Genomic DNA, 42,304 nt, shown 5'->3' with positions numbered 1-42,304 from the left:
CGCGGGGCCTTGTGCATCAAATCATGCGGGCGGGTTTATTCGCCGAACTTGATGCCTTGCGCCAGCGGCAGGTTGCGCGAGTAGTTGATGGTGTTGGTGGCGCGGCGCATGTAGTTGCGCCAGGCGTCGGAACCGGATTCGCGGCCGCCGCCCGTTTCTTTTTCCCCGCCGAAGCCCCCCGCCGATTTCCGCGCCGGACGTGCCGATGTTGACGTTGGCAATGCCGCAGTCGGAACCAGAGGCGGACAGGAAGGTTTCGGCTTCGCGCAGGTCGTTGGTGAAGATGGCGGACGACAGGCCTTGGGGCACGCCGTTTTGCAGGGCGAGCGCGTCGGCAAATTCCTTGTAGCGCATCACGTACAGGATGGGCGCGAAGGTTTCGTGGCAGACGACGTCGGTCTGGCCGGGCATTTCGGCGATGGCGGGACGCACGTACCAGGCGTTGGGATATTCGTTTTCCAGCACGCGTTCGCCGCCGGTCACCTTGCCGCCTTGTTCACGCGCGGCACGCAGGGCGTCTTGCATGGCGTCGAACGAGCCGCGGTCGATCAGCGGGCCGACCAGGTGGCCAGCGTCCAGCGGGTTGCCGATGGGGGCGCTGGCGTAGGCTTTGTGCAGGCGTTGGACCAGGGAGTCGGCAACGCTCTCGTGCACGATCAGGCGGCGGGTGGTGGTGCAGCGCTGGCCGGCGGTGCCGATAGCGCCGAACACGATGCCGCGCGCGGCCATGTCCAGGTCGGCGGTGGGGCCGACGATGATGGCGTTGTTGCCGCCCAGTTCCAGCAGCACGCGGCCGAAGCGTTGGGCAACGCGCGGGCCGACCTGGCGGCCCATGCGGGTGGAGCCGGTGGCGGACACCAGCGCCACGGTGTGCGAATCGACCAGCGCTTCGCCGACTTCACGGCCGCCGATCAGCACTTCGGACAAGCCGGCGGGGGCGTCGCCGAATCGTTGCATGGCCTGTGCGAACAGGGCTTGGCAGGCCAGGGCGGTCAAGGGGGTTTTTTCAGACGGCTTCCAGACGACGGCGTTGCCGCAAACGATGGCCAGCGCGGCGTTCCAGGACCACACGGCCACGGGGAAGTTGAACGCGCTGATGACGCCGATGACGCCCAGCGGGTGCCAGGTTTCCATCATGCGGTGGCCGGGGCGTTCGGATGCGATGGTCAGGCCGTACAACTGGCGCGACAGGCCGACGGCGAAGTCGCAGATATCGATCATTTCCTGCACTTCGCCTTCGCCTTCGGCCAGGATCTTGCCGGCCTCCAGGCTGACCAGGCGGCCCAGCGCGGTCTTGTTCTGGCGCAGCGTTTCACCCAGCAGGCGGATCAGTTCGCCGCGGCGGGGGGCGGGCACGTCGCGCCAGGCCAGGCTGGCCTGGCGTGCGCGCGTGATCGCGGAATGGGCCTGGGCCACCGTGTGTTCGTGCACCTGCGCCAGTTCAGCGCCGTCGATCGGGCTGCGCGCGGTCAGGGTACCGCCGGTAAGGGCGTCGGCGGAAAGGCCGAGCGCTTGCAGGATGGTTTGAGGGGTGTCCATGCCGGTTCCTTGGATTGCCGGCGAAACCTGTGCTTCGCCAAGCGGGTTGTGCGGGAAATGCGGGGTTATGCGCGGCTATGCGCGGCTTATGCGTGGCTTATGCGGGTTATGCCTAAGTGGCGATTCGGGAAAAAAATTTACTATACGAAACTCCGGCGTGAATTGCGAAACTTTTTTTCTAAACCGGCTTTAGCGTCTTTTGCCCCTGGGTGGGCGGCGCGGGCCATAGAAAAACCCCTCTTCGAGGTGCATCAGTGGCAGACGCTTTACTTGATGTCCAGGCAGTCACCAAGACGTTCCAGCGCGACGGGCAGCCCCCGCATCTGGCGCTGGACAACGTGGATTGCCAGTTGAATCGAGGCGAAGTCATGGTGATCGTGGGGCCGTCCGGGTCCGGCAAAAGCACCTTGCTGCGCACGCTGAACGGTCTGGAAAGCATCGATAGCGGCACGATCCGCGTGGACGGCGTGTCGCTGACCGACCCCGCCACCGACGTGAACCACTGGCGCACCGAGGTGGGCATGGTGTTTCAGCACTTCAACCTGTTCCAGCACCGTACCGCGCTGGACAACGTTGCGCTACCCCAGCGCGTGGTGCGTGGCCGCAGCCGCGCCGACGCCGAAAAATACGCGCTTGATCTCCTGGGCCGCGTGGGCATGGCCGATTACGGCCAGCGCTATCCCAGCCAGTTGTCCGGCGGCCAGCAGCAGCGTGTGGCGATTGCGCGCGCGTTGGCCATGGACCCCAAGCTGATGCTGTTCGACGAGGCCACCTCGGCGCTGGACCCCGAAACGGTGGGCGGCATTCTTGAATTGATGCGGCAGTTGGCGCGCGACGGCATGACGATGGCGGTGGTGACCCACGAGATGGGTTTCGCGCGCGACGTCGGTGACCGCGCGCTGTTCATGGACGCGGGCCGCATCGTGGAAACGGGCACGCCCGACGACGTGTTCTGCCATCCCAAGGAGCCGCGCACGCGCGCCTTCCTGGACAAGATCCTGTAGTCCAAGCACAGGCCGGTCCGGCAAATCCGGGCGCTGCCGGCCATGCGGCAACACAACGCTTTGCCCGGAATGACAAGGTTTTATCCACCTCTAGGGGACATTCAAATGTTGAAAATCAAACAATGGCTGGGCGTGGCCGGCGTCGCGTTCGCGGCGGCCACGGTGGCGCTGCCGGCGCAGGCCGACGAACTGGGCGACATCATCAAGCGCGGTGAATTGCGCGTGGCGGTGCAGACGTCGGGGCCCCTGATGAGCTTCATGGACAAGACGGGCAAACGCACTGGCCTGGCCGTGGAAGTGGCCAAGCGCATGGCGGACGACCTGGGCGTCAAGCTTGTACTGCAAGACTACGAATGGAAGGGCTTGCTGCCCGCGCTGCTGTCGGGCAAGGCCGACATGGTGGCGGCCGACATGACGCCCACGCCGCAGCGCGCGGCGCAGGTGCTGTTTTCGGCGCCGATGTTCTATGCCGAAACCGTTGCCGTCGTGCCCAAGGATTCGCCCTACAAGTCGTACGAGGAACTGGACAAGGCGGGCGTGAACGTCGGCGTGCTGGGCGCCAGCACGTATGCCGAAGTGGGCAAGAAGATGTTGCCCAAGGCCACCATGAAAGAGTTCTCGGGCGGCAGCGCGCCGGGCGGCCAGGCCTTGTCCAGCGGCCGTCTGGACGCCGGCATCATGTCCATGTCCACCGCCAACCAGTTCCTGGTGGACTTCGGCAACCTGCGCGTCCTGGACGGCGTGATGGTGCGCGAACCGCTGGCCTTTGCCGTCGGCCCCAACGCCTTCCGCCTGAAGTTCTGGCTGGATAACTGGCAAACGCTGAAGACCGCCGACAACACGCTGCCGGATCAGGTGAAGTACTGGTACTCCACCGACTGGAAGAAGGACCACTGATCACGGATCGTTGATTGACGATCACCGATCACGGATTGATAGCGCGGCATAACAGGGGAGGCCGAAGCGCCCATGGACTGGTTGACTGACTATTACAACTGGCGCATCGTCAGCCAGTACACGGGCGAATTCGCCAGGGGCCTGGCCAACACGCTGATCGCGGCGGGCGCCAGCCTGGTGCTATCGGTGTTGGCCGGCGTGCCGCTGGCCTTGCTGCACATGTCGCGCCGCGCCGCCGTGTGGCGGCCGGTCGCGGCCTACGTGCAGTTCATCCGGTCCACGCCTTTGCTGGTGCAGATCTACCTGGTCTATTACGCGGTACCCATGTTGATACCGGGCGCCGGGCGCTGGAGCGAAATGATCCTGGGCATCATGGCCATGACGCTGCACCACGCCGCCTACATGAGCGAGATCATCCGCGTGGGCATCGAATCCGTGCCGCGCGGCCAGATCGAAGGCGCCAAGGCGTGCGGCATGAATTATCAACAGCGGCTGCGCTACGTCGTGCTGCCGCAAGCCTTTGCCAATACGCTGCCGCCCTTGCTGGGGCAGACCGCCGTTCTTATCAAGGACACGTCGTTGCTGTCGCTGATCACGGTGTTTGAACTGGTGGCCGCGGGCGTGCAGATGAACAGTGACCGCATCGTGCCCAGCGAAAGTTTCCTGACGATTGCCGCCGGCTATCTGCTGATCTACGGCGTGATGCTGTTGTTGTCGCGGGGCGTCAGCCTGTGGTTGGCCGGCCCGGCCTGGAACGCGAGGTAAGCATGCTGGATTCCTATCTGTCCACCGCCGGCGTCGTGCTGCCCTTCCTGCTGAAGGGCTTCTGGGAGACGCTGAAGATATCCTTTGTGGCCATCATCGCCGGGTCGTTGCTGGGCTTTGTGATCGGCGTGATCCGCAGCTATCACATACGTGTTATCCATCAACTGCTGGGGCTGTATATCCACGTCCTGCGCGGCACGCCGTTCCTGGTGCAGCTCTACATTTTCTACTTTGTGCTGCCCAGCACCGGTATCGAACTGCTGCATTGGGATTCCGGCACCGCCGCGTTCGTGTCGCTGTCGGTGTACACGTCCTGCTATGTCGCTGAAATCGTCATGGGCGCCATCCAGTCCGTGCCGCGCGGCCAGACCGAAGGCGCGATGACGCTGGGCCTGCGGCCCCTGCAAATCCTGCGGCTGGTGGTGTTGCCGCAGGCCATGCGCCTGATCGTGCAACCGATGAGCGGCGTGTACGTCATGCTGATCAAAAGCACCGCCATCCTGTCGGTGGTCGGCATCACCGAACTGACGCGCCAGGGCGAGGTGTTCATCATCACCTTCCCGGCCAAATCGCTATTCATCTACGGCATGATCGCCGCCATCTATTTCATCTACTGCTACCCGTTGCTGCGCCTGGCCAACTGGCTGGAAAAGCGCCTGACGGGCGGCTTGCAAGGCGCAAGCCTGCACTGACACGGACCGCACCGGCATGGCCTCCGAGTACATCGACACCTATTACAAGCGCACCCTGTCGGGCAGCGATACGCGCTATGCGCCGCTGGCCGGCGTGGCCAGCACCGACGTCTGCGTGGTGGGCGGCGGCCTGGCCGGCTTGTCCACCGCGCTGGAACTGGCCCGGCGGGGGCGCAGCGTCACGTTGCTGGAAGGGCGGCGCATTGCCTGGGGCGCGTCGGGCCGCAACGGCGGCTCGGTGTCGCCCGCGTTCTCGGCCGGCGCCGACGCCATCAAGCGCCATGTGGACGAAGACCATTACCGGCAGCTATACCGGCTGTCGATGGAAGGCGTGGAGATCATCCGCGACAACATCCGCACCCTGGGCATCGCCGACGCGCATCAGGTCGACGGCCGCCTGCGCGTGGTGCGCTACGAAGCCACCGACGCGCTCAAGCAATGGTGCGATGCGCAGCGCCGCGACTTCGGCCGCGACGTGCGCTTTCTGACGCGCGAGCAGGTGCGCGAACGGCTGGTGTCCGATGTCTATCACCAAGGCATCGAAGACCCTTCTTCGTTCCATTTCCATCCGCTGAATTACGCACGCGCGCTGGCCCGCGAATGCCAGCGCCTGGGCGTGCGCATCCATGAAGATTCCCCCGTGACCGGGGCGGCGCTGGACGGCGCGGTCAAGCATCTGAAGACGGCGCAAGGCCAGGTCGACGCGCGCACCGTGGTGTTGGCCACCGGCGGCTACACGGACGACGTCGTGCCGGCGCTGCGCCGCGCCATGTTGCCCATTGCCACCTACATCATGCTGACCGAACCGCTGGGCGACCGTGTAAAGGAAGCCATCCGCAGCACCGCCGCCATCGGCGACGATCGCCGCGCCGGCAACTATTACCGCGTGCTGGATGGCGGGCGCATCGGCTGGGGCAGTAGAATCACCACCCGTGTTGAAGACCCGCCCGATCTGGCCGAGTCCTTGCGCCGGGAATTGCTGTCCGTCTACCCGCAGTTAAAGGGCGTGCGCGTTGAAACCGCATGGTCGGGGCGCATGGCCTACGCCCGCCACCTGATGCCGCAAATCGGCCAACTGGCGCCGGACGTGTGGTACTGCACGGCGTTTGGCGGACACGGCATGAACACCACCTCGATCGGCGGGCGCGTCGTGGCCGAAGGGATCACCGGCGACACGCAGCGCTACAAACTGTTCGCACCCTTTGGCCTGGCCTGGAACGGCGGCGGCCTGGGCACGGCGGCGGTTCAACTGACTTATTGGTCTTACCAGGCGCGCGACTGGTGGCGGGAGCGCACTACGCGGGCATGACAAGGTACACAGGATGCAAGGCAACAAACAAAGCGCATTGGCACAACGGCTGCGAGCCCTGCGCCAGGCGCGCGACTGGACACTGAAACAGGCGGCGGCCGCCACCGGCGTCGCCGCGTCCACGCTGTCCAAAATAGAAAACAGCCTGCTGTCGCCCACCTATGACAACCTGATCAAGATCGCCGCGGGCCTGGAACTGGACGTGGCCGAACTGTTCACCGCGTCCGACGCCCACATGGGCACCGGCCGCCGCAGCCTCAGCCGCCAGGGCGAGGGCCGCCAATACGAAACGCCCTACTACGACCACCGCCTGCTGTGCACGGCCCTGTCGCACAAGCGCATGATGCCGTTCCACACCCGCGTCAAGGCCCGGTCGTTCGACGAATTCCAGGACTGGAGCCGCCACGGCGGCGAGGAATTCGTCTACGTGCTGGAAGGCGAAGTCCAGCTTTTCACGGAATTCTACGAGCCGGCCCGTCTGACATCCGGCGAAAGCTTCTATATAGACAGCCGCATGGGCCACCGCGTCATCAGCCTGAGCCCGGAAGACGCAATCGTGCTGTGGGTGTCGACGCACGCGGATATCGAGGAAGAGTGAAGGCGGCGGCGCGGGAGTAACGGGCCGCCGCAAAGTTTCCCGCAACAAGGTAAAATGCGCCGCCCGGATCTCTTGCCGGGTGTCAAAGACTGCGCGGCAGTAGCTCAGCTGGATAGAGCACGGGCCTTCTAAGCCCGGGGTCGGGGGTTCGAGCCCCTCCTGCCGCGCCAGAATAGTCTGCGAACCCAAGGGCATACCCCTTTCGAAATTCGCTAACAGCTAAATGGACTAATACGCTCGTCGACGGCGTTGCTTTATGGCGCATGCCGGAAGGGCGGCATACCTCCGCGCTGAACGCTGCTGCAATAAAAACGCCCGCAAGTCCGCGGGCGGTCGGCGATTCGTATATTCCTGGCGGGTTACGGCAGGGCCAACAGATAGTCCTTGAAATTGGCGATAGCTATGAAAGCGTTGGGTTGACACCCAAACATGTTGTCGCAGGTAGCAGCCATCTTGATGGTGTGAGTACCGTAAGGACCCGGTTCCTTGATGACCGTGTAAGCCAGCTGCGGAGAGTTGCGCGTGGGGCCATAGGTCTGGATCACCGAGCTGGACACGCTCTGGATCTTGTACGCCCCGTTTTGTGCCAGCCAAACCTGGGCACCATCCCATAGCTTCCCGCATTGCTCAGCGCCTTTCTGCTGCGCTACTAACAACTTTCTGTTGATTTTCAAATCGCCAGCCCCGCCCCGTCCACCTTCAGGACCGGAACCCCCGCCAAATCCACCCCATCAAGACACCGTACGTTGACCGCCCAACCGACAAAGGCCTGCTTTCCCTGCGCCAGCTCTTGAGCCGTGGGCGCGCTGGGCACTCGAAACGGAAGGATCCCGCAGTGCGGACAAAAGTAGTCCTTTGCGGTCTTTGATCCCCACTGATAAACGCTCAAATCATCCAGCGGCGTCAACATGCGCAGTGCTGCGGTCGGTACGCGATGAATCAGCGCGCCACGCCGCTTGCAGATCGAGCAATTGCAGCTGCGGACATGGTCCAGGTTCATGTCCACTTCAAAGCGGCACGCGCCGCAATGGCAGGAGCCTTGATAGGTGCGCATAGGGGTCGTCCGCCTAAAAGGAGTGATTTTAGAGGCAGGGATGGCAAGGCGGGGTGGTACGGCCATCGTCAAATACCGCCATGCTATTCGGCGCAGGCTGCGTTTGCCCTCCACCCCGCCAACACCCGATCACAAACCTCCCCCGCTTGCCCCAGATAAGCCGCCGGATCACTCAAGCGATCCAGCTCTTCCTTCCCAAGCAAACCCCGCGTGCCCTCATGCGCCGCCAGCGCTTCCTGCATCGCAACCTTCAGCGTGCAGTTCCTGCGAACCGCCTCCTTGGACGCCCGTTCGACCAATTCATGCGCTTCGATACGACCCATTCGACCGCCAAGCGCCAGCGCGTACGCTTCGGCCAGAATCAACCCGTTCGTCGCACCAAGATTTCGGGCCATGTTTTCCGGATGCACTTCCAGCCCGTCCAGCATGCCCGCCAGATGCCGTAATGCGCCGCCCGCCAACGCGCAGATCTGCGGCAGGACGTCCCATTCCGCTTGCCAGCCGCCCAACGCGCGTTCGTGTTCCTGCACCATCGCGGACAGCATGGTGGACACCAGCGGTGGCATGCGGGTGGCGGCGGCGAGGATGGCGGCGCTGCTGACGGGGTTGCGCTTGTGCGGCATGGTGCTGGAGCCGCCGCGCCCCGGGCCGGCGGGTTCGGCTAGCTCGGCGATCTCGGTCTGCGCCATCAGCGACACGTCGCGGGCGATTTTGCCCAGCGTGCCGGTCAGCACGCCCAGTGTGGCCGCCAAGTCGGCCAGGCGGTCGCGATGCGTGTGCCAAGGCATGTCGGGCAGCGCAAGGCCCAGTTCTTCGGCCAGGGCGCGCGCGACATCGGGGGCGGTGTTGCCCAGGCTGGCCAGCGTGCCGGCGGCGCCGCCCAATTGCAGCAGGGCGCATTGTTGGGCGTCGTGGCGCAGGCGTTGCCGCGAGCGCGTCAGCGCTTGCAGCCAGCCCGCTGTCTTGGCGCCGAAGGTGGTGGGCAGCGCGTGTTGCAACCACGTGCGGCCGACCATGATTGTGTCGCGATGCGTCGCAGTCAGGCGGGCGCACGCGTTTTGTGCCGCGTCCAGGTCCTGGTCCAGCTGCGCGGCCACCTGTTGCAGTTGCAAGACCAGCGCGGTGTCAAGCACGTCTTGGCTGGTGGCGCCCCAATGCACGAAGCGTGCCGCCTCGGCGTCTGCCTGGCGCACGGCGGCGGTCAGCTGCTTGACGAAGGGGATGGCGATGTTGCCGGCCAGCATGGACGCGGAAGCGATGGCGTCCAGGTCCAGGATGCTGGCGATGTCCTCGGCATGGCAGACCTTGTGGATGCTGCGGGCCGCGCTGTCCGGGATGACGCCGCAACGCGCCTGGGCGCGGGCCAGCGCGGCTTGCACCGCCAGCATCCGCCGGATGGTGCCGGGCCCCGAGAACAAGCCCATGATGTCGCGGTCGGAATAGATCTGTTCGGTCAGGCCGGAAAGAATGGTCATGTTGTGCCCGTTGCTGACGTGGTCAGAGGTCGAAGAACACGGTCTCGCCCGCGCCCTGCAAGACGACGTTCCAGCGCAGTACGCCGTTGTCCGACGCCTGCGCGATCAGCGTGCCGCGGCGCGCGGCGGGCGTCTGGCGCAGCACCCAATCCTGTTCGTTGGCTTGTGCCTCGTCCGGAAAGTACAGGCGGGTGGACAGATGCTTGAGCAGGCCGCGCATGAACAAGGAGACCAGCAGATGGGGGGCTTGCAGCGAGCCGTCGGGCGCGGGCACGCCGCCGGGCTTGATCGTGGTGAAGCGGAACGAGCCGTCCGCTTCAGTGGGTACGCGCCCGAATCCCGTAAAGCCTGCTGCGCCGGCGTTGTCCGCATAGCGCGGGTCATCCGGGTGGCGGTACACGCCGCGCGCGTCGGCCTGCCAGATTTCTATCATGCCGTCGGGCACCGGGTTGCCCTGGCCATCGATGATGCGGCCTTCAATCACGACCGGGGGCGCGCCCAGGTCGGGCTGGCCCGCCGTCAAGTCCGCACAGTTCAGTCCGGACAGGCCGATGTGCAGGTAGGGGCCGACGGTTTGCGAGGTAGTGGGGTAGAGCATGCATTACTCCATCGGGGTAGCGTTACGGCCGCGCAGCACGATATCGAAGCGGTAGCCCAGCGCGTAGTCGGGCACGGTGGTTTCCCAGTCAAGCGTGGCGACCAGGCGGGCGCGCGCCTTGGCGTCCGGCACGCATTGGAAGATGGGGTCAAATTCCAGCAGCGGGTCGCCGGGAAAGTACATCTGCGTGACCAGCCGCGTGGCGTACGCACGGCCGAACAACGAAAAGTGGATGTGCTGCGGCCGCCAGCCGTTGTAATGGTTGCCCCAGGGGTAGGCGCCCGGCTTGATCGTTTTGAACTGATAGCGACCGTGCGCGTCCGTGACCGTCCGACCTTCGCCGCTGAAGTTGGGGTCCAGCGGGGCGTCGTGCTGATCGCGTTTGTGCAGGTAGCGGCCGGCGGCGTTGGCTTGCCAGATTTCGATCAAGGCATCGGGCACGGGCCGGCCGTTCTCGTCCAGCACGCGGCCCGACACGATGATGCGTTCACCGATGGCGTCGGCGTTGGCGATGCGCGTCAGGTCGTTGTCGCCCTGCTTGACGAAGGCGGCGCCGAATGCGGGGCCGGTGATTTCGGACAGGGTCTGCGGCACCGCGATCAGCGGTTCGTTTGGTGAACGCAGCAGCGTGGAACCATAAGCGTCGAAGCGGTAAGCGGGCTGGGTGTTCCAGAACGGACGCCGGTATTGGGCAAGATCGGACATTGCGAAAATTCTCCTATGTGTAGCGGATCAGGGCGTGCGATACGGTTGTGCGGGTGTAGGCCTGACCCGCCCCGCACAACGCCTGCGCATCACCCGCCGAACCAGCGCGCGGGCACGATCACCAGCGCCGGGAAAACGACCATTAGGAACATGATGGCGAACTCCGCCGCCATGAAGGGCATGACCCCGCGTGTGACGTCGTCCATCTTCATCTTGCCCACGCCCGCCACCACGTTCAGCACGGTGCCTACGGGCGGCGTCACCAGGCCGATCGAGTTGTTGATGATGAACAGCACGCCGAAATACACCGGGTCGATGCCGGCCGCGCGCACCACCGGCATCAGCACGGGCGTCAGGATCAGGATGGTGGGCGTCATGTCCATGGCGGTGCCCACCACCATCACCAACACCATGATCGCCGCCATCAACAGGATCTTGTTGCCGATGAATGGCTGAAGCATGTCCACGACTTTGGCGGGCAGGTCGGCCACGGTGATCAGCCACGCGCTGACCATGGCGGCGGCAATCAGGAACATCACGATGGCGCTGGTCTTGGCGGCCGACACGAACACCGCGTACAACTGGTTCAGCTTCAGTTCGCGATAGACCAGCGTCGATACCAGCAGCGCGTAGGTGGCGGCCACCACGGCGGCTTCGGTCGGCGTGAAGACGCCCATACGCAGGCCCACCAGGATGATGACCGGCAACGTCAGCGCCCACAGCGCCTTGCGCGCCGCCGTGCCGATTTCCTTGGCGGATTTACGCGGCGGCGGCACCACTTTTTCACGGCGGACCAACCAGGCCCAGGTCAGCCACAAGGCGCCGCCAATCAGCAAGCCGGGAACGATCGCAGCCATGAACAGCTTTGAAATCGACACGTTCGCGGCCACGCCGAAAATCACCAAGCCGATGCTGGGCGGGATCACCGGGCCGATCACACCGGTGGCTGCAATCAAGCCGCCGGCCGTTGATTTCTTGTGGCCCGCGCTGACCATCATCGGCAGCAGCAAGGCGGTCAACGCCGCCGCATCCGCCACGGCGGAACCGGACAAGGCCGACAACAGGCAGCCGGCCATGATCGTCACGTAGCCCAGGCCGCCCTTGACGTGCCCGACCAGCGCCAGGGCCAGGTCCACGATGCGTTTGGACAGGCCGCCCACGTTCATGATTTCGCCGGCCAGCATGAAGAACGGCACCGCCAGCAGCGGAAAGCTGTCCGCGCCGCCGATGACGTTCTGCGCCAGGATCTGCGAATCAAAGATATCCAGATGCCACATCAGCGCCACACCGCTGGCCAAGAGCGCAAAGGCAATGGGCACGCCCAACGCCATCACGCCCAGCAGCGACCCGATGAATACGAAGATGGTCATGCGCTTCTCCCCGGCGCGCCGTGGTTGGCGTCGTCCAGAATCTGCTTGAGCTGCACGGCTTCTTCGGATTCCTGGACCATGATCAGGTCCTCTTCGCGCAGCTTGCCGGCCAGCACGCGATAAAGATCCACCGCGATGATCAGCCCGGCCAAGGCCGAGAACACCAGCCCCGCCACATACACGATCGCCATCGGCAAACCGCTGACCGGCGCGCTGACGTCCGCGTTGATCACGGCCTGTTCCCAGCTGCCCTTGAACATCAGGCCCACGATGTACAGCATGATGATCTGGCCCACGACCAGGCATATTTTCTTGCCCGCCGTCGGCAGCTTGGCCACCACCATATCCATGCCCAGGTGGCCGCGTTCCTTCAGCGCGATGACGGCGCCCAGGAACGTCAGCCAGATGAACATCCAGCGCGATAGTTCTTCCGACAAGGTGATGCCGGAATTGAACCCGTAGCGCGCGACGACGTTGCCGAAAACCAGCACCACCATCGCCGCCAACAGCAGCGCGATGGCCAGTTCCAGCACGCGGCACGCGACCGCGATGAACCCGTCTATGAGGACCATGAGGCCGCCCCCTTCAGCGTGGGAAGAAGCGTGCGCGAAGTCATGCGCGCGCTTCTTTCAGGATGTCGACCAGCCCGCGCAGCGCCGTCAGGTAAGAATGCGGCCCCAACCCTTGCACGGTGCCGCGCACCGCCGGCGAAATGATCGAATGCGCGCGCCACGTTTCGCGCGCGGCGATGTTCGACATATGCACTTCCAGCGTGGGGAAGGGCATCGCCTTGATCGCGTCGTGCAGCGGCACGCCATGCTGCGTCAGCCCGGCCGGATTGACCAGCGCACCTTGCGCCGCGTCGATGTTCTGGTGCAGAAAATCGATCAGTTCGCCTTCGTGGTTCGATTGCAGCGTGGCCAGTTCCACGCCCAATTCCTCGGCCAGCGTGGCCAGGCGCTGGTTGATTTCAGCCAGGGTGGTGGTGCCGTAAATGTGCGGCTCGCGGCGCCCGAACAGATTGAGGTTCGGGCCATGCAAAACAAGAATCTTCATGATGGATACGCCGGTGCGTTTACTTGCGGATGCGTGCGAGTTCGTCGTTGTAGAGCTTGACGATGGCGGGGTCGTAGCTGCCGGTGAAGTGTTCAACGACGGGCTTGACGACCTGCTGCATGCGGACTTTTTGCGCGGGCTCGATCGTGTTGTATTGGATGCCCTTGGCTTGCAATTGCGCCACGGCCTTTTGCGCCGCTTCACGGCTGACGTTGCGCTGGTAACCGCGCGCCTCGTCGGCCGCCTCTTGCATCATGCGCTGTTCGGTGGGCGACAGCTTGTCCCAGAATTTCTTGCTGACCAGCACGATGTTGGCGGCATACACGTGGTTGGTCGCGCTGACGTACTTCTGCACTTCGTAGAACTTGTTCGACAGAATCACCGAGTACGGATTTTCCTGGCCGTCCACCGCTTTGGATTCCAGCGCGCCGTACAGTTCGGCAAACGGCATGGGTACGGGGTTGGCCTTGAACGCCTTGAACGTGTCCAGGAATACCGGGTTGGGAATGACGCGAATCTTCAGGCCCGCCAGGTCTTCCGGCTTGGTGATGGCGTGCTTGGAGTTGGTCACGTTGCGAAAGCCCAAGTCCCAGAAACCCAGCGCCACCAAACCCTTTTCGGGCAACTTGGCGATCAGCGCGCGGCCCAGTGGCCCATCCAGCAGCGCGTCCGCCTGGCCGAAGTCGGTGACCGAAAAGGGCAGGTCTACCAGCCCGAATTCCTTGACGATGCCGGCCAGCGACGTGGATGCCGGCGCCGACATTTCCTGCACGCCGCCTTGCAGGCCGGACTGCTGCTGCATTTCATTGCCCAGCTGCGAGGCGGGGAATTCCTTCACCTTCAGTTTGCCGCCGCTTTTGCTGGCAAGAATTTCTGCAAACTTCTGCACGCCCGCGCTCACGGGGTGATCGGTGTTGTTCAGGTGACCGAAGCGGATGGTGCGTTCCTGAACGTCTTGCGCGTGGGCCGTCATGGCGGTCGAGCACAGCAGGCCCATCAGGCCCAGGCAGAAAATGCGGGTCTTCATCGTTGTCTCCTTCCGTGATTTTTTTGGAATGTTCTCGATGTCTTGGAGGACTCGGTAGTGGAATGTAATTCCGAGTGGAATAGTTTTCCACCTAGGGTTATCATCCATCACCCCATTACTTGTTGAGATGACATGGCCGGAGTCCTCGAACGCGCGCTTGCCGTCATGGAGCACCTTTCCTCCAGACCCGAAGGCGTGCCGCTAGCCTCGCTGGCGCAGCAGCTGGAGATCCCCCAAAGCGCCGCCCATCGCTTGCTGACCGACCTGTGCCGTTGCGGCTACGTCAGGCAGATCCGCGACCACGGCGACTACGCGCTGACCGCCCGGGTGGCGTCCATCGGACTGAGCTATCTGGCGGCCACCGGCATCGTCGATATCGCCCAGCCGCTGGTCGACCGGCTGGCTGATATCTCGGGCGAGCTGGTGCGCCTGGCCATCGTCGATAACGAAAGGCTGACGTGGGTCGCCAAGGCGCAGGGCGCGCGTCACGGCCTGCGCTATGACCCGGAAATGGGATCGGACGCGCGGCTGTCGTGCAGCGCGTCCGGGCACGCGTGGATGTTGACGATGTCGGACGAACGCGCGCTGGATCTGGTGTCGCGGCAGGGCTTTGGTTCCCCCGCGGAATATGGCCCGAACGCGCCCACCACGATTGCGGCATTGACGAAGATGCTGCAAGCCGGCCGCAAGCGCGGCTACGCAATGATCAACGAAGTGTTCGCACCCGGCATGACTGCCATGGCGGCGCCCGTGCAGCGCAAAGGCGAAGACGCCATCGGCGTGCTTAGTATCGCGGGCCCCGCCATGCGGCTGACCGAAGCGCGCATGCTGGAACTGGGGCCGCAGTTGCTGGCGGCCACCGAAGAGTTGGCGCTGGCAAGCCTGGCGTCGCCGATGTTCCGAAAGCGCTTTCCCATGCAGGGCCGTAACGACGGCGACGACACGGCAAAGTAGGCGGTGTTTGGACCCAACCGCGTAAGTTCGGACCCGTGCACGCCGCTCCCCGGCTATCGCGCGCTAGTCCTTTACTGCCGGGCCATTGCCCCACGTGCCCACGCGCGCCGAGCGCAGTAGCGGCGATGCCTCTCCCGCCTGTGCCAACTCACTGGCCGCGCGCAGCAGCGCCGGCCCGAATTTTTCCATTGCCTTCAGCGTCAAGCGTTGCGACGGGCCGGCCACTATCAGGATGCCCGTGCTGGCGTGGCCGGGGCGGCGAACCGGCGCGGCCATCGCGCTCATGCCCGACGCATAGACGTCTTGCAGCATGCTGTAGCCGCGCCGGCGGTGGCCATCCAGGCTGGCTAGCAGCGCGCGGATCGACGTGGGCGCGTTCGGCCCGAAGTCGCGCGGCTTGCCCAGCCCTTGTTCGGTGACATAGGCAATGGCCTGGTCCTCCGGCAACGTCATCAGCCAGGCGTGGCCGGCCGCGCTGCAAGACAGGCGCAGGTCGATGCCCATGTCGGGGTCGTACAGCAGCCCGGACTTCGCCCCTTGCGCCTTGGCAACCAAGGTCAGGCGCTTGCCGTCGACGATGGCCAGCCGCACCAGTTCGCCGGTTGCCAGCGCGAAGCGGTCAATGACCGGTTGCGCAATGTCGACCACGCCCGAACGCCCCAGAAAGCTCAGGCCCATCGACGCCAGCTTGGTCGTCAGCGCATACTCGCCGCGCACCGGCGTCTGCCGCACATAGCCATACTTCATCAACTCGTGCAGGGTGCGGTGGCAGCCGCTGCGCAATTGGTTCAGGTCGTCGGCCACCGTCGCCAGCGCGACGCCGTCGGGGTGGTTGGCCAGGTATTCAAGCAATGCCAGTGTCTTTTCTATTGCCCCGCTCATGCAAGCTCCCTGGGTTGGCCACCATGAAAAATCCGCGCGCCGGATGCCGAAGAATTCAAATTTTGAATTCGTCAAAAATTTGAACGGCATTCAAAATTATGCCCTAAGCTCGCAGCGAAATAGTCCTTGCCGACACCAAACAAGAGGGGTTGTGATGCAGATTGGAAAGCCGTTATTTCGCCTTGCCGTAACTGCCGCCGCATCCCTGTCGGTTTGCCTGGCGCTGACAGCCACCGTGGCCGCGCAAGAGATCAAGGCGCGCACCATGAAGTTTGCATTCAGCTTGGCGGCGGATCATCCGTTGGGGCAGGGCGCGCAGAAATTTGCCGACCTGGTCGCCGAGAAAAGCGGCGGCAAGATGAAGGTGTCGATCTATGCCAACGCCGTGCTGGGGGGCGACCCGCAAAATCTGTCGGCGGTGCGCGGCGGCACGCTGGACTTCACGTCGATGGCTACCGGGCTGCTGGCCGGCATCGACAAGCGCTTCATGGTGTTCGACCTGCCTTTTTTGTTCAACGACGCGAGCGAAGCTTATGCGGTGTCCGATGGCCCGGTGGGCAAGCGTCTGCTGGACGGCTTGGCCGACCACGGCCTGGTCGGCCTGGGTATCTGGGACCTGGGCTTTCGCAATATGACCAACAGCCGCCGCCCGATTACCGGCGTGCAGGATTTTCAGGGCTTGAAGATCCGGGTGATTGCCGCGCCCGTCTATATCGAGATGTTCAAGACCCTGGGCGCCAATCCGGTGCCGATGACGTTCGGTGAAGTCTATGGCGCGTTGGAGTCCAGGGCGATCGACGGGCAGGACAACCCCGTGGGCGTGATCCAGTCCGCGAAGTTCGCCGAGGTGCAGAAGTATCTGTCGCTGACGCGGCATATCTATACCGGCATGCCTTTCCTGATGAGCAGGAAGACGTGGGATGGCATGTCGCCGGCCGAACGCCAGATCATCCTGGACGCGGCCAACGAAGCCAAGTCGCAAGAGCGCAAGATCTCGCAGGCCAAAGAAGCCGTGGCCATCGACGACTTGCGCAAGCTGATGCAGGTGAACGAGCCGTCGCCGCAAGCGGTCGACGGCCTGCGCCAGGCCGTCAAGCCGGTGGTTGACAAGTTCGCCGGCGAGATCGGCGCGGACGTGATGCAGCAGGTGGCCACGGAGTTGTCCGCGCTGCGGGCAAAGCGCTGATCATGGCGCTATTGGGCTGCGCCGCCATCGCCATGTGGTGGGACATCGCGCCGGCCTGGCGCGCGGAATTCGAAGACTGGCACTCGCATGAACACTTTCCCGAACGCATGGGGGTGCCGGGTTTTCTGCGCGGCTCGCGCTGGGTCAGCGCCCATGGCGGCGTAGGCTTTTTCGTCATGTACGAACTGGACGCGTACGGCACGCTCAGCTCGCCGGCTTACCTGGGCCGGTTGAATCGGCCGACGCCCTGGTCCACCAAGCTGATGCCGCAACATCGCAACATGATCCGCAGTCAGTGCCGGGTGCTGGAAAGTGTGGGGGGCGGTTTGGCCCGGTATGCGTTGACCATCCGTCTGTCACCGCGCGCGGGTGCGCAGGACGCATTGCGCGCCTATCTGAAAGCGCATGCCGCGGCCAGTTGCGCGCGCCCGGGCATTTCCGGTGCGCATCTGCTGATGACGCAGACGCCGGCAATTGCGCAAACGACCGAGCAAGCCATACGCGGCGCGAAGGACGGTGTTGCCGATTGGATCTATGTCGTCAACGGCTACGACATCAACGCGGTCACCGCCTGCGAAGGGGACGTGCGCAACGCCGAAGCACTTGCGGTGCACGCCGACCCGGCCGCCGCGTGGTCGGACATTTATTGTTTGTCGCATACGTTCGAATCGTATGGACCGGGGCCGGCAAGGCAAGGAGTAACGTCAAAGTCGTAATGCAAAATAGCGGGGGCACGCTACTACGCAGGTTTCGGCAAATGCTAATCTCAAACAACCGTTTTATCGGCGCACCCATTTTTCAAAGGCCCGCCCATGCCCTCTATTGATCCGTCCCTTTCCTCTTTGACCCTGAAAACCAGCGAAGACGGCCTGCGTTATCTGCAAGGCTATGTCGACACGCCGGACATTAACGGGGGCCAGGTCTATGTGTCCGTTCAGGTGTTGGCGGACTCTCGCGACAATGAGGCCGCGACGGCGGCCTTCACGCGGATCATGCAGGACCTGGGCACGTGGATCGGCAAGGCGACGGCGTATCTGGAAGACCTGTATCGCAGCGATCCGGACGTGCTGGGGTGTGACGCATCGTTCCAGCTTCCCGCGGGCGTGCCCCTGGTGGGCGGCCCGGAAGTCATCTTTCATGGTGAGGAAGACTGGTCCATTCTGTTCGAGCAGGGGGTGTTTCCCATCTGCGAGCCCTACGGCATCATGGTCAACTTCCAGGACGGCGAAGTGGCGGATTTCACTGACCTGTCGGGCGTCGAAGACGACTGACGGCCAAGCCGCGCTGCTACGACTTGGAACGATTTTTTGACGTTTGCCTTGCTATAAATAGGGCTGATAAAGCCACGGGCCAGGGAAAATGTTGATTCGATTGTTTAGCCGCCATAGCGTGGCGCTGTTGCTTGCCGCACTGATATCCGCCTGTTCGTCCACGCCGCCCACCCCGACCGGTTCCAGCGAAGCCGCCAAGGTTGCCGCATCCGAGCGGGTGGTCAGCGACAACTGCAAGATTCTGCGCAGCCGCTGCATCTTTGAAGGGTCTTACGATGCGGGCGAACGAAATTATGCCGAACTGGAAGCCAAACGCCTGAACAAGGCGGAATTGGATCGGCTGCGGCGCATGGCGCAGTAGCCTCAAAGCGCGCCAGCAATCGCGCGCGGTACGCAATTGTCTCGGTGGCGCCGCAAGCCGTCGGGCCACATCGCACGCGCTATCTCCGTATGCCGAAAGTCTTATTAATGTGCATTATCTGCATGGATTATCTCGCTGGCGGATTATTACAGAATAATCCGCAATAAAGTTAACGCGTTAGATACTTTCTGTCTGGTTTGATTGCCTTTCCTAAACTTCGGGGACGCATCCCTCACTACACTTCGCGGTCCGTATAGAAATGCGAATCCGGGATGTTCAATAGGGCGGTGATAGTGCATGTGGCTGTGTTACTTGTGCTCTGGCCATCACAAAAAATAAGGCAGGAGATAATCTGTGTGCAATACCCCCTTAGTACCCGAATCATCGTGCTGATCCAAAAAGACATTTATATGAAATGGAACGCGCCGGCGCAGAGTGGCTGTACATCGGAATCCGAGCACAGCGCCGCGCGGATAAGGCCGGTAACCGGCGTTCGCGGCTGAAAAAGCCGCCTTCTAACGCGGCGGCGCTTGCCGTTCAAGCTCGCGCACGATCTTGTCTTTCAGTGCCAGCAAGTCCGCCGCGTGCTGCCTTTCCACGGACGTCGCGGTGTCGTCCGTCATCAAGCTCAGGTTCAATGCCAGCGTCGGGCCTCCGGGCACGCGCAGCGGGGTGGACATGGCGACAACGCCGGGCTGCCACGACGCCACGCAATAACCCGCCGAGGTCACTTTAGCGATCGCACGATCAATATCCGCGCGTATCGGTTTCCACGATGCGCTGCGATACCCCGACATTATTTTCTTGAGTAGCGCGTGGCGCTCTGCTGCCGGGCGTGTGGCCAGATACGCGCGGCCCAAAGACGTGAGTTCCATCGGAACACGTTGGCCCGCCACGATGGTGCGAAGGGACGCCCGGCGGTTATAGCGGATGGATTCCAGATAAACCATTTCGGTGCGGTCGGCGCTGGCAAGGCCGATATTGACGTGCAGTTTGTTGGAGACGTCTCGCATGGTTGGCGTAGCGGCGTTCAATACCGGCGACGCCGCGCGCATGGCGTGGCCCAGGCTTAACACCGGCGCGGCCAGGCGGTAGGCGCGCGCGCCGCGCTCATATTCCAGAAAGCCGCTGGTGACCAGCGTCTGCGTCAGCCGGCTGACCGTGGCCGCTGACAGGCCGGTGCGTTCGGCAAGCTCGCCATTGCCCAGCAGGGCGGTGCCGGGCTTGAATGCCCGCAGGATTTCCAGGCCACGGGCCAACGATCGGTTCTGGCCGACGCCATCGAATCGTTGCGGCGCGTGGGCCGGGTCATCGGGTGTCAAAGTTGCCATCGGTCAAAGCCGCCATTGTCGAATCCTTCATCGTCGAAGCCCGCACAGCCAATTCCACCAGATGGAATTGCCCCCGTGTTTTTCCCCACTGTAGCGCCTACCGTGTCGATATCGCCAGCGAAAAAAACATCGGATCGCGCTGGCCTATCGACCCAGACGGAGCAACAAGATGGCGGACTACGAATTCATCAAACTGCATGCGGACGGCGGCGTGGCAACGCTGACGCTGAACCGGCCAGAGAAGCGCAACGCCATCAGCGACGGCATGCGCGCCGAACTGATCCATGCGCTGGAAGCCGTGGCCGCCGACCGGGGCACCAAGGCGCTGGTGCTGACCGGCGAAGGCAAGGGCTTCTGCGCGGGCGGGGACATTTCCGGCATGCAGCGTCGCATGGAGGCGCCGTCGGGTGACATCGCCTTCAATGGGTGGTCGCGGCAGCAGCGCGTGCACCATGCGGTCAGCCTGCTGTTTCGCATGCCCAAGCCCACCATTGCCGCCGTCAACGGCGCGGCCGCCGGCCTGGGCGCGGACACGGCGCTTAGCTGCGATTTCATCGTGGCGTCGGACAGCGCGTCGTTCACCTGGAGCTACATCGCGCGCGGCTTGATTCCCGATGGCGGCGGCATGTTTTTCCTGCCGCGCCGCGTGGGGCTTGCCCGCGCCAAGGACCTGATCTATTCCGGCCGCAAGGTCTTGGCGCAAGAAGCCCTGGCGCTGGGCATCGCGGACCGGCTCGCCCCGGCCGGCGACGAAGTGCGCGCGGCGCAGGCCTGGGCCGCCGAACTGGCCAAGGGCTCGGCCACCGCGTTGGCGCTAAGCAAATCGATACTGGACCAAAGCTCCGAGCTGACCGCCGACCAGGTTTTCGCCATGGGCAGCCAGGCGCAGGGCATCTGCTACACCAGCACGGAACACCGCGAATCCGTTGCGGCCTTCCTGGCAAAGATGGCCGAGGCGAAGATGGCCCAGGCCAACACGGCGTCGGGCCGTGCCGCCGGAGACGCGCAATGAGCGGCATACAGAAATTGCTGCGACCGCGCAGCGTCGCGGTCGTGGGGGCATCGGCGGACCCGGCCAAGACGTCGGGGCGGCCCGTGGCCTATCTGCAAAAGCACGGCTTTGAAGGGCGCATTTATCCCGTCAACCCCAAAGCGTCAGAGATTGGCGGGCTGCGTTGCTATCCCGACATCCGCTCCTTGCCGGAAGCGCCGGACGTGGCCATCGTGCTGCTCAGCGCTGAACGGACGCAGCAAGCCATTGCCGAACTGGCGGCCATGGGCACGGGCGCGGCCATCGTGCTGGCCAGTGGCTATTCGGAAACCGGCGAGGCGGGCGCGCGCCGTCAGCGCGAACTGCGCGAGGCGGCGGGCAGCATGCGCATCCTGGGGCCGAACACCATCGGCCTGGTCAACCTGACCGACCGCATCACCTTATCGGCCAGCGGCGCGTTGGAAGTGGATGAACTGACCAGCGGGGCAGTCGGCTTGGTGTCGCAAAGTGGCGGCATCCTGGGCGCGTTGCTGTCGCGCGCGGCAGCTCGCGGCATCGGGTTTTCCAAGCTGATCTCCACCAGCAACGAGGTTGATCTGGATCTGGCGGATTTCGTGGATGCGTTGGTGGACGACCCGGCCACGCGCGTCATCGCGCTGTATGTCGAGAGCATCCGCAACCCCAAGACGTTTCGCGCGGCGGCGCGCAAGGCGGCGGCGGCCGGCAAGCCCATCGTGGCGTTCAAGATCGGCCGCTCGGAATCCGGCGCGCAGGCGGCGGCCTCGCATACGGGCGCCTTGGCTGGGGCCGACGCCATGTACGATGCGCTGTTCGACGAGACCGGGATCATTCGCGCGCAGACGTTTGCCGAGCTGCTGGACATGCCCGCCGCGCTGGCCGGCGATCGCAAGCTGCGCGGCGATCGCGTGGCGATCCTGACGTCAACGGGTGGGGCGGGCACGCTGGTGGCCGACAGCCTGGGCATGGCGGGCTTTGAACTACCCGCGCCGGACGCCGCCACGGGCGCCGCCTTGCGCGCGCTGCAAACGGGCGACCACGCCGCGCTGGATCGCAACCCGATCGACGTGACGCTGGCCGGTTTGCAGCCTGACTTGCTGCGTAACGCCATCCGCATCGTGCTGGAAAGCGATCAGTACGATGCGCTGGTCGTCATCGCGGGATCTTCCGCCGTGGCGCAGCCCGAGCTGATGGCGGGCGCGCTGCGCGATTCGCTGACGCGTGACGGCAAACCGGTGCTGGCGTATATCAGCCCGCACGCACCACGCGCCGCTGAAGTCCTGAGCCGCTACGGCGTGCCCGCTTTTCCCGCGCCCGAAAGTGTCGGCGCGGCGTTGTCCGCCATGCGGCGGGTGCAGCGTGGCAAGCCGCGCCCGGTGCGCGATGGTGCGCCGTCCCGCGCGGCTTCGCCCATGTTTCTGGAACCGCACCAGGCGCTGAACGAAGCAGAGGCCAAAGCGTTGTTCGCGCAGTTCGGGATACCGGGCGTGCGAGAAATCATCGTCAATGCCGACGCCGAAGCCGAAGCCACCCGCGTGGCCCACACACTGGGTCCGCGCGTGGTGCTCAAGCTGCTGTCGCGCGACATCACCCATAAGAGCGACGTGGGCGGCGTGGCCGTCAATGTCGCGCCCGAGGACATTGCGCAGCGGGTGCGGCAGATGCGCGCCGACGTGCAGCGGCACACCGGTACCCCGCCCGACGCCTATCTGGTGCAAGAGATGGTCACCGGCGCGGCCGAGCTCATCGTCGGCCTGCATCACGACCCGCTGGGCACGGCGATATTGCTGGGCATGGGCGGCGTGGTGGCCGAGCTGGTGCGCGACACCACCTTGCTGCTGTTGCCCGACGACGGCGCGGCCTTGGCGGCGGATGACGTCGAGGCGGCGCTGCGGCGCTTGAAGACCTGGCCCTTGCTGGATGGCTATCGCGGCCGCCCTAAATGCGACGTGCCCGCCTTGGTGCAGGCGGTGTTGGCGTTTGCGCGCATGGCCGGCACCTTGCAAGGCCAACTGCTGGAGGCCGAGATCAACCCGCTTTTCGTCAAGCCGCTAGGGCAGGGCGTCTGCGCGGCTGATGGTGTCGTGGTGATGCAGGGCTAGGCAGGCGCGCCGCCATACCCTCACCCCCTTTTTTTGCCGACGCGCCGCGCAAGATCGGCGCAAAAAAATATCAGGAGACAACGATGAAGACCTACGCCTTTGCCTTGCGGCCCATCAGGGCGATCGCCGCTGCAATGTTGACGCTAGGCGCCGTGGCCGCGCCGCAAGCGCACGCCGCCTTTCCCGACCGGCCATTGCGCATCGTCGTGCCGTTTACGCCGGGCGGCGGCACGGACATCATCGCGCGCCAGCTTGCCAAGGGCCTGACCGACGAACTTGGTCAATCGGTCATCGTCGAGAACCGGCCGGGCGGCAGCACCATCATCGGCACCGAGAATGTGGCCAAGAGTCCGCCCGACGGCTACACGCTGCTGATGGCGACGTTCGCGCATGCGGTCAACCCCGCCATCCACAAGAAGCTGCCCTACGACACCGACAAGGCGTTTGCGCCCGTTGCGCTGATCGGCAAGTCGCCCAACGTGCTGGTGGTGTCGCCCAAGTCCAATTTCAAAAGCGTGCAGGACATCCTGGCCTACGCGCGCGCGCATCCTGGCAAGCTGACGTTCGGTTCTTACGGCAATGGCACGTCGGCGCATCTGGCCGGAGAATTGTTCAAAAGCCTGGGCAAGGTCGACGTCCTGCATGTGCCGTACAAGGGCGCGGGCCCCGGCATCAACGACCTGATGGGTGGGCAGATCGACATGATCTTTTCGACGTCGGCCAGCGTCAGCGGCCACGTCAAGACCGGGCAGTTGCGCGCGCTGGCCGTGACGACCAAAGACCGTTCGCCGTCCTATCCCGGCGTGCCTGCCGTGGCCGAAGCGGGTGTGCCGGGCTACTACGTGGACAGCTGGTACGGCGTGTTCGTCCCGCAAGGCACGCCCGCAGCGGTGGTCGACAAGCTGAACGGCGCGATCAAGAACGTGTCCGGCAAGGCGGATTTTAAGGCGGCGCTGGAATTGGAAGGGTTGGTGGCTGATGTGGGCACGCCTGCCGCGCTGGGGGATTACGTAAAACAGGAAGAAACGCGCTGGAGCAAGATCGTCAGCGAGGCCGGCATAACCGACGCGCCTTAGGAACCGCGCGCTGGCGCGGCGCGGGCGGACGCGCGGATGAGCGCGGTAGCCGGGATACGTAGGCGGGATACGTAGGCGGGATACCGGGCCGGGTACGTAGCCGGAATACGTAGCCGGAATACGTAGCCGGACTACCTGGCCAGACTACCTGGCCGAACTACCTGGCCGGACTACCTGGCCGGGATACCTGGCCGGGAGACCTGGCCGGGATACGGCAGAATCAATGACCGGCGTGCAGGTCCCGCGGCGTGTCCACATCGGCGTGCACGCCGGGGTCGTCCACCGCCAACTCGTGCACGGGATGGCGCAGTAGCAAGCTGCGCGCGCCCACATCGCCCGACAGCGCGGCAAGCTCGGGCCAGAGATCGCGCGCGAAGGCGACGGGGTGGCCGCGCTTGCCTTGCCACGTAGGCGTCACGATGCGATGGCGCGCCGCTGCGGCGGCCACTTGCAGGCAGGTGTCGGCGCGCAACCACGGCATGTCGGCCAAGGCGACAAGGCACGACGACGCGGCGGGAACGCTCTGCCCCTGGGCGGCAACGTCTCGCCCTTTGGGTGAAGAACCCTTGGCCCGGTCAATGGGAGGGCCAAGCAAATGGCGGGCGGCGGTCGCCAGACTGTCGCCCATGCCGTCCGCGATCGCGCCCACCATGACAAGCTCGCATCCTTCCGCTTGCAGCAGCGCGCCCAGCGCCGCTTGGTCGGGTCGAAGCACCGCGATGGTGCGTGACGTGGCGCTGCCCAGCGCGCGGGCTGACGCCACCGCCACCGGCGTGCCATCTTTTAGCTGCGCCATCAACTTGTCTTGACCGGGGGCGTCTGCGGCGTAGCGCCGCCCATGGCCGGCCGCCAGCAAGATGCCGATGCACGCGGCCGAGGGCAAAGCGCGCAACGCGGAAGAGGGGGACGTGGAAGGCGGGGACAAAGAAGGGGCTGACAAGGAAGGGGCGGACAAAGAAGGCGCTGACAAAGAAGGGGCGGACAAGGAAGGGCTGACGAAGATAGTAGCGGCCTAGGCATGGCGCTTGCTGGGCGATCACGATTGACGGTGGGCAGCTGGGAGGTGGAGCGTGGCGTCTCGGACACCCGCGCCACTTCCGACATTCCCCCCGTAATTCGTGAATTTCACTCAACGGTGTATGCGGATTTTGCCTCTTTTCTTGCCGGGTAAGCCACTGTTAGAGTAAGTCCGATATTTCCAAGGGCACCAACATGGAAAGTCTTGATCTACAAGTGTTGGCCGCTATCCAGGCGTGGCGGCGCCAGGGCCACCGGTTTGTGCTGGCCACGGTAGCCGCAACCTGGGGCGCCTCGCCCCGGCCGCGCGGATCGTGGCTGGCGGTGCGCGACGATGGCCGCATTGCCGGGTCGGTATCCGGTGGCTGTATCGAAGACGACCTTATCGAAAAAATGCGGCGCGGCGACCTGTGGCGCGCTGGCCCCTACGCCCTGACGTACGGCGCCACCCGCGACGAAGCCCTGAACTTTGGCTTGCCCTGCGGCGGCATCCTGGAATTGTTGATCGAACCCAAACCGGATGCGGTGCAACTGCAAAGCCTTGCCGACCGCCTGCGCAATGGCGAACTTATCAAAAGATCGTTGAGCCTGGCCGATGGCACCGCGTTGCTGGCGCCTGCCGCGCCGGGCGATCGATTCGGCTGGGATGGCAAGACGCTTACCACGCTACACGGCCCGCAATGGCGCTTGCTGCTGGTCGGGGCGGGCGACATCGCGCGCTATGTGGCGCCGATGGCGCTGGCGCTGGGCTTCGACGTCACCGTGTGCGACCCGCGCGAAGAATATGCCGCGTCTTGGGACGTGCCGGGTACTCGACTTGTCACGACGATGCCTGACGACACGGTGATGGCCCTTGCGCCGGACGTGCACACGGCGATCATCGTGCTGGCGCATGACCCCAAGCTGGACGACATGGCCTTGCTGGAGGCGCTGCCGTCGCCGGCGTTCTTTGTGGGCGCGTTGGGCTCGCGCCGCACCAACGAACAGCGACGCGCGCGTCTGCGCGAACACTTTGGTTTTACAGAAGCGCAGGTTGCGCGCCTGCGCGGCCCGGTGGGCCTGCCCATCGGCAGCCGCACCCCGCCAGAGATCGCGGTGTCGATCCTGGCAGAGCTGACGCAGCAACGTATCCAACAGACGACACAGGCCGCCGCGCATTCCCGCCGGGAATGGGAATGCGGGTTGCTGCAACCCGACCCGAAACCCGACCCGAAACCCGACCCGAAACCCGACCCGCAACCCGACCCGCAGCGCGTCGCCGTCCGCGTCGCCGACTAAACAAAGGGGCAGACTTGGAAAACTCATCCGCAATCAAGATCACCCGGCGCAATCTGCTGAAAGCGGGCGCCGTTTCCGCAACCGCCATGGCCGCCTCATCGTCGGTGTCGTTGGCGCAGCAGGCCACGCAGACCGGCGTGCAGCCCATGTCCGCCACAGTAACGCTGCGGGTCAATGGGTCGCCACGCGAAGTGTCGTTGGACATGCGCACCAGCTTGCTGGACGCGCTGCGCGAACACTTGCATCTGACCGGCACCAAGAAGGGGTGTGACCACGGCCAGTGCGGCGCCTGTACGGTCGTGCTGGATGGGCGCCGCGTCAATTCCTGTTTAACCCTGGCGGTGATGCATGACGGCGCCGAGATCACCACCATTGAAGGGCTGGGCTCGCCGACCGCGCTGCACCCGCTACAGGCCGCCTTCGTCAAGCATGACGGCTATCAGTGCGGCTACTGCACGCCCGGTCAGATCTGTTCGGCGGTGGCCATGCTGGAAGAATTGGCGCAAGGCGTGCCCAGCCACGTCAGCGACAGCCTGACCGAGCGCCCGCTGCTCAGCGTGGACGAAATCCGCGAACGCATGAGCGGCAACATCTGCCGCTGCGGCGCCTATTCCAACATCATTGAAGCCATCACCGAGGTGGCGGGGAGCAAAGCATGAGGCCGTTTACCTACGAACGCGCACGCACCCCCGCCGACGCCGCCGCCAGCGCCGCCCAGGCGCGCGGCGCGCGCTTCATCGCGGGCGGCACCAATCTGCTGGACCTGATGAAGCTGGAAGTGGAAACGCCCACGCACCTGATCGATGTGAACGGCCTGGAGCTGGACCAGATCACGCCCACGCCCGACGGCGGGCTGCGCATCGGCAGCCTGGTGCGCAATACCGATCTGGCCGCCGACGAGCGCGTGCGGCGGGACTACGCCGTGCTGTCGCGCGCCATTCTGGCCGGCGCGTCCGGGCAGATACGCAACCGGGCGACCACGGCGGGCAACCTGCTGCAACGCACGCGCTGCCCGTATTTCTACGACACCAACATGCCGTGCAACAAGCGCGCGCCGGGCACGGGCTGTTCGGCCATCGGCGGCGTAACGCGTCAGTTGGCCGTGATCGGCACCAGTGACGCCTGTATCGCCACGCACCCCAGCGACATGGCGGTGGCCATGCGCGTGCTGGACGCGCAGGTGGAAACGGTGCGGCCGGACGGCGCCACGCGCGTGATTCCTATTGCCGACTTCTACCGCCTGCCCGGAGATACGCCGCATATTGAAAGCACGCTGGAACCCGGCGAGCTGATTACGGCGGTAGCCCTGCCCAAGCCGGCCGGCGGCACGCACGTGTACCGCAAGGTACGCGACCGCGCGTCCTACGCGTTTGCGCTGGTGTCCGTGGCCGCCGTGGTCCAGGCGGACGGCAGCGGCCGGGTGGCGTTGGGCGGCGTGGCGCCGCAACCGTGGCGTCTGGACGCCGCCGACGCCGCATTGCCGCAAGGCGCGCAAGCGGTGGCCGACCGCCTGTTGGCCGATGCCCGACCCACCGCCGACAACGCGTTCAAGCTGACGCTGGCGGCGCGAACCCTGAGTGCAGTGCTGGCGCAAGCGAGGGCCTGACGCGATGAAATTCGATACTCCCGCTACCCAAAATCCCATCGATCAAATGAAGGTCGTGGGCCATGGCGTCGATCGCATCGACGGCCCCTTGAAAACCACCGGCCGGGCGCCCTATGCCTACGAGCGGCATGACGTGGCGCCGGACGCCGCCGTGGGCTATGTGCTGGGCGCGGCCATTGCAAAAGGCCGCATCACGTCGATGGACATCGAAGCCGCGCGCCGCGCGCCGGGCGTGCTGGCGGTGGTGACCGCGCAAAACGCCGGCAAGCTGGGCAAGGGCAAGATGAATACCGCCACGCTGCTGGGCGGCCCTGCCATCGAACACTATCACCAGGCCATCGCCTTGGTGGTGGCCGAAAACCTGGAACAGGCGCGCGCCGCCAGCCGGCTCATCCGCGTGCAGTACGAACGCACGCAAGGCGCGTTTGATCTGGCCGCCGAGAAAGCGTCCACGGACAAGGCCGGCAAGGGCGATCCGCAAGAGGACCGCGTGGGTGAATTCGAAAGCGCCTACGCCCAGGCGCCGGTGAAGATCGACCACACCTACACCACGCCCGACCAATCGCACGCCATGATGGAACCGCATGCGTCCGTGGCCAAGTGGGAAGGCGATGCGCTGACGGTGTGGACGTCGAATCAGATGGTGGATTGGGGCCGTGGTGACCTTGCGCGCACCTTGGGCGTGCCGCGCGAAAAAGTGCGCCTGATCTCGCCCTATGTGGGGGGCGGCTTTGGCGGCAAGCTGTTTGTGCGCGCGGATGCCTTGATGGCGGCGCTGGGCGCGCGGGCGGCGGGCCGGCCGGTAAAGGTGGCGCTGCAACGCCCGTTGATGGCGAATAACACCACGCATCGGCCCGCAACGATTCAGCGCGTGCGCATCGGCACGACGCCAGACGGCAAGATCACTGCCATCGGCCACGAAAGCTGGTCGGGCGATTTGCCGGGCGGCCAGCCCGAGTTGGCCGTGCAACAAACGCGGTTGCTGTACGCCGGCGCCAACCGGCTGACCGCGCTGAACCTGATGCAGCTGGACCTGCCCGAAGGCAACGCCATGCGCGCGCCCGGCGAGGCGCCCGGCATGATGGTGCTGGAAATCGCCGTGGACGAAATGGCCGAAGCGGCCGGGCTGGACCCGGTGGAATTCCGCGTGCGCAACGACACGCAGGTGGACCCGGCCAAGCCGGACCGCCCGTTCTCACAACGCCGTTTCATTGAATGCCTGCGCCTGGGCGCGGACCATTTTGGATGGGCCAATCGCAGCGCCAAACCCGGCGCCCGCCGGGACGGGCGCTGGCTGGTGGGCATGGGCGTGGCGTCGGCCTTTCGCAACAACCTGGTGACCACATCGGCGGCGCGCGTGCGTCTGGATGCGGCGGGTCAGGTCATTGTTGAAACGGACATGACCGATATCGGCACCGGCAGCTATACGATCATTGCGCAGACGGCCGCGGAAATGCTGGGCGTGCCGCTGGCCAAGGTGATTGTGCGGCTGGGCGATTCCAACTTCCCGGTGTCGGCCGGCTCGGGCGGCCAGTGGGGCGCCAATAGCTCAACGTCCGGCGTGTACGCGGCGTGCGACAAGCTGCGCACCCAGATCCTGCAACGCCTGGGCTTTGCCACGGACGGGGCGGTCTTTGCGGACGGCTCGGTCACCGATGCAACCGGCCGGACGGCGACGCTGCGCGACGCGGCGGCGGGCGGCGACCTGGTGGCGGAAGACACGATGGAATTCGGGGACCTGGACAAGAAATTCCAGCAGTCCACCTTCGGCGCCCATTTTGTCGAAGTGGCGGTGGACGCGGCCACCGGCGAGACGCGCATCCGGCGCATGCTGGCCGTATGCGCGGCCGGGCGCATCCTGAACCCCAAGACCGCGCGCAGCCAGGTGATCGGCGCCATGACGATGGGCGTGGGCGCGGCCTTGATGGAAGAGCTGGCGGTGGACGACCGCGTCGGCTTCTTCGTGAACCACGACCTGGCCGGCTACGAGGTGCCGGTGCACGCCGACATCCCAAGCCAGGAGGTCATCTTTCTGGATGAGACCGACCCGATTTCCTCGCCCATGAAAGCCAAGGGCGTGGGCGAGTTGGGCCTGTGCGGCGTGGGCGCGGCGATTGCCAATGCAATCTACAACGCCACCGGTGTCCGCGTGCGCGACTACCCGATCACGTTGGACAAGCTGCTGCCGGGGTTGCCGGAGCTGCGCTGATGGAGCTTTGGGGCTGCACAGCGGCAGGCCCCACATCGAGATCGGAAAGCCGCACGGCGGTATTGCGCTGACGGCAATCCCGATCAGCAGCCGGCGCTGTCATCAGCGTGCCGCATGACCCAACAACGCGGACAATTCCGCCGCGCTTTGGCGCACGGTGGCAACCACGGCCTCTTCGTTCAGGGCGCGGCTTTCGATGTGCGTGGTGGGAATGGTGACGCCAATGGCGGCAACGATCCGACCGCTGCCGTCGCGGACGGGCGCGACTACGCTGGCGATAGTGGCCTCAAAAAAACCGACATCCTTTACGTAGCCGCGCGCGGCGTCCTGCCGCAGCATGTCGTGCAACGCCGTCACCGTGGACGGCGTGCGCGCCGTGTAGGCGTCCAGGGTTGCGTTGGGGTAGAGCGCTTGCAATTCGTCTAGCGTCAACTCGCATAACAACGCCCGTCCCAATGACGTGGAATGCGCGGGCAGGCGCGTTCCCACGTGAAGCATGCTGACAAAAGGCGTTGGGGCCGACGACTTCGCGACCACCACTACCGACTGCCCGTCGCGGACCACCAGGTTTGACGACAGCTTGGTCTCGTCGCGCAACCGTTCCAGCAGCGGGCTGCCCAATTCGTTCAATTCCAACGACGCCAGATACTCAAAACCCAGGCGCAACACGGCCATGTCCAGCCGATAGGCCGTCCCGGACTCCACCTTGCGCACGAAGCCCATCCGTTCAAGGGTGGTCAACAGTCTGAAGACAGTCGAGCGCGGGATCGACAACCGACGAGCCAATTCCGGAGCCGTCAACGTCCTGTCGTCTCTGTTGAATTCGGCAAGCAGCAGCAGACCGCGCTCCAACGCGGGTACGGCATAGCGGTCGGACGGCGTCTCGCTGTTTTCGGGGTCGGTCACGTATGGGCTCCGGGCAGGGGGTTGAAAAATTGCGACGTCAGAGTACCGCAGCTCGCTTCGAAAAAGGGCGGCAGATAGGACTAGTTCGAAAAGTTGGGGCGCTAGGGATATCCCGGATGCATCCCCACCAGGCGATCACCATAATTGAATCGCAGGCAAAACAATGTTTCGTATATAAAACGACGCAGCCGCCGTCGCTTAAGGAGAAAGGCCATGCCAGTGCCCGCATCGTCGTCCATGACCGACTTCAACCCCGGCCTCGTCCACCGTCCGTTGCCCAGCGCCGAACACACCGCCGGCAAAGGCGATATCGAAAGGCCGGGAGCCGCGCGAAATCTGATTTGGCAATCGCGTAGCCAAGCGCCGACCGATTTTGAAAACGCGTTGGGCGACGCGCTGGAAACCGCATTCGACGCGGGCGCCGAGACGCCGACGGATGTTGTTGCCAGTTTGAATGCACAAGGCTTGCATACGCCGGACGGCCGGCCCTGGACTGAAGACGCGTTTCTTCAGGCCATGCGCGGGCTTGGCGCGTGACGCTTCGCCCGCGCGGTTGGGCAGCGCTCGGCTGCAAACCCTTTTCACTTCACGAGTTAATGCCATGACAGTCGAACTGATAGAGAACCGCTTGAATCAGGGCCTGCGCAATTATTGGTACCCCGTCATCGCGGATTGGGCGGTGAGCGGCGCGCCGGTCGGCATCACGCGCCTGGGCCAGAACATTGCGTTGTGGCGTGATCAGCAGGGCGAAGTCCATGCGCTGGAAGACCGTTGCCCGCACCGCGGCGCGCGCCTGTCATTGGGCTGGAATCTGGGCGACCGCGTGGCCTGTTGGTATCACGGCGTCGAAGTGGGCAAAGATGGGCAGGTCAAATGTGTGCCGGCCGTTTCCCAAACCCCGCTTGAAGGCCGGCACTGTGTGAAGTCGTACCCGGTAAAGGTCGTGGCGGGCGCGGTGTTCCTGTGGTTTGGCGACGGGCCGGCGCCGGAACTGGGTTTGCCGGACGAGTTGCAACGCGAGGACTATTCGCACTTCCTGTGCACGGCGCAATGGGCCTGTAATTACCGTTACGCCATCGACAACGTCATGGACCCGATGCACGGCGCCTACCTGCACGCGGCGTCGCATTCGATGGCGGATGGCGACAAGCAGGCGCAGATGGCCATCCGCGAAACCGACACCGGGCTTGTCTTCGAAAAGACCAATCAGGCCGGCGTGAATTTTGATTGGGTCGAGTTTGGCGAAACGCAGTCGATGTGGTTGCGCCTGTCCATTCCCTACAAAAAGCGATTCGGCCCGGGCGGGCAATTTGGCATCGTGGGCTACGCCACACCCGTGGACGATGACCACTGCCAGGTCTTCTTCTGGCGGACCCGTCAGGTGCAGGGATGGCAGCGCGATGTCTGGCGTTTTTTGTACCGCAATCGTCTTGAAGGCCTGCACTGGGATGTGCTTGAGCAAGACCGCGTTGTGCTGGAGAACATGGCGCCGGACGCACGCAAGCACGAGATCCTCTATCAGCATGACGTTGGCATCACGCGCGTGCGCCGCATCTTGCAGCGGCGCGCGCAAGCCGAGATCCAGGCCGAAATCCAGTCCAAGACCCAGTCCAAGACCCAGTCCAAGACCCAGGCTCAGATCCAAACCCCGCACAGTGCCGAGCGTACCGACCATGTCCAAGCTTGATTCCCCCCTTGTCGATCCGCGCTTGCTGGCCGGCCGTCGCATCCTGGTGACCGGCGCGGCGCGTGGGCTGGGCCTGGCATTTTCTGAAGCCCTGGCAGAAGCGGGCGCGCAGGTGGCGATGGCCGACATCCTGGGCACGGAATTGAACGACCAGGCGGACCGGTTGCGTGCCGCGGGCTTGCGCGCGGAGCCTTTCGTGCTGGACTTGCGCGATGCGAATTCCTGCAAGCGATGCGCCCAAGACGCCGTCCATGTCATGGGCGGGCTGGACGGATTGGTGAACAACGCATCCATCACCGATTCCGGCGGCCGCTCGGCCGAAGAATTGGACGTGGCGACGTGGGACAAGGTCATGGAGGTGAATGTGCGCGGCACCTGGCTGATCACCACGGCGTGCTTGCCCGCGCTGCGCACCAGTGGCCGGGGAAGCATCGTGAACGTGGCCTCGGACACCGCGTTGTGGGGGGCACCGAGGTTGCTGGCGTATGTGGCAAGCAAAGGCGCGCTGATCAGCATGAGCCGATCGCTGGCGCGCGAACTTGGTGCGGACAACATCACCGTCAACACCGTGGCGCCGGGCCTGACGCGGGTGCAAGCCACCGACTACGTGCCGGCCGCCCGCCACGAGCTCTACCGAAACCAGCGCGCCATTGCCCGCGAACAAATCCCCGCCGACCTGTGCGGCACGGTTGCGTTCTGCCTGTCGGACCTGTCGCGTTTCATGACCGGGCAATTGCTGGCCGTGAACGGCGGCATGGTCATGCACTAGGGGCACGATGGCGCAACGCGGTTCCAACTAAGCGCGACAACGCCGACCTACACGGTTCCGGCGGCGGTATCACATCAATCTTCAAGGGAAATTTCATGTGGCAGTTGGATGGCAAGGTCGCGGTGGTGACGGGCGGCTCGTCCGGCATCGGGATGGCGACGGTCGAACGCCTGTTAAGCGCGGGCGCGGCCGTTGCATTCTGCGGACGCGATGCGCAACGCCTGGAAAACGCCCGCGCTTACTTGTTGGACCAACGGCCCGGTGCGCGCTTGTTCGCCGCGCAGTGCGACGTGCTGGATGCTTCGCAAATGGCCACCTTCGCGGAACAAGTGCTGGCGCGGTTGGGCCCGGCCAGCGTGCTGGTCAATAACGCCGGGCAGGGGCGGATATCCACCTTCGCCTCCACTGACGATGCCGCCTGGCAAGACGAACTGAATCTGAAGTTCTTCTCGGTCATACAGCCGACCAAGGCGTTTCTGCCGCAACTGAAGGCGGCTTCGGCCCCCGCCATCGTGTGCGTGAACTCGTTGCTGGCCGTGCAGCCGGAGCCGCACATGGTCGCCACGTCGGCCGCGCGCGCCGGGGTCCACAACCTGGTCCGGTCGATGGCCGCCGAGTTCGCGCCCTTTGGCATCCGCGTCAACGCCATCTTGTTGGGGCTGGTTGAGTCGGGCCAGTGGCGCCGCCGCTTCGAGGCCCGCGAAGACAAATCGCTGGGCTGGGACGAATGGGCCGGGCAGCTGGCTACCGATAAGGCAATTCCGCTTGCGCGCCTGGGCACGCCCAGCGAAGCCGCCAATGCGATCTGTTTCCTGGCCTCGCCCCTGGCGGCATACACCACGGGCGGCCACATTGATGTATCCGGAGGATTAGCCCGTCATGCATGAACCACAGCGCATCACCGTCGGCCATGCCATTGCCGCCTTTTTGGAGCAGTGCGGCATCAAGGCCGCATTTGGCGTGATTTCCATCCACAACATGCCCATCCTGGATGCAATAGGCGAACGTCACAACATCCGCTTCGTGCCGGCGCGCGGCGAAGCGGGCGCCACCAACATGGCGGACGCCTATGCGCGCACCACGGGGGGGCTGGGCGTCTGCATCACCAGTACCGGAACCGCTGCCGGCAACGCGGCGGGCGCGCTGGTTGAAGCCACCACCGCCGGGACACCGCTGCTGCATCTGACCGGGCAAATCGAAAGCGCCTTCGTGGATCGCGGCATGTCTTATATCCATGAAGCCCAGGACCAGTTGTCCATGTTGAAGTCGGTGTCCAAAGCGGCATTCCGCGTACGCAGCGCCGACACGGCCATGCGTGTGATTCGCCAGGCCGTCCAGGTGGCGATGACGGCGCCGCGCGGGCCGGTAAGCGTCGAGATTCCCATCGACATCCAGGCCGCGTTGGTCCCCGCAACACCAGAATTGGCACCCTTGCCCGTTGCACCGATGGCCCCGTGCGCCGACGCGTTGGACCGTCTGGCAGACCTGCTGGTGCAGGCGCGCCGCCCGATGCTGTGGCTGGGAGGCGGGGCGCGCGGCGCGGCGGGCGCGGTCAAACGCCTGCGCGAGCTGGGGTTTGGCGTTGTCACCAGTACACAAGGGCGCGGCGTGCTGCCCGAGGATGACCCTGGCTCGCTGGGAGCCTTCAACCTGCAAGCGCCTGTCGAGGCCTTCTACCAGACCTGCGATGCCATGCTGGTGGTGGGGTCACGCTTGCGGGGCAATGAAACGCTGCAATACCGGCTGACGCTGCCCTGCAATCTGACCCGCATCGACGTCGATCCCGCCGCCGACGGGCGCTGCTACGCCAATACCCACTTTGTACAGGGCGACGCCGCCCTGGCGCTGGATGGCCTGGCCAACCGCTTGCAAGGCAGCATGCGGATCGATGAGGGTTTCCTGGCGGATCTGCGCAGCGCACGCGAGCAAGCCCGCGCGACCCTGCGCGACGGGCTGGGCGCCTACGGGGATTTGGTCGACGCGCTTGAACACCACATGGGCAAGCGATTTAACTGGGTGCGCGATGTCACGGTGTCAAACAGCACCTGGGGCAACCGCTACCTGAAAGTGCTGGACCCGCTGGCCGGCGTGCACGCACTGGGCGGGGGTATTGGGCAGGGCCTGGCCATGGGCATCGGCGCGGCGGTCGGCGCGGCGGTGACCGGGTCGGCCAAAAAGACCTACTGCTTGTCCGGCGATGGGGGGTTCATCCTGAACCTGGGTGAACTGGCCACCGCCGTGCAAGAACGGGCCGACGTGGTGTTCGTGTTGATGAACGACCGGGGTTACGGCGTCATCAAAAACATCCAAGACCGCCAATACGGGGCACGCCGTCACTACGTGGATTTGCATACCCCCGACTACGCCGCCCTGGCCGCATCGCTGACGTTGCCGCACGTGCGTGTGTCGCGGGTGGACGACATGGAAGCCGCCCTGAAATTCTGCGCCGGGGTGACCGGGCCGTGCCTGATCGAAGTGGACATGCTTGCCCTTGGAAAATTCAAAACCGACTTCGCCGGCCCGCCCGTCAAGACGGCTGATGCCCTCTGACCCCCGACGCCATGCCTTGGAGTCTTGCCATGAACGAAAAGAAACTCTTGGACATTTGCGTGGGCGGTGTCTGGCGACCGGGGCGGGGCGAGGCGTATGCCAGCGTGTATCCCGCCACCGGCCAACCCATTGCCCACTTGCGTGCGGCCAGCGTGGACGACGTGCACGAAGCGGTTGCCTTGGCGGACGATGCGTTTCGCCGTGGCGAATGGGCGCAAAAAAAGCCGCACGAGCGGGCCTGGGTGCTCTATCGCGTGGCGCAGATGATCCGCGAGCGCGCCGAGGAACTGGCGCAGAAGCAGCGTCTGGATAACGGCAAGCCCATTACCGAGACCCGGGCGCTGGTCGCCAGCGCGGCGGCAACATTTCAGTTCTACGCGGCCGCGTGCGAGTCCCTGGAAGACAGCTTGACCCCCGCGCGCGGGGACTGCCTGACGATGAGCGTGCACGAGCCCATGGGCGTCGTCGCCGCGATCACACCCTGGAACTCGCCCATTGCCAGCGAAGCGCAGAAGTTGGCACCCGCGCTGGCAGCGGGCAATGCCGTCATTATCAAGCCCGCCGAAATCACGCCGCTGATGGCGTTGGAGCTGGCCGCCATCTGCGAACGGGCGGGTGTGCCGGCCGGCATGGTAAGCGTGCTACCGGGCAAGGGCTCGGTGCTGGGCGATGCACTGGTTCGCCACCCGCTGGTCAAGCGGGTGGCCTTTACGGGCGGCACGCGCACGGGCAAGCAGATCGCGCGTATCGCGGCCGACAAGATGATGCCGGTGTCCATGGAACTAGGTGGCAAGTCGCCCACCATGGTGCTGGCCGATGCTGATATCGATCACGCCGTCAACGGCGTGTTGTACGGCATTTTCAGTTCGTCAGGAGAGTCATGCGTTGCCGGCTCACGACTGTTCGTGGCGCGGCCGCTCTATGCGCAATTCATGGACCGGCTAAGCGACGCCGCGCGCCGGCTTCGCGTGGGAGACCCGGCGGATCCGGCCACGCAGATGGGACCACTGATCAGCGAGGAGCACCGCGCGACGGTGGAACGCTATGTGGCACTGGGCCTCAGCGAAGGCGGCACCATACGGACGGGCGGCAAGCGGCCGGAGGGCAAGGGCTGCGACCAGGGGTATTTCTATGCGCCGACCATCATTGAAAACCTCAGCAACACCGACCGCACCTGCCAGGAAGAGATTTTTGGCCCCGTGTTGGTTGCGATGCCTTTTGATGACGAGGACGGGCTGATCGCGTTGGCTAACGACAGCGTGTACGCGCTGGCCGCGGGCATCTGGACGCGCGACTACAAGAAGGCATGGCGGATCGGGCGGCAGATCCAGGCCGGTACGGTCTGGATCAACACCTACAAGCAGTTCTCGATTTCGACGCCCTTCGGAGGGTGGCGCGACAGCGGCCTGGGCCGCGAGAAGGGCCGGCTGGGTATCCAACAGTACATGGAGCAAAAAAGCATTTACTGGGGAATGAATGCGCAGCCGTTGCCCTGGGCTAATTGCTGACCGCGGTTTATCTGAACGAGGAAAACAATGAACCACCGTATCGTCGGAATCGACCAGATCACTTACAGCGCCGATGATCTTGACGCTTGCCGCGCATTCTTCCTGGACTGGGGGCTGACGCTGCATGAGGCGTCGCCGTCCCGCTTGATCTTCCACACCTTGAACGGGTGCCAGGTTGCGGTCTACGCGCCATCGGAAAACCTGCCGCCCGCCATCGAGCCGGGGCCGACGCTACGCGAAGTGGTATGGGGCGTATCGTCGGACGCCATGCTCATCACCATGGCCGACCGCTTGCGCGACAAGCCGGGTTATTGCACGGGGTGCGACGGAGTTTCCTGCCTGGACCCCAACGGCCTGACGATCCGCTTCGAGCGCACGCGGCGACAGCCGGTGGTGCTGGAGTGCGGCGCCATGAACACGTGGGCGGCCAAGCCCCGGGTGAATCAGGCGTCGCCCATCTACGAACGCGCGACCCCGATCGAAATCGGCCACGTCGTCTTCTTCGTCAAGGACGTGGAGGCCACCGCGCGCTTCTACACGGAGTTCTGCGGGTTTGTCATGTCCGACTGCTACCCCGGGCGCGGCGTGTTCCTGCGGTGCGACGCAAGCGGCGGCCATCACGATCTGTTTTTGTTGCAGCTGCCGCAAGCCCGCGCGGGCCTGAACCATGTGGCCTTTACCGTGCGAGATATCCACGAAGTGTTCGGCGGTGGGCTGCATATGGCGCGCTGCGGATGGGAAACCCAGCTGGGTCCCGGGCGGCATCCCGTGTCGTCCGCATACTTCTGGTACTTCAAGAATCCGGCGGGCGGCCTCATCGAATACTACGCCGACGAAGACCAGCTGGACGAGCGCTGGCAGCCTCGCGAATTCGAACCCGGCCCCACGGTATTCGCGGAATGGGCGATAGACGGCGGAATCGACGGCAATACCCGCCGCCAGAAAAGCCTCGACGCGGCGCGCCCTGGGCTGTTCCCCACCGATCAATCCGCCGTCAAGCCCTAGCGTGGAATTCACCATTCATCTGGAAAAATTCTGATGTCAGTTCCTGTTCCCATCCCGGTCCGTGTGCAGGGCATGCGGTTTGAAGCGCGCAACGTCGTCAGCGTGGAACTGATGTTGCCGGACGGCTCGGAGTTGCCCGCCTTCACGCCCGGCGCGCATATTGATCTGCACCTGCAAGATGGCTTGAAGCGCAGCTATTCGATCTGTAGCGAGCCCGGCCAACGCGATCGCTATGTGGTCGGCGTGCTGCACGAGCGCAACAGCCGGGGCGGCTCGGCCTACATCCATGAAAAATTGCGCCCGGGTCAGCAAATGTTGATCGATCCGCCCCGCAATCACTTCCAGCTTGAAGCGTCGGCGGAACATTCGGTGTTGATCGCAGGGGGCATCGGCATCACCCCCATCTTGTGCATGTATGAAGATCTGATGCGGCAGGGCAGGCACGTGAATCTGTTGTATGCGGCGCGATCGCGCCCCGAGGCCGCCTTCCTGTCGCGCGTGCCTGCCGCGGACGGATCGCAGCTGCACTTCGACGACGAGCACGGCGGCCCGCCCGACCTGAGTCGCTTTCTGGCCGCGATGCCCGCATCGGCGCACTTCTATTGCTGCGGTCCCAAGCCGATGATCGACGCTTTTGAAGCCGCCGCCGCCGGGTTGAATCTTGCCCATTGCCATGTGGAACGCTTCAGCGCCAAGGACGCGGGCCCGGTGCGGGGCAAAGCTTACGAAGTCACGTTGGCCCGGGCCGGAATAACCGTTGCGGTTTCCTCTGGCGCAAGGCTGCTCGACTGCCTGCTCGATGCCGGCATCGACATCCCGCACAGTTGCCGCGAGGGCGTCTGCGGAAGCTGTGAAACGCGCGTGCTGCAAGGCACGCCCGAGCATCGTGATTCGGTGTTGAGCGACAGCGAAAAAGCCGCCAACAACTGCATGATGGTTTGTGTGTCCGGGAGTCTGGGTGCAAACCTGGTCCTGGATTTGTAGCAGTTCATAAAAGCCCGCTAGACGGGAATAAGGGGAAAGGCATGACCGTAAATCATCCGCGCCGATTGTCGTGGCGCATTGCAACGCGCGTCAGAAAGGGCTTGTCGACCGGCATGGCCACCTGCACGGGCGTGTTTGGCGCCGTGGCGGGGTCAGGAGCCACAAGCAGCCTCGATCTGTACGGAAGCCTGAGCCAAGGCGCCAGCTATATCAGCGATATCGCCGGGGGCAGTTCCATGCGTACTGACGTCGGGACCATGCAGCCGGATCGCTTTGGATTGCGTGGGTCCGAGGACGTGGGCGGGGGGCTGCGGGCCAACTTTCTGTTGGAAGGCGGCTTCGCCACGCGCACGGGGGCGTCCATCGTGCCGGGCGTGTTGTTCAACCGCAATGCCTGGGTCGGCATGAGCAACGGTTGGGGCAGCGTCCAGTTGGGACACCAGCCGGACTTCATGTTCGATGTCATTGGGAAGTACAGCAGCGGTTTTCAGCTGACCAATTTTTTTCTATTTCATCCGGGCAACCTGGACAACCTGGCCAATACATTCCAGGCGAACAATTCCATCAAGTTGCAGACCCCGGCATCGCAACGTTGGCAAGTGGGCGCGCAGTATGGATTCGCGTCGATGCCGGCGCGCGACGGGCCGCGCAGCACGACCACGCTAAGCACCTACGCGCGCTATCAACAGCACGGCTTTTCCGGCGCGCTGGCCTTCACCTTGATCAAGGACCGCGCCAGGATGGACCTGGCGCGCAGCACCGGCGTCACCCGTTTGTTCGGTCAAGCCCTGGTCTCGGGCGTGCCCATCACGTTACCGCGCCAGCGCATCTGGGGGGCGGGCGGGGCTTATCGGCTTGACGGCCTGCCACTGCGGCTTAATGCAACGCTTACCGGCGTGCAACTGAAGTATCGCGGGCGCGACGAATCGATGCGCAACGCCGATTTGGGCGCAGCGTGGACCTACCGGCCCCGCAATGTCCTGAACCTGGGCTATTCGCGCAGCGCTTTTGCGGGCGGCCAATGGGATTTGTTCAGCGCCAGCCATGTACACCAGTTCTCCAAGCGCACGGAATGGTTCGCCCTGGTGGTGTATCAGCGCGCGGGTAATGGGTTGGCGCACGCGGCGATCAATGGCGTGGGCGTGTCGTCAACGCGCAACCAGACGGTGCTGACCAGCGGTATCCACCACTCCTTCTAACGCGGCACTTAGGCGCGGCGCAACCCGCGCCTTTCATCGAAGCCTGAACTACCGAGGTCACTATGCAACGTCTATCAAACAGATGGTTGGGCGTGGTCGCGATTTTCTTGATTGTGACTATCTCGTACGTCGACCGGATTAACCTGTCGATTCTGATCACGCAGCCCGACTTCCTGAAACAGATCGGCCTGACATCCGTGGATAAGGGGGCGCAGGGCCTGCTCGCCACGGTGTTCATGGTGGGCTATGGCTTGTCCTCGATCGTTTTGACACCGATGTGCGTCGCGGTCTTGGGCGTGCGGCGCAGCCTGGTCTATGGCTTGTGCCTGTGGGGCGTGATCACCGTCACGTCGCCCTTGTATCACAGCTATTCCCTGCTGCTGCTCTCGCGGCTGCTGTTGGGCTTATCGGAAGGCCCCCTGTTTGCTCTGGCCTCGTGCTACGTCAAGGCGACCTTTGACGGGCACGAAAACGGCAAGCCGAACTCGCTGATCAATAGCGGTACCGGCATGGGCTTTGCGCTGGGCTATCCCTTTGTGGCGATGCTGGTGCTTCAACTCGATTGGCAGGCGTCGTTCTATGTGCTTGGGCTGGTCAACTTGCTGGTGGGCATTCCCGTGGCGCTGCTGTTTGTGCATATGCCGCCGGGTAGCGAGCCGCAGCGCGGCGCCACGGTGTCGCTACGGGATACGTTGGTCCGGCACCTGCCCGGCATGTTCCGGGGCGCCTTGCAGACCCGGCACGTCATCCTCATCACTGTCTTGACTTCAAGCTTTCTGGCTTATATGTGGGGGGTGGGTAACTGGCTGCCTGGATACTTGAAGGAGGCGCGTGGTTTTGATTTGCGTGACACGGGTTGGCTTGCTTCGATGCCGCAATGGTCAACCATCCTGGCGGTGCTGGCCGGAGGATGGCTTATCGACCGGATCAAACGCGAGCAAGTGCCGCTGATCTTCGTGGGCGGCAGCCTGGGCGTCGTGGCAGCGGTGTCGCTTGCGCTGCTTGTCGACGATCGCTACCACGCGATTTACTGCTTGAGCTTGGCCGGATTCTGCTGGGGGCTGCAAAGCCCCGCGATCCCCAGCACAATGCAGTTTTACGCGCGACCCGAGCACATAGGCAGTGCGTTCGGCGTGGTCAATGGGGTGGGCAGCATGGTCGGCGGGATGATGCCGGCCGCCATGGGCGCCGCCATTGCCATGTCATCCGCCGATAGCGCGCCCGGGGCGGCTGCGTACTCGGCCGGGTTTTATCTTCTGGTTGGCTCGCAGTTGATCACCTGGGCCTGCGGCGTGCTGCTGTGGCTGCGTGTGCGCGACCGTTCC

The 42,304-nt window shown here is 64.5% G+C and carries 41 protein-coding genes, 1 tRNA gene and 1 pseudogene; 29 read left to right on the top strand and 14 right to left on the bottom strand.

Annotation, left to right across the window (positions count from 1 at the left end):
- Positions 1 to 35: 35 nt before the first annotated feature.
- A pseudogene (amaB, locus tag ACNPP0_RS29650) lies at positions 36 to 1,539 on the bottom strand (L-piperidine-6-carboxylate dehydrogenase).
- Between the two features lie 254 nt (positions 1,540 to 1,793).
- Here amaB and ACNPP0_RS29645 point away from each other — a divergent pair.
- The 7 genes from ACNPP0_RS29645 (at position 1,794) to ACNPP0_RS29615 (ending at position 6,974) form a co-directional block, all read left to right on the top strand.
- Positions 1,794 to 2,543, top strand: coding sequence for an amino acid ABC transporter ATP-binding protein (locus ACNPP0_RS29645; protein ID WP_448707896.1), 750 nt, complete (start codon positions 1,794 to 1,796; stop codon positions 2,541 to 2,543).
- Between the two features lie 105 nt (positions 2,544 to 2,648).
- Positions 2,649 to 3,440, top strand: a complete 792-nt coding sequence (locus ACNPP0_RS29640) for an ABC transporter substrate-binding protein (RefSeq protein ID WP_448707895.1) — start codon at positions 2,649 to 2,651, stop codon at positions 3,438 to 3,440.
- Between the two features lie 72 nt (positions 3,441 to 3,512).
- Positions 3,513 to 4,205 carry an amino acid ABC transporter permease gene (locus ACNPP0_RS29635; RefSeq protein ID WP_332611680.1) on the top strand — a complete coding sequence of 231 codons (693 nt, stop codon included), beginning with the start codon at positions 3,513 to 3,515 and terminating at the stop codon, positions 4,203 to 4,205.
- A gap of 2 nt (positions 4,206 to 4,207) precedes the next feature.
- On the top strand, positions 4,208 to 4,897 hold the full coding sequence (locus ACNPP0_RS29630; protein ID WP_332611681.1) for an amino acid ABC transporter permease: 690 nt from the start codon (positions 4,208 to 4,210) through the stop codon (positions 4,895 to 4,897).
- A gap of 16 nt (positions 4,898 to 4,913) precedes the next feature.
- Positions 4,914 to 6,206 carry an NAD(P)/FAD-dependent oxidoreductase gene (locus ACNPP0_RS29625; RefSeq protein ID WP_448707894.1) on the top strand — a complete coding sequence of 431 codons (1,293 nt, stop codon included), beginning with the start codon at positions 4,914 to 4,916 and terminating at the stop codon, positions 6,204 to 6,206.
- Positions 6,207 to 6,219: 13 nt separating this feature from the next.
- Entirely contained in the window at positions 6,220 to 6,804 is a 585-nt protein-coding gene (locus ACNPP0_RS29620) for a helix-turn-helix domain-containing protein (RefSeq protein WP_332611684.1), read from the top strand.
- A 93-nt stretch (positions 6,805 to 6,897) separates the two neighbouring features.
- Positions 6,898 to 6,974 (top strand) — tRNA-Arg (locus ACNPP0_RS29615).
- A 189-nt stretch (positions 6,975 to 7,163) separates the two neighbouring features.
- Here ACNPP0_RS29615 and ACNPP0_RS29610 read toward each other — a convergent pair.
- From ACNPP0_RS29610 to ACNPP0_RS29570, 9 genes are all read right to left on the bottom strand, one after another.
- The gene (locus tag ACNPP0_RS29610) at positions 7,164 to 7,478 is read right to left on the bottom strand and encodes a hypothetical protein (protein WP_120156467.1); all 315 of its coding nucleotides are present in this window, start codon (positions 7,476 to 7,478) and stop codon (positions 7,164 to 7,166) included.
- Positions 7,475 to 7,858, bottom strand: coding sequence for a GFA family protein (locus ACNPP0_RS29605; RefSeq protein WP_104144068.1), 384 nt, complete (start codon positions 7,856 to 7,858; stop codon positions 7,475 to 7,477). Before ACNPP0_RS29605 ends, ACNPP0_RS29610 begins: the two co-directional genes overlap by 4 nt.
- An 83-nt stretch (positions 7,859 to 7,941) precedes the next feature.
- On the bottom strand, positions 7,942 to 9,333 hold the full coding sequence (locus ACNPP0_RS29600; protein WP_448707893.1) for a 3-carboxy-cis,cis-muconate cycloisomerase: 1,392 nt from the start codon (positions 9,331 to 9,333) through the stop codon (positions 7,942 to 7,944).
- Positions 9,334 to 9,355: 22 nt separating this feature from the next.
- Complete coding sequence (pcaG, locus tag ACNPP0_RS29595) at positions 9,356 to 9,931, bottom strand: protocatechuate 3,4-dioxygenase subunit alpha (protein WP_332611690.1); 576 nt, start codon at positions 9,929 to 9,931, stop codon at positions 9,356 to 9,358.
- Positions 9,932 to 9,934: 3 nt separating this feature from the next.
- Complete coding sequence (pcaH, locus tag ACNPP0_RS29590) at positions 9,935 to 10,636, bottom strand: protocatechuate 3,4-dioxygenase subunit beta (RefSeq protein ID WP_332611691.1); 702 nt, start codon at positions 10,634 to 10,636, stop codon at positions 9,935 to 9,937.
- A gap of 89 nt (positions 10,637 to 10,725) precedes the next feature.
- Complete coding sequence (locus tag ACNPP0_RS29585) at positions 10,726 to 12,006, bottom strand: TRAP transporter large permease (protein ID WP_448707892.1); 1,281 nt, start codon at positions 12,004 to 12,006, stop codon at positions 10,726 to 10,728.
- Positions 12,003 to 12,578: a TRAP transporter small permease gene (locus tag ACNPP0_RS29580; protein ID WP_448707891.1), complete on the bottom strand. Its 576-nt coding sequence runs from the start codon at positions 12,576 to 12,578 to the stop codon at positions 12,003 to 12,005. The genes ACNPP0_RS29585 and ACNPP0_RS29580 overlap by 4 nt, the downstream gene beginning before the upstream one ends.
- Before the next feature lie 40 nt (positions 12,579 to 12,618).
- Complete coding sequence (locus tag ACNPP0_RS29575; protein WP_448707890.1) at positions 12,619 to 13,062, bottom strand: type II 3-dehydroquinate dehydratase; 444 nt, start codon at positions 13,060 to 13,062, stop codon at positions 12,619 to 12,621.
- Positions 13,063 to 13,081: 19 nt separating this feature from the next.
- Positions 13,082 to 14,089, bottom strand: a complete 1,008-nt coding sequence (locus tag ACNPP0_RS29570) for a TRAP transporter substrate-binding protein (protein WP_448707889.1) — start codon at positions 14,087 to 14,089, stop codon at positions 13,082 to 13,084.
- Positions 14,090 to 14,221: 132 nt separating this feature from the next.
- Between ACNPP0_RS29570 and ACNPP0_RS29565 the strand changes: the two genes are divergently transcribed.
- Complete coding sequence (locus ACNPP0_RS29565) at positions 14,222 to 15,043, top strand: IclR family transcriptional regulator (RefSeq protein WP_046804884.1); 822 nt, start codon at positions 14,222 to 14,224, stop codon at positions 15,041 to 15,043.
- 63 nt (positions 15,044 to 15,106) lie between these two features.
- On the opposite strand, the gene ACNPP0_RS29560 is transcribed toward ACNPP0_RS29565, so the two are convergent.
- Positions 15,107 to 15,925, bottom strand: coding sequence for an IclR family transcriptional regulator (locus ACNPP0_RS29560; protein WP_448707888.1), 819 nt, complete (start codon positions 15,923 to 15,925; stop codon positions 15,107 to 15,109).
- Between the two features lie 154 nt (positions 15,926 to 16,079).
- Here ACNPP0_RS29560 and ACNPP0_RS29555 point away from each other — a divergent pair, with 154 nt between their 5' ends.
- The 4 genes from ACNPP0_RS29555 to ACNPP0_RS29540 all read left to right on the top strand — a co-directional run bounded on the left by ACNPP0_RS29555 (position 16,080) and on the right by ACNPP0_RS29540 (position 18,743).
- A complete protein-coding gene (locus ACNPP0_RS29555; protein ID WP_448707887.1) occupies positions 16,080 to 17,111 on the top strand; it encodes a TRAP transporter substrate-binding protein in 1,032 nt (343 codons plus the stop codon).
- A gap of 2 nt (positions 17,112 to 17,113) precedes the next feature.
- Complete coding sequence (locus tag ACNPP0_RS29550; protein ID WP_448707910.1) at positions 17,114 to 17,827, top strand: hypothetical protein; 714 nt, start codon at positions 17,114 to 17,116, stop codon at positions 17,825 to 17,827.
- 96 nt (positions 17,828 to 17,923) lie between these two features.
- Positions 17,924 to 18,382, top strand: a complete 459-nt coding sequence (locus ACNPP0_RS29545) for a hypothetical protein (protein WP_448707886.1) — start codon at positions 17,924 to 17,926, stop codon at positions 18,380 to 18,382.
- A gap of 88 nt (positions 18,383 to 18,470) precedes the next feature.
- Positions 18,471 to 18,743 (top strand): hypothetical protein, encoded by a 273-nt coding sequence (locus ACNPP0_RS29540; protein WP_332611708.1) that lies wholly within the window; start codon positions 18,471 to 18,473, stop codon positions 18,741 to 18,743.
- 515 nt (positions 18,744 to 19,258) lie between these two features.
- Here ACNPP0_RS29540 and ACNPP0_RS29535 read toward each other — a convergent pair.
- The gene (locus tag ACNPP0_RS29535) at positions 19,259 to 20,074 is read right to left on the bottom strand and encodes an IclR family transcriptional regulator (protein WP_448707885.1); all 816 of its coding nucleotides are present in this window, start codon (positions 20,072 to 20,074) and stop codon (positions 19,259 to 19,261) included.
- Positions 20,075 to 20,243: 169 nt separating this feature from the next.
- Between ACNPP0_RS29535 and ACNPP0_RS29530 the strand changes: the two genes are divergently transcribed.
- The 3 genes from ACNPP0_RS29530 to ACNPP0_RS29520 all read left to right on the top strand — a co-directional run bounded on the left by ACNPP0_RS29530 (position 20,244) and on the right by ACNPP0_RS29520 (position 24,261).
- Positions 20,244 to 21,086 (top strand): enoyl-CoA hydratase/isomerase family protein, encoded by an 843-nt coding sequence (locus ACNPP0_RS29530; protein WP_448707884.1) that lies wholly within the window; start codon positions 20,244 to 20,246, stop codon positions 21,084 to 21,086.
- Positions 21,083 to 23,185 (top strand): acetate--CoA ligase family protein, encoded by a 2,103-nt coding sequence (locus ACNPP0_RS29525; protein WP_448707883.1) that lies wholly within the window; start codon positions 21,083 to 21,085, stop codon positions 23,183 to 23,185. Before ACNPP0_RS29530 ends, ACNPP0_RS29525 begins: the two co-directional genes overlap by 4 nt.
- 83 nt (positions 23,186 to 23,268) lie before the next feature.
- Entirely contained in the window at positions 23,269 to 24,261 is a 993-nt protein-coding gene (locus ACNPP0_RS29520) for a tripartite tricarboxylate transporter substrate binding protein (protein ID WP_448707882.1), read from the top strand.
- A gap of 220 nt (positions 24,262 to 24,481) precedes the next feature.
- On the opposite strand, the gene ACNPP0_RS29515 is transcribed toward ACNPP0_RS29520, so the two are convergent.
- Positions 24,482 to 25,126, bottom strand: a complete 645-nt coding sequence (locus ACNPP0_RS29515; protein ID WP_448707909.1) for a nucleotidyltransferase family protein — start codon at positions 25,124 to 25,126, stop codon at positions 24,482 to 24,484.
- 347 nt (positions 25,127 to 25,473) lie between these two features.
- Between ACNPP0_RS29515 and ACNPP0_RS29510 the strand changes: the two genes are divergently transcribed.
- The 4 genes from ACNPP0_RS29510 to paoC are packed head-to-tail and all read left to right on the top strand — an operon-like array spanning position 25,474 to position 30,371.
- Positions 25,474 to 26,556, top strand: coding sequence for an XdhC family protein (locus tag ACNPP0_RS29510; protein WP_448707881.1), 1,083 nt, complete (start codon positions 25,474 to 25,476; stop codon positions 26,554 to 26,556).
- 14 nt (positions 26,557 to 26,570) lie between these two features.
- Entirely contained in the window at positions 26,571 to 27,215 is a 645-nt protein-coding gene (gene paoA / locus ACNPP0_RS29505) for an aldehyde dehydrogenase iron-sulfur subunit PaoA (protein ID WP_448707880.1), read from the top strand.
- The gene (locus ACNPP0_RS29500; RefSeq protein WP_448707879.1) at positions 27,212 to 28,162 is read left to right on the top strand and encodes an FAD binding domain-containing protein; all 951 of its coding nucleotides are present in this window, start codon (positions 27,212 to 27,214) and stop codon (positions 28,160 to 28,162) included. The genes paoA and ACNPP0_RS29500 overlap by 4 nt, the downstream gene beginning before the upstream one ends.
- 4 nt (positions 28,163 to 28,166) lie before the next feature.
- Positions 28,167 to 30,371, top strand: a complete 2,205-nt coding sequence (paoC, locus tag ACNPP0_RS29495; RefSeq protein ID WP_332611722.1) for an aldehyde oxidoreductase molybdenum-binding subunit PaoC — start codon at positions 28,167 to 28,169, stop codon at positions 30,369 to 30,371.
- 102 nt (positions 30,372 to 30,473) lie between these two features.
- Here paoC and ACNPP0_RS29490 read toward each other — a convergent pair whose 3' ends face one another.
- Positions 30,474 to 31,277: an IclR family transcriptional regulator gene (locus ACNPP0_RS29490; RefSeq protein WP_332611724.1), complete on the bottom strand. Its 804-nt coding sequence runs from the start codon at positions 31,275 to 31,277 to the stop codon at positions 30,474 to 30,476.
- A 237-nt stretch (positions 31,278 to 31,514) separates the two neighbouring features.
- Here ACNPP0_RS29490 and ACNPP0_RS29485 point away from each other — a divergent pair, with 237 nt between their 5' ends.
- The 10 genes from ACNPP0_RS29485 to ACNPP0_RS29440 all read left to right on the top strand — a co-directional run.
- The gene (locus tag ACNPP0_RS29485; protein ID WP_332611726.1) at positions 31,515 to 31,814 is read left to right on the top strand and encodes a recombinase-like helix-turn-helix domain-containing protein; all 300 of its coding nucleotides are present in this window, start codon (positions 31,515 to 31,517) and stop codon (positions 31,812 to 31,814) included.
- A gap of 64 nt (positions 31,815 to 31,878) precedes the next feature.
- The gene (locus ACNPP0_RS29480) at positions 31,879 to 32,964 is read left to right on the top strand and encodes a Rieske 2Fe-2S domain-containing protein (RefSeq protein ID WP_448707878.1); all 1,086 of its coding nucleotides are present in this window, start codon (positions 31,879 to 31,881) and stop codon (positions 32,962 to 32,964) included.
- The gene (locus ACNPP0_RS29475; RefSeq protein WP_448707877.1) at positions 32,951 to 33,733 is read left to right on the top strand and encodes an SDR family oxidoreductase; all 783 of its coding nucleotides are present in this window, start codon (positions 32,951 to 32,953) and stop codon (positions 33,731 to 33,733) included. Before ACNPP0_RS29480 ends, ACNPP0_RS29475 begins: the two co-directional genes overlap by 14 nt.
- A 95-nt stretch (positions 33,734 to 33,828) precedes the next feature.
- Positions 33,829 to 34,620, top strand: coding sequence for an SDR family oxidoreductase (locus ACNPP0_RS29470; RefSeq protein WP_332611732.1), 792 nt, complete (start codon positions 33,829 to 33,831; stop codon positions 34,618 to 34,620).
- Positions 34,613 to 36,283 carry a thiamine pyrophosphate-binding protein gene (locus tag ACNPP0_RS29465; RefSeq protein WP_448707876.1) on the top strand — a complete coding sequence of 557 codons (1,671 nt, stop codon included), beginning with the start codon at positions 34,613 to 34,615 and terminating at the stop codon, positions 36,281 to 36,283. The genes ACNPP0_RS29470 and ACNPP0_RS29465 overlap by 8 nt, the downstream gene beginning before the upstream one ends.
- Before the next feature lie 29 nt (positions 36,284 to 36,312).
- Positions 36,313 to 37,791 (top strand): aldehyde dehydrogenase, encoded by a 1,479-nt coding sequence (locus ACNPP0_RS29460; RefSeq protein WP_448707875.1) that lies wholly within the window; start codon positions 36,313 to 36,315, stop codon positions 37,789 to 37,791.
- A 27-nt stretch (positions 37,792 to 37,818) separates the two neighbouring features.
- Positions 37,819 to 38,796: a VOC family protein gene (locus ACNPP0_RS29455; RefSeq protein WP_448707874.1), complete on the top strand. Its 978-nt coding sequence runs from the start codon at positions 37,819 to 37,821 to the stop codon at positions 38,794 to 38,796.
- Between the two features lie 33 nt (positions 38,797 to 38,829).
- The gene (locus ACNPP0_RS29450; RefSeq protein ID WP_448707873.1) at positions 38,830 to 39,780 is read left to right on the top strand and encodes a PDR/VanB family oxidoreductase; all 951 of its coding nucleotides are present in this window, start codon (positions 38,830 to 38,832) and stop codon (positions 39,778 to 39,780) included.
- Positions 39,781 to 39,821: 41 nt separating this feature from the next.
- Positions 39,822 to 40,979 carry a porin gene (locus tag ACNPP0_RS29445; RefSeq protein WP_448707872.1) on the top strand — a complete coding sequence of 386 codons (1,158 nt, stop codon included), beginning with the start codon at positions 39,822 to 39,824 and terminating at the stop codon, positions 40,977 to 40,979.
- A 62-nt stretch (positions 40,980 to 41,041) separates the two neighbouring features.
- Positions 41,042 to 42,304, top strand: a 1,263-nt coding sequence (locus tag ACNPP0_RS29440) for an MFS transporter (protein WP_448707871.1), incomplete at its 3' end; no start/stop codon positions are given.

Source organism: Achromobacter semiaridum, assembly GCF_053543755.1.
This window is presented reverse-complemented; position numbering and strand designations above follow the sequence as displayed.

What these genes read in the sequence shown, in the direction of transcription:
- ACNPP0_RS29640 (WP_448707895.1), top strand. Translation starts at nt 2,649, where the DNA reads ATGTTGAAAATCAAACAATGGCTGGGCGTGGCCGGCGTCGCGTTCGCG.
- ACNPP0_RS29635 (WP_332611680.1), top strand. Translation starts at nt 3,513, where the DNA reads ATGGACTGGTTGACTGACTATTACAACTGGCGCATCGTCAGCCAGTAC.
- ACNPP0_RS29630 (WP_332611681.1), top strand. Translation starts at nt 4,208, where the DNA reads ATGCTGGATTCCTATCTGTCCACCGCCGGCGTCGTGCTGCCCTTCCTG.
- ACNPP0_RS29625 (WP_448707894.1), top strand. Translation starts at nt 4,914, where the DNA reads ATGGCCTCCGAGTACATCGACACCTATTACAAGCGCACCCTGTCGGGC.
- ACNPP0_RS29620 (WP_332611684.1), top strand. Translation starts at nt 6,220, where the DNA reads ATGCAAGGCAACAAACAAAGCGCATTGGCACAACGGCTGCGAGCCCTG.
- ACNPP0_RS29605 (WP_104144068.1), bottom strand. Translation starts at nt 7,858, where the DNA reads ATGCGCACCTATCAAGGCTCCTGCCATTGCGGCGCGTGCCGCTTTGAA.
- ACNPP0_RS29600 (WP_448707893.1), bottom strand. Translation starts at nt 9,333, where the DNA reads ATGACCATTCTTTCCGGCCTGACCGAACAGATCTATTCCGACCGCGAC.
- pcaG (WP_332611690.1), bottom strand. Translation starts at nt 9,931, where the DNA reads ATGCTCTACCCCACTACCTCGCAAACCGTCGGCCCCTACCTGCACATC.
- pcaH (WP_332611691.1), bottom strand. Translation starts at nt 10,636, where the DNA reads ATGTCCGATCTTGCCCAATACCGGCGTCCGTTCTGGAACACCCAGCCC.
- ACNPP0_RS29585 (WP_448707892.1), bottom strand. Translation starts at nt 12,006, where the DNA reads ATGACCATCTTCGTATTCATCGGGTCGCTGCTGGGCGTGATGGCGTTG.
- ACNPP0_RS29580 (WP_448707891.1), bottom strand. Translation starts at nt 12,578, where the DNA reads ATGGTCCTCATAGACGGGTTCATCGCGGTCGCGTGCCGCGTGCTGGAA.
- ACNPP0_RS29575 (WP_448707890.1), bottom strand. Translation starts at nt 13,062, where the DNA reads ATGAAGATTCTTGTTTTGCATGGCCCGAACCTCAATCTGTTCGGGCGC.
- ACNPP0_RS29570 (WP_448707889.1), bottom strand. Translation starts at nt 14,089, where the DNA reads ATGAAGACCCGCATTTTCTGCCTGGGCCTGATGGGCCTGCTGTGCTCG.
- ACNPP0_RS29565 (WP_046804884.1), top strand. Translation starts at nt 14,222, where the DNA reads ATGGCCGGAGTCCTCGAACGCGCGCTTGCCGTCATGGAGCACCTTTCC.
- ACNPP0_RS29560 (WP_448707888.1), bottom strand. Translation starts at nt 15,925, where the DNA reads ATGAGCGGGGCAATAGAAAAGACACTGGCATTGCTTGAATACCTGGCC.
- ACNPP0_RS29555 (WP_448707887.1), top strand. Translation starts at nt 16,080, where the DNA reads ATGCAGATTGGAAAGCCGTTATTTCGCCTTGCCGTAACTGCCGCCGCA.
- ACNPP0_RS29550 (WP_448707910.1), top strand. Translation starts at nt 17,114, where the DNA reads ATGGCGCTATTGGGCTGCGCCGCCATCGCCATGTGGTGGGACATCGCG.
- ACNPP0_RS29545 (WP_448707886.1), top strand. Translation starts at nt 17,924, where the DNA reads ATGCCCTCTATTGATCCGTCCCTTTCCTCTTTGACCCTGAAAACCAGC.
- ACNPP0_RS29540 (WP_332611708.1), top strand. Translation starts at nt 18,471, where the DNA reads ATGTTGATTCGATTGTTTAGCCGCCATAGCGTGGCGCTGTTGCTTGCC.
- ACNPP0_RS29535 (WP_448707885.1), bottom strand. Translation starts at nt 20,074, where the DNA reads ATGGCAACTTTGACACCCGATGACCCGGCCCACGCGCCGCAACGATTC.
- ACNPP0_RS29530 (WP_448707884.1), top strand. Translation starts at nt 20,244, where the DNA reads ATGGCGGACTACGAATTCATCAAACTGCATGCGGACGGCGGCGTGGCA.
- ACNPP0_RS29525 (WP_448707883.1), top strand. Translation starts at nt 21,083, where the DNA reads ATGAGCGGCATACAGAAATTGCTGCGACCGCGCAGCGTCGCGGTCGTG.
- ACNPP0_RS29520 (WP_448707882.1), top strand. Translation starts at nt 23,269, where the DNA reads ATGAAGACCTACGCCTTTGCCTTGCGGCCCATCAGGGCGATCGCCGCT.
- ACNPP0_RS29510 (WP_448707881.1), top strand. Translation starts at nt 25,474, where the DNA reads ATGGAAAGTCTTGATCTACAAGTGTTGGCCGCTATCCAGGCGTGGCGG.
- ACNPP0_RS29500 (WP_448707879.1), top strand. Translation starts at nt 27,212, where the DNA reads ATGAGGCCGTTTACCTACGAACGCGCACGCACCCCCGCCGACGCCGCC.
- paoC (WP_332611722.1), top strand. Translation starts at nt 28,167, where the DNA reads ATGAAATTCGATACTCCCGCTACCCAAAATCCCATCGATCAAATGAAG.
- ACNPP0_RS29485 (WP_332611726.1), top strand. Translation starts at nt 31,515, where the DNA reads ATGACCGACTTCAACCCCGGCCTCGTCCACCGTCCGTTGCCCAGCGCC.
- ACNPP0_RS29480 (WP_448707878.1), top strand. Translation starts at nt 31,879, where the DNA reads ATGACAGTCGAACTGATAGAGAACCGCTTGAATCAGGGCCTGCGCAAT.
- ACNPP0_RS29475 (WP_448707877.1), top strand. Translation starts at nt 32,951, where the DNA reads ATGTCCAAGCTTGATTCCCCCCTTGTCGATCCGCGCTTGCTGGCCGGC.
- ACNPP0_RS29470 (WP_332611732.1), top strand. Translation starts at nt 33,829, where the DNA reads ATGTGGCAGTTGGATGGCAAGGTCGCGGTGGTGACGGGCGGCTCGTCC.
- ACNPP0_RS29465 (WP_448707876.1), top strand. Translation starts at nt 34,613, where the DNA reads ATGCATGAACCACAGCGCATCACCGTCGGCCATGCCATTGCCGCCTTT.
- ACNPP0_RS29460 (WP_448707875.1), top strand. Translation starts at nt 36,313, where the DNA reads ATGAACGAAAAGAAACTCTTGGACATTTGCGTGGGCGGTGTCTGGCGA.
- ACNPP0_RS29455 (WP_448707874.1), top strand. Translation starts at nt 37,819, where the DNA reads ATGAACCACCGTATCGTCGGAATCGACCAGATCACTTACAGCGCCGAT.
- ACNPP0_RS29450 (WP_448707873.1), top strand. Translation starts at nt 38,830, where the DNA reads ATGTCAGTTCCTGTTCCCATCCCGGTCCGTGTGCAGGGCATGCGGTTT.
- ACNPP0_RS29445 (WP_448707872.1), top strand. Translation starts at nt 39,822, where the DNA reads ATGACCGTAAATCATCCGCGCCGATTGTCGTGGCGCATTGCAACGCGC.